Source organism: Cupriavidus sp. 21MJTG02-4, assembly GCF_057798975.1.
Genome location: NZ_JBYOJP010000018.1, coordinates 80,330 through 135,888, shown reverse-complemented (window position 1 = coordinate 135,888; position 55,559 = coordinate 80,330). Strand labels below are relative to the sequence as shown.

Genomic DNA, 55,559 nt, shown 5'->3' with positions numbered 1-55,559 from the left:
TTGTGTTGTTTGTGGTCCCCTCGTTGTGGGGGGGGGGGGCGGCGGGCCCCCCCCCCCCCCCCCCGCCAGACCTCAAGGATACACAGGCGCCGGCTGCCGGGGCCGCCTTGCGCCTGTATCAGAAGACCAGTGTCGCGGTCCCCATGAACGTCCTGGTGCTGTCGATGCGGTTCTTGCTCGCCACGGTGGGGACCCAGCGCAGGCCCAGCGACAGCTTGCTCTTGGCGCCAACCTTGGTGTCATACGTCACGATCGGGCCCAGCGCCCAGTCGTGCCCGCGAAAGCCGTTGAGCCGGTCGGCGGTCGGGCCGCTGTCGCTGCCGAGCTGCTGCGTGGTGCCCGCCACCAGGCCAGCGCCGAAGCCGTTGGCAAAGCGCTTGAGCACCATGGCATCGAGCGTGAACAGCGGGGCGTTCTGGTAGTCAGTGGCGTTGTTGCGCGTGTAGAACTGGAGGCCGGCCACCGCGTCGAATTCCAGGCCGTGCTCGGGCAACAGCTTGGTGAAAGCCACCTGCGGAATGAAGGTCCAGTTGTTCAGGCTCGGGTTGGCCAGCGCGTTCTTGTCATATTGCCCGGTCGGTGCCCAGATGTTCAGGCTCAGCGCCATGTGCGCCGTCTGGGAGAAGTGGTAGCCCGCGATCAGCGGCGTGAACGTGATATCGAACAGGTTCGATGCCCGGTCTTCCGTGCGTCCCTGCAGGCGGCCGGCATTGAACGTCGCGCCGACCTGTGTCCAGACATAGGGCAGGGTGAAGCTGGAGGCGAAGTTCCACGCGCCCGGACCGGTGTCCCAGACCTTCATGATGGTGGCCAGCGTGAACGCGATCTCCGCGTCGATGCCGACCGAGGTCTGGCCGATGACGGGCACCTGCCGGCCGCCACCGACCGACCCGTTCAGGTAGATCTCGCCAAGGTTGACCACGGTAACCGGCTCGGGCGCAACGATGCCGGCATTGGAAAGCACGCTGGTCCCCGTGACCGGCCGTCCCAGCGCGCCTTCGGTGGCCCGGGCGGGCACCCAGGCGGCGCCCAGGCAGGTGGCCAATGCCGCCGCGAGCAGGCGGGGCGAAAGGAAGCGGCGCGTGGGCCGGGCTGGCACGTCTGGCATGTTCTGTCCTCGGTTGCTGGCTGAGCAGGGGCGGGGCATGGCGAATCTGGACTTCTGGAATGTACTAAATTTAGTTTTCCAGCTACGCGCATTGTGGCCGTCGCGCGACGCGTCATGAAGTCAATGTTTTTATATCCGCATTAACAATGTCCCGAGGATGGGACAGAGGACGCGCGCATGTTCGACGCCTTCGGCCACGACCTCGAAGCCGAGTTTGTGCGCCAGCGTTGCGCATTCAGAATCTTTTTGTGCGGCAGTGAATTTTTTCGTGTGCCGCGCGAAGATGGGCCGTTCCGCGAGCAGGGCGGGCACAATTCAATGATCCCGAGGGCAGTATTGCTCACGCCCGGTGGCCGAGCGGGTCGTTTTTGACTCGATTCATGACCCGTTCGGGTTGACCGGTGAAGCCGGTGCCGGAGTCCTCGCCATGACCGCAACCGGGCCGGCAATCGCGACAGGCCGGCACAGGCGCCATGGCAGCGGCGCTCGCCAGGCTGCGAACTGACGGAGGATGCCGATGGTGCTGGTCCTGCTGATCGCGCTGCCGCTGGTTGCCGCCGTGCTGACATGGCTGGCGGGCAAGCATGCCGTGCGGCTGGTGGCGCCGATTATCATCGGTTTTCCGCTGGCGGCGCTGATCCTGCTGCTGCGCGCCCGCGAAGCCGTGTTCGAGCAGCCCGGGCACGCGCTGGCCTGGCGCGTGAACTGGCTGCCCGACCTCGGCCTGAACCTCAGCCTGCGGCTCGACGGGCTGTCCTTCCTGTTCGCGCTGCTGGTCATCGGCGTGGGGCTGCTCGTGGTCCTGTACGCGCGCTACTACCTGCCGCGCAATGCCTCGTCGGTGCGCTTCTTCTGCCTGCTGCTGACATTCATGGCGGCCATGCTCGGCGTGGTGCTGGCCGATAACCTGCTGCTGCTGGTGATCTGCTGGGAACTGACCAGCATCCTGTCGTTCCTGCTGATCGGCTTCTGGTCGTGGCGCGAGGACGCGCGCCAGGGCGCGCGCATGGCGCTCACCGTTACCGGCGGGGGCGGGCTGGCGCTGCTGGCCGGCGTGCTCCTGCTCGGACGTATCTGCGGCAGCCTGGAGCTGTCCGACGTGCTGGCCCAGGCGGGCAGCGTGCAGCACCATCCGCTGTACCTGCCGATGCTGGTGCTGGTGCTGCTGGCCGTGTTCACCAAGTCCGCGCAGTTTCCGTTCAGCTTCTGGCTGCCGCATGCCATGGCCGCGCCCACGCCGGTATCGGCCTACCTGCACTCGGCCACCATGGTGAAGGCGGGCGTGTTCCTGCTGGCGCGGCTGTATCCGGTGCTCGATGGCACCAACGCGTGGTTCTACCTGGTCAGCATGACCGGCCTGGTCACGCTGATCATGGGCGCGGCGCTGGCGTTGCTGCAGCGCGACCTGAAGGGGCTGCTGGCCTATTCGACCATCAGCCACCTCGGGCTGATCACGCTGCTGTTCGGGCTCGACACGCAGTTGAGCACCGTGGCCGCGCTGTTCCACATCATCAATCACGCCGTGTTCAAGGCGTCGCTGTTCATGGCCGCCGGCATCATCGACCACGAAACCGGCACGCGCGACCTGGACCGCCTGCGCGGCCTGGCGCGCTACATGCCGCACACAGCGGTACTGGCCAGCGTGGCGTCGCTGTCGATGGCCGGCGTGCCGCTGTTCAACGGCTTCCTGAGCAAGGAGATGTTCTTCGGCGAAACGCTGGCGCAGGGCTTGCTCGGCGATTTCAACTGGGTGATCCCCGCGGCCGCGACCGTGGCCGGCGCCATGACCATGGCGTATTCGCTGCGCTTCAGCTACGGCGTGTTCCTTGGCGGCGACAAGCCCGACGTGCCCAACTATCCGCCGCATGAACCGCCGCGTTTCATGAAGTTGCCGGTGGAGTTGCTGGTCGTGATCTGCCTGGTGGTCGGCCTGGCGCCGGCCTATACGGTGGGCAACCTGCTCGCGGCCACGGCGCTGGCCACGCTGCGCGCGCCGCTGCCCGACTACAGCCTGCACCTGTGGCACGGCTTCAACCTGCCGCTGGTCATGAGCCTGGTCTCCATGGCGGGCGGGGCGGCGCTGTTCTTCCTGCGGCGCGATGCGCTGCGGCGCTGGCAGCGCGTCATCGAGCCGCTCAGCGCGCGCCGTTCGTTCGAAGCCGCCATCGCCACGCTGGAACGACTGGCCCGCACGCTGACGAGGCGCATGGAGAACGGTTCGCTGCAGCGCTACATGGCCTGGATGCTCGCTACGCTGCTGGCCGTACCGGCTGCGTTTCTGGTGGATCTCGACGCGCTGGCCGGTCCCGCCCCGGATGGCGCGATCGATCCGATGGGGGCGGCCTGCCTGGTCTTGCTGGCGCTGTGCGCGGTGGCCGTGGTGGGTGCGCGGCGGCAGCGTGTGGTAGCGCTGGTGTTCCTGAGCACGTGCGGCCTGCTGGTGTCGCTGATCTTCACGCGCTTTTCCGCGCCCGACCTGGCGCTCACGCAGATCTCGGTCGAGGTGGTCACCGTGCTGCTGCTGGTGCTCGCGCTGTTCTACCTGCCGCCGGAGCCGGTGACGCCGCCGGCGGCCGCACGGCAGTTGCGCGACCTGGTGCTGGCGCTCGGCGGCGGTGGCCTGCTTGCCGCCTGCGCGTATGCGGTGATGACGCGGACCTATGATCCGGTGTCCGGCTTCTACGTGGACAACGCGGTGCCCGGTGGCGGCGGCCACAACGTGGTCAACGTGCTGCTGGTCGATTTCCGCGGCTTCGACACCCTGGGCGAAGTCTGCGTGCTGCTGGTCGCGGGGCTGGCCGTGCAGGCGCTGCTGCGCGGCATGCGCCTGCACATGCCCGATGCCGGGCCGGACGGCAAGGCCTGGTCGGCGCAGCGGCATCCGCTGCTGCTGGCCATGCTTGCGCGGCTGATGCTGCCGCTGACGCTGCTGGTCTCCGTGTTCCTGCTGCTGCGCGGGCACAATTTGCCAGGCGGTGGCTTTATTGCCGCGCTGATCACTTCGGTCGCGTTGCTGCTGCAGTACGTCGCCAATGGCGTGCGCTGGACCGAGGCGCGCATCGCCCCCGACTACCGCGCGCTGGCTGGTAGCGGAATCCTGGTGGCGGGGCTGACAGGGCTGTGCAGTCTCGCCTTCGGCTTTCCGTTCCTGACCACGGCCTTCGGCCATTTTCACGTGCCCGGACTCGGCGAAATCGAACTCGCGTCCGCCATGGTGTTCGACCTTGGCGTCTATGCCACGGTGACCGGCACCACCTTGCTGATCGTCTCGCATCTCGGTGTGCGCAACACGCCGGCAGCGCTTGGCCGCCCACAGCGCGGCAAGGAGCGTGCATGATGGCCGCGCTTTATTCCGGCGCCATTGGCGTGCTCGCCGCGTGCGGCATCTACCTGCTGCTCAGGGCCCGCACCTTTACCGTGGTGCTCGGGCTGACGCTGCTGTCGTATGCCATCAGCCTGTTCCTGCTGGGCATGGGCCGGCTCGTGATCGGCAGGCCGCCCGTCATTGCGGACGGCGCGCACTACGCCGATCCGCTGCCGCAAGCGCTGGTGCTGACGGCCATCGTCATCGCGTTCGGCATGACGGCGTTTGCCGTGGTGCTGTCGCTGCGCTCGCTCGGCCTGACCGGCAGCGATCATGTCGATGCGGCGAGCCAGCCCGGCCGCGACGCCGCGGAGGACGCGCAGACCACGGAGCCTCGCTCGTGAACCACGTGCTGCTGCTCCCCGTCCTGCTGCCGATGTTCGCCGGCGGACTGCTGACCGCCATGCCGATGCACCGGCTGCGCGCGCAGCGCGTGGTGTGCATGACGGCCACGCTGCTGCTGGTGCCGGTGGCGGCGCTGCTGGTCGGGCGCGCGGCGGACGGCGGCATTGACGTCTACCAGCTCGGCAACTGGCAGGCGCCGTTCGGGATCGTGCTGCAGGGCGATCGCCTTGGCGCGCTGATGCTCGCGCTGACCGCGCTGTTGGCGCCCGCGGCACTGGCGGCGGCCGGACCGAAACTGGTGCGCGCGGGGCGCCATTTCCATGCCTTGTTCCAGTTCCAGCTGATGGGCCTGAACGGTGCCTTCCTGGCCGGCGACCTGTTCAACCTCTTCGTGTTCTTCGAGATCCTGCTGATCGCGTCGTATGCGCTGCTGATCCACGGCGCGGGACGCGAGCGTATCGGCGCGGGGCTGCACTACGTGCTGCTCAACCTCGTGGCCTCGTCGTTCTTCCTGGTGGCCATCGGCATGCTCTATGGGCTGACAGGGACGCTGAATCTCGCGCACATGGGTCTTCGCCTGCAGGGCCTGCCCGACGCCGACGCGCCGTTGGCCGCGGCGGCGGGCGTCATGCTGATGCTGGTCTTCAGCCTGAAGGCCGCGATCTTTCCGCTGTACTTCTGGCTGCCGCGCGCCTATGCGGGCACGGCGGGCCCGGTGGCCGCGCTGTTCGCGGTCATGACCAAGGTCGGCCTGTACGCCATGCTGCGCTGCGACGCACTGGTGTTCGGCGGCGCGCAGGGGCTGCTCGTGGCATTCATGCAGGCGTGGCTGCCGGTGCTGGCGCTGGCCACGCTGGCAGCGGGCGCCATCGGCGCCCTGGCTGCCACCAGCCTGCGGTCGCTCACCAGCTACCTGGTGCTGGCATCGGTCGGGCTGCTGGGCATTGCCGTCGGCATGCAGACCCCGGCCGCCTGGGCCGCCGCGTTGTACTACCTGCTGAGCACCACGCTGTGCACGGGGGGATTGTTCCTGCTGGCGGATGCGCTGGAGCCCGCCGACGCGAACGGGCAGGGCGCGGTCGTGGCCGGCACGCGGCTCGCCGGCTTGCTGTACCTTGCTGGCGCGGTGGTAGCCGTGGGCCTGCCGCCGCTATCGGGATTTATCGGCAAGGTCATGATCCTGCGCGCCGTGCCGCCGGGCAGCGCGATCGTCTACTGGCCCGCCATCCTGGTGTCCGGACTGGTGCTTCTGGTGGCGGCGTCGCGCACCGGCACGCGCCTGCTGTGGCGCCTGCCGCATGACAGCGCGAACGCGGTGCAAGAAGCGGGCGCGCTGGTGCCAGCGCGCGTACGGTCGCGCCCTGAAGGGCGCAAGCTCGCCTGCAGCGCGTACCTGCTGGCCTGCAACGTCATGCTGACGGCGTTTGCGGCGCCGGTCAGCGCCTATGTTTCCCAGGCGGCTGCGCAATTGCAGGACCGCCCGGCCTACATCCGTGCCGTGCTGCCGGCCGGCGTGCTGCCACCGCCGCAGAGGTAAGGCCATGCTCGCCCGCCAGTTTCCTCATCCATGGCTGAGCCTGATCCTGCTGCTCATGTGGCTGCTGCTGTCCAACAGCCTGGCGCCGGCACACTGGCTGCTGGGCGCGGTGCTGGGATGGGGGCTGGGGCGGCTGGCCGACCTGTGGCTGGTGCTCAGCCCGTTCCGGCTGTCGCGGCCGGGCCTGATGCTTCGGCTTGCTTTCCATGTGCTGATCGACATCTTGGTGGCCAATATCGAGGTCGCCATGCTGGTGCTCGGACGCACCGCGCGGCTGCGGCCCGCTTTCATCGTGGTGCCGCTCGATACCGAACACGAACTCGCCACCACTGCGCTCATCAGCATCGTCTCGCTGAGTCCGGGCACGCTGTGCGCGGAACTCAGCGACGACCGCCGCAGCCTGCTGGTACACGTGCTGGACCTGGACGATGAAGCGGCGCTCGTCGCGCGCATCAAGTCCCGCTATGAAACGCCGCTGAAGGAGATCTTCCTGTGCTTGCCATCGTGATTCCCGTTTGCCTGGCGATCCTGGGCCTCGCTTTCCTGCTGACCTTCGCGCGCCTGGTGCGTGGGCCCGCGCTGGTGGACCGCATCGTGGCGCTGGATACGCTCAATATCAACGCCATCGCGGTAATCGTCGTGCTCGGCATCGGCCTGCGCTCGTCGATGTTCTTCGAAGCGGCGCTGCTGATCGCCGTGACGGGCTTTGTCGGCACGGTCGCGCTGACCAAGTACCTGCAGCGCGGCGACATCATCGAGTACTAGCCATGCAGCCGAACCTCGATGCTTCGCTGGGCACCATCGCCGAACTCGCGGTCTGCGCGCTGCTGCTGGTGGGCAGCCTCTTCACGCTGGTCGGCGCCATCGGCCTGTTCCGGTTGCCAGACGTCTTCATGCGATTGCACGGACCTACCAAATCGACCACGCTGGGCGTGGGCGGCGTGGTGGTGGCCTCGGTGGTGTACTTCAGTTGCCAGGGGGACAGCACCAGTTTGCATGAACTGCTGGTGACGGCCTTCCTGTTCCTGACCGCGCCGATCAGCGCGCACATGCTGGCCAAGGCAGCCATCCAGCGTCAGCTTCCGGTCGATCCACGCACGCGTGGCGGCCCGTGGGCCGCGGTAGGGCGGGAAGAAGGCGAGCCGGACACATCAGCCGATGGCGCGGAAACCAGCGGGCAAGCGGGCGGTTAGAATGGCCGGCTGATTTTCACCATTGCCTCCCATGGTTCCATCGATCTCTCGCCGCACCTTGCTCCTGGCCGCCGCCGCGGCACCGATTGCTTCCGCATGCGCCGGGCCTGCGCGCGTTGCCGCGTCCGACGCGGGCGAGGAGCTGGCCGCTCTGGAGCGCCGCGCCGGCGGCCGTCTTGGCGTGTTCGCGCGCCACACCGGCAATGGCCGCGAAGTAAGGCACCGTGCCGAAGAGCGCTTCCCCGTCTGCAGCACCTTCAAGGTGATCCTGGCCGGCGCCATCCTGCAGCGCAGCGCCGCAACGCCAGGGCTGCTTGAACAGCATGTCCGCTATACGCGCCAGGATCTCGTGGCCTATTCCCCGATCACGGAAAAGCATGTCGCGGACGGGATGACGGTGGCGCAACTGTGCGCCGCCGCGATCCAGTACAGCGACAACGGCGCGGCAAACCTGCTGATGCGCCGCATCGGCGGGCCGGCGGGTGTCACGGCGTTTGCCCGTTCCATCGGAAATCCGACTTTCCGGCTCGACCGCTGGGAAACCGAACTGAACACCGCCATTCCCGGCGACCCGCGCGATACCTCGACGCCGGCGGACATGGCAGCCAGCCTGCAGGCGCTGGCATTGGACAACGCCTTGCCACCCGCACAGCGCAGCCTGCTGCAGGATTGGCTGCGCGGCAACACCACTGGCACCGCGCGCATCCAGGCGGCCATGCCCGCGGGCTGGCACATCGGCGACAAGACCGGCAGCGGCGACTATGGCACCACCAACGATATCGCCGTGCTGTGGCCACCGGCCGGTGCACCCATCGTCATCGCGATCTACTTCACGCAGGCCGCGCCCGATGCGAAGTGGAGCAACGAGACCATCGCCAGTGCGGCGCACATCGCGCTTTCCGGGCTGGGCTGACACCAACGCTGGAAGACGCCCGGCTGGCGGCGTTACCATGCAGGCAGGCCACTGGTCACGCAGAGGGGTGAGTGAGCGCACGGATGCTTCGTCCCGCGGAGGCGCTTCTCGGGACGTCCTGCGCCGGCGGCCGGCACAAGAGTTTTGCGCAGGGAGCAACAGGTGAGCGCAATCCGTTTGTTCCTGTGCGGCGATGTGATGACCGGGCGCGGCATCGACCAGATCCTGCCGACACCGGGCAATCCACGGCTGCACGAATCGTATCTCCGTTCCGCCACCGGGTACGTCGAGCTTGCCGAGCGCAGAAACGGCGCGATCGCACGGCCGGTATCGCCGGCCTATATCTGGGGAGACGCGCTGCCCGAGCTGGAGCGTCATCGCCCGGATGTGCGCATTGTCAACCTGGAAACCGCCGTAACCACCAGTGACGACGCCTGGCCCGGCAAGGGGATCCACTACCGGATGCATCCGGCGAATGTCACCTGTCTTGGCGCCGCCGGCGTGGATTGCGCGGTGCTGGCGAACAACCACGTACTGGACTGGGGGCGCGCGGGCCTGGAGGAAACCGTGGCGACCCTGCAGGCGGCGGGGATCGCCGTGGCCGGTGCCGGGCGCAACGAACACGAGGCGGCGCTACCCGCCGCGCTCGCCGGTCCACATGACAACCGTGTGCTGGTGTTCGCGTGCGCGATGGCCAGTGCAGGGACGCCGTCCAGCTGGGAAGCCACCAGCAGCCGCCCCGGTGTTGCCCTGTTGCACGATTGCTCCGCCGCGAGCCTCGCGCGCCTTCGCGAGCGGATCGGCGCGCAGCGCCGTGATGGTGACGTGGTCGTGGTGTCGATCCACTGGGGGCCGAACTGGGGGTATGAGGTGGAACCCGAGCGGCGCCGGTTCGCGCGGGCGCTCATCGACCTGGCGGGCGTGGATGTCGTGCACGGCCATTCGTCGCACCACACGATTGCCATCGAGCTGCATGCGGGCAGGCCGATACTCTATGGCTGCGGCGATTTCATCAACGACTATGAGGGGATCGGCGGCTACGAGGCCTTTCGCCCGGATCTTGCGCTGATGGTCTTCGTCGCGCTCGATTCCGCGGGTGGCGCGGCCGACCTGAGGCTGGTCCCGCTCAAGCGGAAGCAATTCCGGCTGGGCTACGCGCCACCAGACGATCTGGACTGGTTGCAGCAGATGCTGTGCCGGGAAGGCAGTGCGTCGGGTACCCATGCGGCGCGTTCCGGCGAGCATGAGCTGCGAATCCGGGCAGATTGAGACCGAGCGCCCGTTTGCGCTACCCTCTGGCATTGTCCAAGCCACCTCGGGAGTCCCTTGCGCCATGGAATGCCGGCCGCTATGCATCGATGATCTGGAACTGGTGTGTCGCCATCGTGAGGCGATGTTCCGCGAAGCGGGCCGCGACGCGTCGACCCTTGGGGCGATGCAGGGACCGTTCCGCGACTGGCTGCGCCCAAGGCTGGCGGACGGCAGCTACTTCGGCTGGGCCATGGAGGAGGGCGGCGCGCCGCTTGCCGGCATCGGACTGATGGTGATCGAATGGCCGCCGCATCCCGCGCATCCGCTGCAGGACAAGCGCGGCTACATCCTCAATCTCTATGTCGAGCCCGCGCATCGGCAGCGTGGCATCGGGCAGGCGCTGATGACGCGCGCGGAGACGGAGTTCGCTCGCCGCGGGATCGCGTTTGCGATCCTTCATGCCACCGAAATGGGGCAACCAATGTATGCGCGCATGGGCTGGAGCGCGACGACGGAGATGGCCAAGCCAATTGCCGGGTGACAGGGTGGCGACGCCTCAGTCCCATTGCGCGGCAATCGTGGCGCTGGAAATTCCGGTTCACGTTTTCGCAAAGCCTCTGCTAGAATCCCCCGCATGTCTTGCAAGCGCCTCGCCTCCCTATCCCTGCGCCGCCTAGCCCTAGTGCTCGGCCGGGATCTGCTTGCTTGAGTCCTTTGGCGCCTGAATCGACCGATTCGTTGCGCGCCACCTGATTTCCCCCTGATCCCGGCCCACGAAACAGCCTTCGCCATGCGAAGGGCTGCAGGGGAAGTCACATCGTCTTTTGCCTGATTGACTCCCGCACGGCCCGCAATGGACCGTCCGGCACCCGGATTCGTGGACCATGATGATTGCCCAGCCCTCCGCCAAGTACCAACCGTTTCCGCCCGTCGGCCTCACCGACCGCACCTGGCCCAACCGCACGATTACCAACGCGCCCGTGTGGCTTTCCACTGATCTGCGCGACGGCAACCAGGCGCTGTTCGAGCCAATGAACGGCGAGCGCAAGATGCGCCTGTTCCTGGAACTCGTGCGCATCGGATTCAAGGAAATCGAAGTCGGCTTCCCGTCCGCGTCGCAGACCGACTTCGACTTCATCCGCCGGCTGATCGACGAAGACCTGATTCCCGACGACGTGACCATCATGGTCATCACCCAGTCGCGCGAGGAACTGATCGAACGCACGGTGGAGGCGCTGAAGGGCGCGCCCAAGGCGATTGTCCACGTGTACAACGCGATCGCCCCGGCCTGGCGCCGCATCGTATTCGACATGAGCGTGCCGGATGTGATGGGTCTCGTGCGCCACCACATCGGCTACCTCAAGCAGCTCACCGACCAGCATCCCGAAACGAAGTGGACGCTGCAGTATTCGCCCGAGACTTTCAGTGCGGCCGAACTCGAAGTCTCGCTGGAAGCCTGCCACACGGCGATCGAGGCATGGGGCGCCAGCGCGGATCGGCGCGTGATCATCAACTTGCCGACCACTGTCGAGAACGCCACGGCCAATGTGTTCGCTGACCAGATCGAATGGATGCACCGTCGTCTCGTGCCGCGCGAGCATATCGTGCTGTCGGTGCATCCGCATAACGATCGCGGCACCGGCGTCGCCGCGGCCGAGTTCGCCATGATGGCCGGCGCCGACCGCGTGGAAGGCTGCCTGTTCGGCAATGGCGAGCGCTGCGGCAACGTGGACATCGTCACGCTCGCCCTGAACCTCTATACGCAGGGCGTTCATCCCGGACTCGATTTCTCGGATATCAACGCCATGGCGCGCATTGCCGAGGAATGCACGTCGATTCCCGTGCATCCGCGTCATCCGTATGCGGGCGACCTGGTCTTCACGGCGTTCTCGGGCTCGCACCAGGACGCGATCAAGAAGGGCTTTGCCGCGCAGGCTCCGGACGGGGTGTGGGAAGTGCCTTACCTGCCGATCGATCCGGCCGACCTCGGCCGTACTTATGACAGCGTGATCCGCGTCAACAGCCAGTCAGGCAAGGGCGGCATTGCTTTCATGCTCGAACGCGAGCATGGCGTGGTCATGCCGCGTCGCATGCAGGTGGAGTTCAGCGCGGTCGTGCAGCGAGCCACCGATGCGAGCGAGACCGAGATCAGCGGCGCGGAACTCTGGAAGCTGTTCCGGCAGACCTACCTGTCGTCCGACGCATCGGGCCCGGGCATCGCCTATCACGCCTACAAGCTCGACGAGAGCGGGGAGGGCATTGCGCTCGACGTGACGGTCGACGGCGTGCGCAAGACGCTGCACGGCAAGGGCAATGGCCCGATCGCAGCGGCGGTGCATGCGCTGGACCTGCGCCTGCGCATCGATGCCTACGAAGAGCGGGCCACCGGCGCCGGCGCGGATGCGCAGGCAATGGCGATTGTCGAAGCCGCGCTGGACGGCGTGCCCGGCGCCGGCTTTGGCGTCGGCATGAGCCACAACATCGTCGAAGCGTCGGTGCAAGCGGTGGTCAGCGTGGCCAACAGGCTGGTGCGGCAGCGCCGCGCTAAGGGCTGATGCATTGTCCAGCGCTGCAGCTGCGGTGCCTTATTGCCCTTGCCGCATGACCCAGGCTACCGCCTGGGCCAGGAACAGCGAGCTGTCGCCAACGCGATAGCTCATGATGACCGGGGACACGAACCCTGGCGCATCGATCGGGCAATAGCGGACATCGTCGCGATGCAGGCGCTGGATCGATGCCGGCACCAGCGTGATGCCGACACCAGCCGCCACCAGCCCTAGCGCGGTCTGCAGTTCGTTGGCTTCCTGCGCCACACGCAACTGCAGCCCTTGCGCGCGGAACAGCGACAGCAGGTGATCGGCATAGCTGGGCCGCGGTCGGGCCGGGTACAGGATGAACGGGCGCGTGGCCAGGCCTTGCGGCGTCAGCGTGGCCTGGGCCGGCGCCGGCTGGCTGGCCGGCACCGCCGCCACCAGCGGCTCGGCCATCACCACCTCCTGCCGGATCGCCGGGTCATTGATGGCAAGGCGGCCAAAGCCCAGGTCGATGCGGCCGGACTTCAATGCCTCCACCTGTTCGACGGTAATCATCTCGGCCAGCCCGACTTCCACCTGCTGCGGCGATCCGCGCAGTTCGCGGATCAACTCCGGCAGCACCCCATACAAGACCGACGGCACAAAACCGATGCCAAACCAGCGCTTGTCCTGCGTGCCGATGCGGCGCGTGCTCTCGATCGTTTCTTCGAGCCGCTGGGTCAGCTGCGTGGTCTGCTCCAGCAGGAACCGGCCCGCTTCGGTCAGCCGTAGCCCGCGTCCGACACGGTCGAACAGCGCTACGCCGACCTCGTCTTCCAGCTGACGGATCTGGCGTGAAAGCGGCGGTTGCGCCATATGCAGGCGCTCGGCGGCGCGCGTGACATTGAGTTCCTGGGCCACGACCTGAAAGTAACGCAGGTGCCGGAGTTCCATTGGCATACCTATAGGGTATTGATTGAGACATCATCGGTCTTGGACGCAGCCAACGTCAAGCTGCATACTTCATCGACATCTCTCCTTAGCCGCATATAGGTATGACAGCCACGATTACCTCGGTCGAAGCCATCCTGGTCGACCTGCCCACCATCCGGGCCCATCAACTGGCCATGGCCACCATGCAGCAGCAGACGCTGGTGATCGTGCGGCTGCGCTGCAGCGACGGCATCGAGGGCATCGGCGAGGCCACCACCATCGGCGGCTTGTCGTATGGCGACGAGAGTCCCGAAGGCATCAAGCTGACCATCGACACCTACCTGGCGCCCGCGCTGGCCGGCCAGGACGCCACCAACGTCCACGCCGCGATGGCTCGCCTGAACAAGATCGCGCGCGGCAACCGCTTCGCCAAGTCGGCGCTGGAAACCGCGCTGCTCGATGCGCAGGGCAAGCGCCTGGGCGTGCCGCTCGCGACGTTGCTGGGCGGCGCGGTGCGCGCCACGTTGCCGGTACTGTGGACGCTCGCCAGCGGCGATACCGCGAAGGACATCGACGAAGCCGAGCGCCTGCTGGCCGAGCGCCGCCACAACACCTTCAAGCTCAAGATCGGCCGGCGCAGCGTGCGCGACGACGTGGCGCACGTGTCGGCGATCAAGCGCGCGCTCGGTGACCGCGCCCGCGTGACCGTGGATATCAACCAGGCCTGGAACGAAGCCGATGCCGCCGGCGGCATCGCCATGCTCGAAGCCGCGGGCATCGACCTGATCGAGCAGCCCACGCCGCGCGAGCAGCGCACGGCGCTGGCGCGGCTGGCGGCACGCTTCGTGGTGCCGATCATGGCGGACGAGGCCGTGTGCGGTCCGGAGGATGCGATGGAACTCGCGCGCATCGGCGGCGCCGACGTGTTCGCGCTGAAGATCGCCAAGTCGGGCGGCATCTTCGGCATGCTGCGCACGGCTGCCGTGGGCGATGCCGCTGGCATCGCGCTATATGGCGGCACGATGCTGGAGGGCAGCGTGGGCACCATCGCTGCCGCGCATGGCTTCTGCACGTTGCCGCAGCTGGCGTGGGGCACGGAGCTGTTTGGCCCGCTGCTGCTCAAGGATGACATCGTGGTCGAGCGGCCCACTTACCGCGATTTCAGCCTCCATCTGCCGCAAGGCCCGGGGCTGGGCCTTGCGCTCGATGAAGACAAGCTCGCGCACTACCGGCGCGATCACGCCTGAACAACCTGACTCACAAAGAGGAACGCCATGCTTTACCTGGTCCGGATGGATGTAAACCTGCCGAACGATATGCCCGCCGCGCAGGCCGATGACATCAAGGCGCGCGAAAAGGCGTATGCCCAGCAACTGCAGCACGAAGGCAAGTGGCAGCAGCTGTACCGCGTGGTCGGCGAGTACGCCAACTACAGCATCTTCGACGTGGCCTCGCACGACGAGCTGCATACGCTGCTGTCGGGCTTGCCGCTGTTCCCTTACATGAAGATCCACGTCACGCCGCTGGCCAAACACCCGTCGTCGATCCGCTGAAACGCGGTCCGGGACAAGAACAACCCGCATTGCGCGGGCTCGAAGAGAGGAGACCATGAAGACGTTGTTCCAGCGGCTGGCCTGCACCGGCCGCGCAGGCGCGCTTGCCCTGGCGGCAAGCCTTTCGTTCGCCGCACCGGCCGCGCACGCGGCCTATCCCGACCACCCGATCCGCTGGATCGTGCCGTTCCCCTCGGGCGGCGCCATGGACAACATCGCCCGCACGCTGGGCGAAGACATGTCGCGCACGCTCGGCCAGTCGATCGTGGTCGAGAACCGGCCCGGCGCCGGTGGCAATATCGGCGCCGAACTGGTGGCGCGGTCGCCGGCCGACGGCTATACGCTGATCATCGTGGCCAATGGCATGGCCGTGAACCAGGCGCTGTACGGCAAGCTGTCGTATGACCCGGTCAAGGACTTTGCGCCGGTCTCGCTGCTGGCCGTGGTGCCGAACGTGCTGGTCGCCAACAAGGCGCGCCGGCAGGAAACCACGGTCAAGGAGGTGATCGCACACGCGAAGGCGGCGCCCGGCAAATTCACCTATGCCTCGGCGGGCAACGGCACGTCGATTCACCTGGCGGCGGAACTGTTCACGTCGATGGCTGGCGTGGATATGCTCCACATTCCGTACAAGGGCAGCGGTCCGGCCATGACCGACCTGCTGGGCGGGCAGGTGGACTACATGTTCGACAGCATCACGTCGGCCAAGCCGCAGATCGATTCGGGCAAGCTGACGCCGATCGCGGTCACCACCGCCAAGCGCTCCAGCGCGCTGCCCAATGTGCCGACCGTCGCGGAGGCAGGATTGCCCGGCTACGAGCTGTCGCCGTGGTTCGCGGCCTTCGTGCCGGCCAGGACGCCGCAGCCGGTGATCGACACGCTGAACCGCGCCATGCTTGAAGCGCTGCGCAAGCCCGCGGTGCAGAAGCGCCTGGCGCTGATCGGCGCGGAGCCGATCGGCAGTTCTCCGGCCGTGCTGCGTGACCACCTGGCCAGGGAAACCGAGAAGTGGGGTGCGCTGATTCGCCAGCGCGGCATCCGCGCTGACTGAACCCAAACCGTGCCCGCCGTGGCGGGCTGCCAGACATGACCCATTCCGATCTTCAAGCCCGCACCGGTACGGCCACCCGCGCCGGGGTGTCCATCCATTACACCATCGAGGGCGCCGCCGGCGCGCCGGTGCTGGTCATGTCCAATTCGCTGGGCACGACACTGCAGATGTGGGACCCGCAAATGCCGGCCCTGCTCAGGCATTTCCGCGTACTGCGCTATGACACGCGTGGTCATGGGCGCTCGTCGGTGCCGGCCGAGCCGTTTGGCATGGCCGAGCTGGGTGCCGACGTGCTCGCCGTGATGGAGCATGCCGGCGTCGGGCGGGCGCATTTCTGCGGCCTGTCGATGGGCGGGATGACCGGCATGTGGCTGGCGCGGCATCACGCCGATCGCTTCGGCCGTTTTGTGCTGGCCAATACGGCCGCGTTGATCGGGCCGGCGTCAGTCTGGGACAACCGCATTGCCACCGTGCAGCGCGAGGGGATGGCAGCCATCGTGCCGGGAGTGCTGGAGCGCTGGTTCACGCCGTCCTATCGGGCGTCGCACGCACAGGCCATGGCGCCAGTACGCGACATGCTGCTCGCGTGCGATCCGACTGGCTATACGGCCAATTGCGCGGCTGTGCGGGATGCGGATCTGCGGGATGCTTTGCCCCGGATCGCGGCAAAGATGCTGGTGATTGTTGGCGAGCAGGATGCTGCCACCACGCCCGCGCAAGGCCGCGAGGTGTCGCAGGCTGTGCCGGGAGCGGAATATCTTTCGCTCGATGCGGCCCATTTGTCGAACTGGGAGTTGCCGCAGGCGTTTGTTGACGGGGTGGTCAGTTTCTTGGCTTGAGTTGAACCGCGCGGTGGCCGCCTGCTGCCACCGGTAGTGCCCCGTCGCCCTCCAGAGGCATCAGCGTCGCCAGTGCCGACGCTTTCTCTTCCCCGTACGCGGCCAAAGATGCCGTGTCTCCCGTTTCCGCCCCCCTCAGTCGGCCCAATCATCAAAAAAATGCCCGCTCCATAAGGAGCGGGCGCCGATTTGCAGCAAGGGAAAACTCGGCTGCCCTGGGGGGAAGCGGAGTGACTAAAAATGTACTGGGAAATCTCGCGCCCCAGTCAGTCCAAAAAGAAAACCTTTCGGACAATCGACGCACTGTTGCCTCAGCAGTTCCCGCTCCATCGCTCGCAAAAAGTGTCTCAAGCTGCGCCCCAATGCACCCCCGTGCCCGGATTTCGGCGCAACCGGACACGCGCTGCAATCCTGTCTGAAATTTCCGATAGGGCATTCAGCCTTTGCCCAATATCGGGCGTTCTGTAGGAAACCTACTATCCAGTCAGCAAGCGGTTCCAGCCCGGACCATGCCGCCGGGGACTGCGCGGAACTGCTGGAAGACCCCCATTTGCAAAGGAGACCTGGCAATGATCAAGGTGTTGATTGCCGACGACCACCCGATCGTGCTGGGCGGCATGTGCCAGGAACTGGCCCGGGAACTCGGGATGCAGATGGTCGGGATGGCCAGGAACTCTACGGAACTGGTCCGCCTGCTGGAAACCACGGCCTGCGATGTCATCGTCACCGACTACTCGATGCCGGGCGGCGAGATCGGCGACGGGCTGCCGATGCTGCAGATCCTGCGACGGCGCTATCCGGCCACGCGAATCGTGGTGATCACCATGTTCGACAACCCCGCGCTGCTCCAGAGCATTCGCAAGACCGGCGTTTCCGTCATCCTCAGCAAGGCGGATCCGCTGCATCACCTGGTGCCCGCGATCCGCGCGGCGTTCAGTGGCCGTAGCTACTTTCCGCCGTCGCAGCAACCCATGGCGGAAGGCGAGATGGAAGCTGTCGAGCCGGGGCCGAGGCTGTCGCAGCGCGAACTCGAGGTGCTGCGCAAATGCGCCGCGGGTTTTTCGCTGGTGGAGATCGCGCGGCAGGCGAATCGCAGCAGCAAGACCATCAGCGCGCAGAAGAGCATGGCAATGAAGAAACTCGGGCTGACCAGCGGCTTCGAGTTGTACCAGTACGCCGTCGAACACGGCCTGCTTCCGGGCGGGTAATCGCGACAGCTTGCCAGGCTGCATCCATCCGGATTTCCCGGGGCACTTAGAAATCGCCACCGGATTAAGGGATCCCTTATTCAGGCCGCAGAGCGGCGTGAATACGATTCCACTCGTTCTGTGGCCGTGCGGCGTCATGTCGGCGCATGGCCACGAATCCAGAAGCCAGAGGGCCGCGTCAGACCGACCTGGCCCCGGTTTCGCAACTTTCCAACCTAAAGACAGATCCACAATGAATACCAAGCTCTTCACCGCACTGCTGATCGCTGGTGCGTGCATCGGTACGCCGTTTGCGCATGCATCGGATGGCACCATCATCTTCAAGGGGCAGATCACCGATACGACCTGCACCATCACGACCGGCAATGCAGGCAGCTTTACCGTGACGCTGCCCACCGTCTCCAAGACCAACCTGGCCGCCAACGGCAGCACCGCCGGCACGACGGGCTTCCAGATTGCGCTGAGCAACTGCAATCCGGCCAGTGGCAACGTCCATGCGTTCTTCGAGTCCGGCGCCAATGTGGACCCGGCCACGGGCCGCCTGGTCAACACCGATGGCGTTGGCAGCGGCGGCGCGGCCAACGTGCAGATCGGGCTGCTCAACCCGTCCAATGGCAGCCTGATCTCGATCGGCGCTTCCGACGGGACCCCACAGAATTCGCTGGCCCAGCCGATCAAGTCGGACGGCACGGCGCTGCTGCCGTATGCGGCCCAGTACGTGGCAACCGGCGGCGCGGCCGCGGCCGGCTCGGTTTCGTCGAGCGTGACCTACATCCTGTCCTACCAGTAAAGCCGCGAGGCCGGAACGAGCGCCGACATCGGCGCACCTGCTCCGGCCCCGACGAAGTTTCGATGCCCAGTTACAGCCTTTTCAGAAGGCGGCCCCTTGCCGCCGTCCTGCTTGCCACGCTGCTCCTGTTGAGCCTGGCAGCCGCCACCGCGGCCCGCGCTTCAGTGGTCATCGCGGGCACCCGCGTCATCTACAACGGCGCTCGCGACCGCGAGGTCACGATCAAGCTGACCAACGAAGGCAAAGCGCCCGCGCTGGTGCAGTCCTGGCTCGACAACGGTGATCCGTCAGCGCCGCCGGCAAGCATCAGCGTGCCGTTCGTGCTGACACCACCCGTCGCGCGCATCGATGCCGGCAAAGGCCAGAGCCTGCGCATCGTCTACACCGGTGAGCCGCTGCCTGCCGATCGGGAGTCGGTCTTCTGGCTCAACGTGCTCGAGGTTCCGCCCAGGCCGAGCGCCGAAGAGGCCGGGCCGAACAAGCTCCAGCTGGCGTTCCGTTCACGCATCAAGTTCTTCTACCGTCCCGCGGGACTGAAGGGCGAGGCGGGCGAAGCCCCGGCAAAGCTTGTCTGGCACCTGGCACGGGCCGATGACCAGCTCATGCTCGAGTGCCACAACCCGACCGCATTTCATGTCTCGGTCGTCAGCGTCGAACTGGCGGGTGGCAGCAAGCGCGCCGTCAACGATCGCGGCGTCATGGTCGGCCCCGGCGAAACCGCCCGGTTCCCGCTCAAGGGCGACGCCCCCGCCGGCCCGGACAGCAAGGTCCGCTACCACACGCTGAACGACTGGGGCGGATCGAACGACGGCGAAGCACCGCTGGCCGGCGCCAACTAGTCGTCCCCCCAAGGGCTGGCGCGTCGCGCCTGCCGGTTCCCTTTGGCCACTCCGGTCCGACAGATGCCGCTCCCTGGCAGGGCGGTGGCTGCCACAGATGTTGAGCAATCGTGATGCGAGTCAGTAGAAACTACCGCCTGTTTCCTCCGCGCCTGTGCCCGCTCTGCGTGGTGGCGTTGTCGCTGTTTGCCGCGTCGTCAGGCCGTGCGGCCACGGCGGGCCTGGCAAATATCGAATTCAATGACGAATTCCTTCGGCAGCCGGGAGGCACCAGGCTGGACATCTCGCGCTTCAACCAGGGCAACGTGCCGCTGCCAGGCACATATCGGGCAGACCTGCAGGTCAATGGCGCGTGGCTGGGCATGGTGGAGGTCGAATTGCGCCAGACCGGCGCCGATATCCGCAATGTCCAGCCTTGCTTTGACCGTACACTGCTCGACCGCGCTGGCGTGGACATCACGCGCCTTCCGCCGGAAGCTGCCGATCGCCTGGCCCGCCTGACCGCTACGGATTGCCTGACCTTGCCGGAGCTGGTGCCGGGCGCGAGCGCCGGGTTCGACAACGGCGAGCAGCGGCTTGAGCTGACCGTGCCGCAGTCCTTCATGAACCGCAGCGCGCGCGGTTACGTCGACCCGCGCTACTGGGACGAAGGGGTCAACGCCGCGCGCCTGCAGTACAACGCCAGCGTCTATCACACGGACAGCAGCGGGATGTCATCTACCCAGGGCTATGTCGGCCTGAATGCCGGCGTCAATGTGGGCGCCTGGCGGTTCCGGCACTACGGCAGCCTCTCGTACGATTCAGTCAACGGCAACCGCTACCAGTCCATCCAGACCAGCCTGCAGCGCTCCATCGTACCGTTGCGCAGCCAGCTCGTGATCGGCGATGCCTTTACCGATGGCGCGATGTTCGACAGCTTCGGCTTTCGCGGCGTGCAACTCGCCACGGACGACCGCATGCTCCCCGAATCCCAGCGTGGCTATGCGCCGACCATCCGCGGCATTGCCAGCAGCAATGCGCGCGTGCAGGTGCGCCAGAACGGCAACATCATCTACGAGACCACGGTCGCGCCCGGCGCGTTCGAGATCGACGATCTCTACGCGACCGGCTACGGCGGCGACCTGGAGGTTCTCGTGACCGAGGCGGATGGCAGCGTGCGTGCCTCGGCGGTGCCCTACGCGCCCGTGGTCAACGCGCTGCGCCCCGGGGTGTGGCGTTATGGCGTGACATCGGGCCAGTACCGGAACACGGGCGTCCACGACACGCCGCTTTTCATGCAGGCGACGGTCCAGCGCGGCATCTCCAACCTGTTCACGGGCTATGGGGGCGTGCTGGCAGCCGAGAACTATCTCTCGATCGTCGCAGGCATGGCGCTGAACACGCAATATGGCGCATTCGGGGCCGACATCACGCACGCGAACACGCGGCTGGTCAACCAGCCGGACCGTAGCGGCCAGAGCGTGCGCCTGTCCTACAGCAAGCTGGTGGCGCCGACGCGTACCAACGTGACGCTGGCCGCCTACCGGTACTCCACCAGCGGCTTCCTGAACTTTGCCGATGCCGTGGCGATGCGCAGCCAGGACAGTTCGACCACGGACCTGCTGCTGCGCGGCATCCGGCGCGGACGCCTGCAGATGACCGTGAGCCAGAGCCTGCCGGCCGGCTACGGCAATGTCTACCTGTCCGGCTCGACCCAGGACTACTGGAACCGCGGCGGCCGCGATACCCAGTTCCAGGCCGGCTACAACAACAGCTACAAGCGCGTGAGCTACGGGGTCTCGGCAACCCGGCAGATCAACCTGGGCAGCGGCAAGTGGGAAAACCGGATCATGCTGACCGTGGGCATGCCGCTGGGCAAGGCGTCGCAGGCTCCTTATGCCATGACAAGCCTGCAGAGGGATTCGTCGGGCGTCATGGGCGTGCAGGAATCAGTGACCGGCACGCTCGGCGTCGACAACAACCTGACCTATGGGCTGAACGCCAGCCACTCCAGCGGCGGCGGCAGCGCCGTTTCCAACGGCGTCGCGGCCAATGCCGGCTATGTTTCGCCCGTGGCGACGCTGACCGCCAATGCGGGCCGAAGCAACGGCTACAGCCAGCTTGGCGCGGGGATATCGGGCGGCATCGTGGCGTACGCCGGCGGCGTGACATTCATGCCGATGCTGGGCGACACCGTGGCCGTCATCGAGGCGGACAACGCCGCGGGCGCGCGCGTCACGAACGCCAATGGCCTGCGGGTGGACCCGTGGGGCCATGCCGCGGTGCCGAACCTGATGCCGTTTTCGCGCAACCAGATCGAGATCGACCCGAAGGACCTGCCGCTCAACGTGGAACTGCGCTCCACCATGCAGCAAGTCGCGCCGACGTCCGGCGCTGTGGTCCGCGTGCGTTTCGAAACCGGCAACAGTGGCCAGATCGTCATCCTGCGCGTGCGTACCGCCGACGGCAAGCCGCTCCCGTTCGGTGCCGAGGTGTCCGATAGCGACGGGAACCTGGCCGGCACCGTCGGCCAGGACGGGCGTTTTATTGCACGTGGGCTCAAACAGCAGGCCGGCGTGCTCACGGCAAAGTGGGGAGGGCAGGGCGCCAACACCTGCGAATTTGCCTACGCACTGCCGGCGACGGTCGGGCCTGCGCGCCTTGCGCTGCCGCTAGGCGACGGCGTATGCAGCGATCATCCAGTCACCGGGGACCAACCGACCCTATCCATGGGGATGTATAAGGAGCACAACGATGAAGCCGCTCAATGAACGGGCAGGTCTGAATGCGACCCTTCTTTATGGTCTGCTGGCCATCCTCACGCTGTCTGCCCCGCAGGTGGTCCAAGCCGCCTGCTCGTCAACGCCGGCCATGCCATACCTGCAGGACATGAGCAATATGGCCGTCGTGACCACGCTGCCAGTGGGCAGCGCCATCCCCGGCACGGCGCGCAACTACACCATCACCGGCACATGCGACAACGTGCCGCCTCGCGTCGTGCCTGGCGCGCCGATCATAGCCTGTTTCTACGGTACGGGCACGGAGGGCCCACCCGGCGTCTATTCGACCGGCGTCCCGGGTGTCGGCATTCGCTTGCGCAACCAGGCGGGGCAGGCCATCACCAACGGATCGGGGGGCGGGTGTGACACAAGAGGCCAGGGCCTGGGCAGTCTGAACGCGGACATGACGTACTCGGTGTCGGCCTCCATTGAGTTCGTCAAGACAGGGCCGATAAGCGGTGGCACCCTGGACCCGATGCAGACGCGGTTCGGCTTTGGCGTCTATCAGGGGGAGAACGCTGGCGCGCTGGGCGGCGGCGGAATCAACTACATCGGCTTCACCGGAACTGCGATCCCGCGGCCGATTACCTGCAATGTGAACTATCCCGCGACTGTCACACTGCAATCCGTGCGCGCGGCTGACCTGCGTCCGGCAGGGGCAACGGCAGGCACGGCGCCCTTCACCATCGGCGTCACTTGCGACAGCCCGGCCAACGTTGGAGTCACGTTCGACGGTGCCCCCGGCACGCCTGTGCAGACCGCAACTGCGGGTGTGCTCGGCGCTTCGAACGCCGGCGCGCCCGGGGCTGCCACCGGAGTCGGCTTCCAGATCGTCTCCGGCGGCAGCTACCTGCCCGTGCCGTTGCAGACGCGCAATGCATTGGGAAGCATTCAGGCCAATATCCCTGGGTCGTACAACTATGCGGTCCGGTACATCGGCCTGAATAACGGCCTGCCCGTTACCGCCGGGACAGTAACCGCCGCCGCGACGTTCACGTTCGATTACCACTAGGCCAGCGCGGTCACTTCTTCAGCCGGTAGGCCAGTTGCGGCCGCGTGATCCCCAGCATGCGCGCCGCCGATGACAGGTTGCCGCGCGTCGTGTCGATGGCGAGCTGCATCAGCCGCCCCTCGATCTGCGGCAGCGACACCTGCTGGTCCAGCAGCTTTTGCAGCAGGGCATCGGCGTCCTCGGGCGCTTCGGTGGCCTGCTGCTGGCTGGCGAACAGGTGGGAAGTGTCGATCAGCCCCGCCGCGGGCGCGAGCAGCACACCGCGCTCGATCATGTTCTCGAGTTCACGGATATTGCCGGGCCACTGGTACTGCATCAGCGCATCGCGGGCGCGCTGGCTCAGCCCGCGTACCTGCTTCTGGTAGCGCGCGTTGAAGCGCTGGATGAACGCCTGCGCAAGTTCCGGGATATCCTCGCGCCGTTCGCGCAGGGCCGGGATGGCGACCGGGTAGGTGCTGATCCGGTAGAACAGGTCCGCGCGGAACTGCCCCTGGCGGATCGCCTGTGCCAAGTTGACGTTGGTGGCCGCAATCAGCCGCACATCGATCTTGCGCGTCTCGACGCCGCCAAGCCGCTCGACTTCCGCGTTCTGCAACACACGCAGCAGCTTGACCTGTGCCGACAGCGGCAGGTCGCCGATCTCGTCGAGAAACAGCGTGCCGCCGTGCGCGCGCTCGAAGCGGCCCGGGCGTGACTGCTGTGCCCCCGTGTAGGCGCCTTTCTCGACGCCGAACAGCTCGGATTCGATCAGCTCGTGCGGGATCGCCGCGCAATTCACGGCAATGAACGGCTGCTCGGCGCGCGGGCCGTGGTCATGCAGCCAGCGCGCGAACATCTCCTTGCCTGCGCCGGTTTCTCCGGTGAGCAGTACTGTGATATGGCTATCGGCCGCGGCCGACAGCAGGCCGAAGGCTTCGCGGAACGCCGGGGACTGGCCGATCAGGTTGCCCTGGTTGGCGCCGCACAGGGTCTCGCGCAGCGTGCTGACTTCCTGCTGCAGCGTGAGCAGGTCGCTGATGACCGAGTCGGGCTCGAAGTACTTCAGGTAGTCGGGGTCGTCCCAGGCCTCGGCTGGCTTGCCGACGATGCGGCATAGCGCATCGAGGCGGCGCTGGCACTCGGTTTCCTTGTAAATGACCAGCCGGTCCATGAAGGTGCTGCTGTAGCCCGATGCATAGCCGAGCTGCACCCAGCAGCCGCCTTCCTCGCGGCTCAGTTCCTCGTTGTAGGGCGCTTCGCCTTCCCAGGAGTCCTGCCAGAGAAACTCGCCATAGAAGTGGCCGGTGTCGCGGTCGATCTCCAGCCGCACCGGGTCCACGCGTGTCACGCCTTCCAGCATGTGCAGTTGCGGGCCAAGCAGGAACGCGTCGTTGGGCGACGTCTCGAGTTCCTCCTTGCGTTCGCGCTTGACCATCTCGGCGTCCCGCATGCCCTGCGCGTAGCCCATGCGGATCAGCAGACCCTTGCCGCGTTCCAGGCCCAGCGTATCGAGGATCTCCTTGCGCAAGTAGCTCAGGGCCTCGGTGTGCATCAGCACCATGCGGGAATCGCCGAGCCGTATCTGTGCGGCCTTGGGGTCGATCGTCAGCAGCGAAGCCAGGTCGAATGGCGGCTGCTTGGGGGGGGCGGTCATCTCCATCTCCAGAATGCCTGCGGGCGCGAATCGATCCGGAGAGGAACGTCCTTGGCCTCGGTTTTTCCGTAGCCTAACACGCGGTTTCGCGAGCCAGGCAAGCGAGGGGATTCCCCGTGGACAGCATGGTGCGTCGCAATATCCGTGGATTTGATCATTTGATGAAAACAGGCTTGATCCCCTCATCAAATCATCAAGCGGGCGCGCCGGGGCAACGCCTCGGAATTTCCCGCAATCCCTTGTGCCATGCGGCTTGGCAGCCGGTGGCACGGCCTTCGCTATATGTCTCCACACCCAGAACCATGCACACCCACCGATGTGCATCGCAGCAGGAGCGAGACATGACCACACCGTTTGTCCATGCCAGCGTCCCGGCCGGCGGACGTGCCCAGCCCTACGTCCGGGTGACCGCGCGCGATGAACACTGGGTCGAGTTCGAGTTCTCGCTCGGCGACCCGGCGCTCTACGTGGAGCTGGTCATGCGCCCCGACCAGTTCTCCGCGTTCTGCGCCACGCAGTGCGCCATCACGGTGTCGCACCTGCTGGGCCGCGCACTGGAATTCGAGCGCGACAAATGGAGCGAAACCGTGGCCTGACGCCGCGGCCTATCCGAACACCGATCCGAACACCGATCCGAACACCGATCCGAACACCACAAGGGAGACAGGAGCAACCCACCATGCAAATCGATATCCGTACCGACAGCGTCAGTCCGATCCGCCAGACCTTCGCCAACCTGCAACGGCGCCTGGGCGCCGACAAGCCGGCCACGCGCTACCAGGAGGCGATGTACGACCTGCAGCCGGAGACCAGCTTCCATTACCGCCCGCTGTGGCAGCCGCAATACGAGCTCTACGACGTGCGCCGCACGCAGGTGGTCATGCAGGACTGGTACGCGCTGAAGGATCCGCGCCAGTTCTACTACGGCACGTACGTCAACGCCCGTGCGCGCCAGCAGGACGCGATGGAGAAGAACCTGGACTTCGTCGAGAAGCGCGGCCTGCTGGCATCGCTGCCGGCGCCCCTGCGCGAACTGCTGACGCTCGGCGTGGTGCCGCTGCGCCATGTCGAGTGGGCGGCGAACATGAACAACGCCGCGATCACGGCCTATGGCTACGGCTCGGCCATCACCGAAGCCGCCATGTTCCACACCATGGATCGCCTGGGCATTGCGCAGTACCTGACCCGCATCGGCCTGCTGGTCGGCGACAAGGCGGCGGTCGAAGCCGCCAAGACGGCATGGATGGAAGACCTGGCCTGGCAGCCGTTGCGCCATGCGCTCGAAGACCTGATCGTGCGTGAGGACTGGTTCGAACTGCACGTGGCGCAGAACCTCGTGATGGACGGGCTGCTTTACCCGCTGGTCTACCAGCGCCTGGATGCGCGCCTGTCCGCCGAAAGCCCCGCGTTCTCGCTGGTCACTGACTTCATGATCGCCTGGTATGCCGAGACCACGCGCTGGGTCGATGCAACGGTGAAGACAGCCGCGCAGGAATCTCCCGCGAATGCCGGCGTGATCGCGGGCTTCGCCTTTGCATGGCTCGACCGCTTCCAGCACGCGCTGGCCCCGCTGGCACGCCGCCTGTTCGCCGACGAAGCCGATGCGGCGCTCGGTGAAGCGGTTGCCGCGCTGGACAAGCGCCTTGCGGGGCTGGGGCTGATCCGCCCCACCGACGCCGTTGCATGACACCAGGGACGAACGCCATGACCGCACAGATCGTATTCATCGCCCTGCAGGCCAACGAAGAGATGCGTCCCGTCATCGACGCAATCGAGGCCGACAACCCGCACGCCACCATCAACCGCTATCCGGCCATGGTCAAGATCGACGCACCGGGGCGCCTGGAAATCAACCGCGCCAGCGTGGAAGAGCGCATCGGCCGCGCGTGGGACGTGCAGGAACTGCAGCTCGGCCTGATTTCGCTGGCCGGCAATATCGACGAAACCGAAGACCAGTTCGTACTGGCCTGGCACTGAGCCGCAAGTCGAACCGCAAGAACACTGGAGACAAGGACATGACCACCGCCACTGCAATCGCCACCGCCGCGCGGCAGGCTACCCGGCCCAAGCTCTCGCTCAAGGAGAAGTACGCGATCCTCACGCGCGACCTCGGCTGGGAAACCACCTACCAGCCCATGGATGCCGTATTCCCGCACGACAAGTTCGAAGGCATCGTGATCCATGACTGGGACGGCTGGGAAGACCCGTTCCGCCTGACCATGGACGCGTACTGGAAATTCCAGTCCGAGAAGGAGCGCAAGTTGTACGCGATCATCGACGCGTTCCAGCAGAACAACGGCCAGCTCAATGTCAGCGACGCGCGCTACGTCAACGCGCTCAAGCTGTTCCTGACGGGCGTGTCGCCGCTGGAGTATGCGGCGCACCGCGGCTTTGCCATGGCCGGGCGCACGCTGCGCGGCGTGGGCGCGCGCGTGGCGTGCCAGATGCAGTCGATCGACGAGCTGCGCCACTGCCAGACCCAGGTCCACACCATCAGCCACTACAACAAGTACTTCAACGGCTTTTCCGACTGGCGCCACCTGCATGACCGGCTGTGGTACCTGTCGGTGCCGAAGTCGTACTTCGAAGACGCCATGACGGCGGGGCCGTTCGAGTTCATCACGGCGATCTCGTTCTCGTTCGAGTATGTGCTGACCAACCTGTTGTTCATGCCCTTCATGTCGGGCGCGGCCTACAACGGCGACATGGCCACGGTGACCTTCGGCTTCTCGGCGCAGTCCGATGAATCGCGCCACATGACGCTCGGGCTCGAAGTGGTGAAGTTCATGCTGGAGCAGGACCCGGCCAACCGTCCGATCATCCAGAAGTGGATCGACAAGTGGTTCTGGCGCGGCTACCGGCTGCTGACGCTGGTGGCGATGATGATGGACTACATGCTGCCCAGGCGCGTGATGAGCTGGAAGGAAGCCTGGGAAATCTACTTCGAGCAGAACGGCGGCGCGCTGTTCGCCGATCTTGCGCGCTACGGCATCCGCATGCCCAAGTATCACGAGCAGGCCGCGAAGGAGAAGGACCACCTGTCGCACATCGCCTGGTCGATCTTCTACAACTTCAACCACGCCGCAGCGATCCACACCTGGGTGCCGGAGGCGTCCGAAATGACGTGGCTGGCCGAGAAGTATCCCGACAGCTTCGACAAGCACTACAAGCCGCGCTTCGATTACTGGCAGCGGCAACAGGAGGCCGGCCAGCGCTGGTACAACCCCGGCCTGCCGATGCTGTGCCAGGTGTGCCAGATCCCGATGGCTTTCACCGAGCCCGACGACCCGACGCAGATTTGCTACCGCGAGGCCGAGCACGACGGCGACCGCTACCACTTCTGCTCGGACGGCTGCCGCGACATCTTCGTCGACGAGCCCGAGAAGTATGTGCAGGCCTGGCTGCCGGTGCACCAGATCTTCCAGGGCAACTGCGGCGGCGCGACGCTGCCCGAGGTGCTCGACTGGTACCACCTGAGCCCGGCCGACCGCGGCGACTTCGCCGATTCGCAGGACCGCGCCAACTGGGACCGCTGGACCGGTGCAGCAGGCACGCCAGCAGCGGAGCAGGGCGGCAGCGCGCCGTGCTGCGACCACGGACACGACTGAACCCCACACCGGAGACCATCATGCCAGTCATCGCACTGAATCCCGGCTACGCGGGCGAAACCCGCGACCGCGTCGAAAACTTCCACGGCAACCAGCTGGTGTACTTCGGCTGGGACCAGCACCTGCTGTTCTGCAGCCCCTTCACGCTGCCGCTGCCACCTGACATGCCGTTCGGCGCCCTGGTCAGCGACGTCATCGCACCGCTGCTGGCCGCCCATCCGGAAGGCGCCGCCATCGACTGGACGCAGGCGCAGTGGCTGCGCGGCGGCGCGCCGTTCGCGCCCGATGCCGCGGCCAGCCTGACCGCCAACGGCCTCGCGCACAAGTCGCTACTGCGCCTGCGCACGCCCGGCCTGAACGGCATTGGCGGCTCCTGCAACTGACGCTGTCGCACAAGGCAACACGGAGGCTGACATGACCTACCAACTGACCATCGAACCACTCGGCCAGACCATCGACATCGAAGAGGGCCAGACCGTGCTCGACGCATGCCTGCGCGCGGGCGTTTGGCTGCCGCATGCCTGCGGCCACGGCCTGTGCGGAACCTGCAAGGTGCAGACCCTGCAAGGCGAACTCGACCATGGCGAGGCCTCGCCGTTCGCCCTGATGGATTTCGAGCGCGACGAAGCGAAGTGCCTGGCCTGCTGCGCCAGGCCGATGTCGGACATGGTGATCGAAGCGGACATCGAGCCCGACCCCGACGCCCAGTGCCTGCCGCTGCTGGACTTCACCGCGGAAGTGGCCCGCATCGACGCGCTCACGCCAACCATCAAGGGCGTTTTCCTGCGCATCGAAGGCGAGCCGCTGCAGTTCCAGCCGGGGCAGTACGTCAATGTGTGGATCGGCAAGGAAGCCACGCCGCGCGCATTCTCGATTGCCAGCGCGCCGGCGGCGGGCGAGATCGAGCTGAACATCCGCCTGGTCCCGGGCGGCAGTGCGACCACCTATGTGCATGAGCAGTTGCAGGTCGGCGAACGCCTGCAGCTATCCGGCCCGCTGGGCCGCTTCTTCGTGCGCAAGAGTGATCCACGGCCGCTGGTGTTCATGGCCGGCGGCTCGGGGCTGTCGAGTCCGCGCTCGATGATCCTGGACCTGCTGGCATGCGGCGATCCGCGCGAGATCGTGCTGGTGCAAGGCGCGCGCAATGCCGGCGAGCTGTACTACCGGGAAGCATTCGAGGCGCTCGCGCAGCAGCACGACAACTTCACCTACCTGCCAGTGCTCTCAGGCGAGCCCGAGCAAAGCGCGTGGAGCGGCGAACGCGGCTATGTCCACGACCTGGCCGGGCGCCACTTCAGCCACGACTTCCGCGGCTGGCGCGCCTACCTGTGCGGGCCGCCGCCAATGATCGAGGCCTGCATCGCCACGCTGATGCAGGGCCGGCTGTTCGAGAAAGACATCTTCACCGAGAAGTTCCTGTCGGCGGCCGACGCGAGCCAGGCCACCCGCAGCCCGCTGTTCCGCTCGCTTTGACATCGACAACGTTCCCCATATCACTTCACCCACAAGGCCATAGGAGACAACCATGGACAAGATCGCCATCGACGCCGTACTGAACCGCATCGAAGAGACCACCGGCCAGGATGCCAATCCGCGCATCGCCGCGATCGTGCACCGGATGGTGCGCGACCTGTTCCACATGATCGAGGATCTCGACATCCAGCCCGAGGAGTTCTGGGCCGGCCTCAACTATCTGGCCGAGGCGGGCCGCAGCGGCGAACTCGGCCTGATCGCGCCCGGCCTGGGCTTCGACCATTTCCTGGACCTGCGCATGGACGAAGCCGAGGCGCGCGCGGGCATTAGCGGCGGCACGCCGCGCACCATCGAAGGCCCGCTGTACGTGGCCGGCGCGCCGGTCGCGCAGGGCGAAGCCCGGCTTGACGACGGCACCGACGATGGCGAGGTGCTGGTGATGGAAGGTCGGGTATTCGACGAAACCGGCAAGCCGCTGCGCAATGCGAACGTAGAGGTCTGGCATGCGAATTCGCTGGGCAACTACTCGTACTTCGATCCGACCCAGAGCGCGTTCAACCTGCGCCGCACCATCGTCACCGATAGCGAAGGGCGCTATCGCCTGCGCAGCATCGTGCCGGTGGGCTACAGCGTGCCGCCGGGCGGCGCCACCGACCGCCTGCTCAAGAAGCTGGATCGCCACGGCACGCGTCCGGCGCACATCCACTTCTTCGTTTCGGCACCGGGCCACCGCAAGCTGACCACGCAGATCAATATCGATGGCGATCCCTATCTGTGGGACGACTTCGCCTTTGCCACGCGCGAAGGGCTGGTGCCGCCGGTAACGCGCATCGACGACGCGGCCGCGATGCAGGCGCTCGGCATCGACAAGCCGTTCTCGCTGATCCGCTTCGACTTCACGCTGCATGCCGACAACGCGGGCGCCCCGCAGGCCGAAGTGGCTCGCCAGCGGGCGGTGGCAGCGATGTAAAAGGGCGCTGGTCCCGAGGGAGGATTTTCGTTGGCTCCGCACCAACAGGGCAAGGCAGCGGCACCGCCGGGAAAATCATCGGGTCCGGCTAGTATCCAGCCTCGTCGCGCAAGGCGTGGTGTCCCGCTCACAAATTGCAGTGCAACGCGGACCGGCCAGGCGGCAATGGGCCGGTTCGCGCACAAAGCCCCGATATTGGCCGGAAACTTGCTTCTCCTGCTGTGTGAAGCCACTCGCACAGTCTGGAGGTTCCATGCACGCGCGCATCACTGCCCACAAGGGGATTCTGGTTGTCGAACTGGTGCAGAACCAGGTGACGGAGGACGGCGGCCGTTCAAGCCCGGACAAGCTGCGCAACCTGGGCACGATTGTCCATGACACCCGACGCTATCTTGGCGTGTCGAACGAAGCACTGGCATTGCTGAAGGTCGTCAAGCGCGGCCTCGACCGCATTGGCGATTTCGCCTGGTTCCGAAGCGACGATGGCATGGATCATTTTGCCTGGCTTGGCGGGCCCAAGCGGCTGGTCGACCCGAAGGAAGTGGCGACGGCCCGCACTTACGAGATCCTTGCGCACCAGGTCATTCCGAACGAGGTTCCCGAGGGCGCAAAGGCCGCCATCGAAGCGAACTTCTGAACGCCAGAGCGGCGGCAGGATTTGCATCCCGCCGCCGCCCTGGCACCTCCGCTCCCCTGTTTGAGCCTGGCCTTATTTCACGCAGGCCAGATTGACAGCAAGCCCACCCCAACCGGTGGCCTGGTTGGTGTTGAGCTGCACCTGCAGCTTGTCGCCATGGTTGACGGTCCCCGCCGGCATTTGCTGGTTGCAGCTTTGCTGCCCGTTGCTGATGCGGCAGCTCAGGTTGCCGACCGGGGTGCTGGTCGCACCCGCCCCCGAACCCGTGACCTTGTAGACCGCCATGGTGAGGCTTCCGGTGGGCTTGCCGAGCGTGGACGCGGTCAGCTTGACGCTGGTGCAGTCATAAGGAATCACGACGGCGAAGTCCGACGGCAATGCCACCGCTCCCCCGGCACCCGTCATGACATACAGTCCGCGGCTGAGCGAGTCCGGCACGTTGAAGTTGCCGTTGTAGACGGTCGGTACGGTAGCGCCCGTGGTCGGCCAATGGCCACCCGCCTTGGGCCCATACAGCGTGCCGGTCGATGTATCGAAGTAGAAGTCGCCATCGACGCCGATGCCGTCGGTCGGCGCGCCGCTGCCGTAGATTACGTGGCCGCCGTTGCCGACAGGGGTGCCTCCGGTGCCGCCAGTGCCGCCACTGCCACTGCCGGGCTGGCCGGCCAGCACCACGCCTGCTGGCCATTGGCCGTTGACCTTGGGTCCGTAGAGCGTCCAGGTATCGGTGTCGAGGTAGTAGTCGCCATTGGCGCCGATATCGTTGCCCGGCGCCCCGTGGCCGGTCAGGACCGTGCCGCTACCGCTTCCCGATGAACCGCCACCGAGCGGCACGCCCGGTGGCCAGGTGCCATCGGCCTTCGGCCCGAACAGCGTCCCGGTCGAGGTGTTGATGTAGTAGTCGCCGTTATTGCCAACGGTATTGGTCGGGTCCACCGAGCCGGTCAGGATCGTGCTGCCGGCGGTACCGGTATTGCCCGGTGCGCCCGTATCCCCCTTGGCTCCCGGAGATCCTGCGACCGCAACGCCGGGAGGCCACGCGCCGTTTGCCTTGGGCCCGAACAGCATCCCGGTGGTGGTGTTCACATAGAAGTCCCCGTCCTTGCCGATATCGGGCCCCGGATCGGTGGTGCCTGACAGCAAGGCGCTGGTGGACGCAGTCGGCGTCGTCACAGGCGCGGTGGTGCTGGAGCCTGGAGCCGCCGTGGTAGCGGCCGGCGCCGAATCGCCACCGCCTCCGCCACAACCAGCAACAACGATGGCCAGGCATGCGAGTGGCAAGACTGCCAGCTTCACGTGGATATGTTTCATGACCTCTCCCCGGATTGTGCGAATGATCGAAGTTCGATGGCACTTCTTCGACGCCAGCGATGCGTTCAATCTAGTCGCGCGACAGGGAGGCGGAAATACGCTCTATGGACGAGCCGCGCATGGTCCAGAGTGCTGACCATCGGCATGGAAAAGGTCGGGTTTTCCCGCGGAAAAGTCGTGGTTTACGGTCCGGCACCCCGACTGCCGATGGAGGCCGATCAGGCAACCCCACGAAGGGGGATAGCAAAAGTGTGAGTCAGAATTGAAACGGGTGAGCGGGGAAGGCGGGGGCCAGCACTTTCGATCGGGCCCTCAACCCTTGCCAACGGCCCGGTCGATCGCATGAAGCAGGTCTTCGGTATGGACCATCAACTCGCGCACCTGCCGCAGCGTCGAATACTGGTTGAGCACCGTTTTCCAGCGCTCGGCTTCCAGCAACGGAAGCCAGAGCGGTTCAAGGTCCCCGGCATCCGCAGGCTCGTTTGCCGCCAGGTGGCTGGCGAATGCCAGGCTCTCGTCCGCCGACAGGAGTTGCATGCGACTCGCCGCGCCGAGCAGGCGCGGGGCCGTCTCCGCGCGGGCGTCGCAGCAATAGAGCACCGTACGCGCCAGGGTGGGCGCGGCACGGAGCGCGGCAAGCGCGGCGCCGCGCAGGCGCACCGTTCCCTCGTGGGAGGCGAACGCATAAGCCGCATCGTCCTTCGCGTGGGCAAGCAGGCGCAGGCCGCGCAGCAGGCGCGGAAAGTCCGTGGTCGCCGCGTCCACGGACGCCTTGACCTCGACGAGCAGGCAGGCATCCCAGGCTGGCACGCCATCGGCCGGAACAGACTGGCGTAGCAAGACCACGTCCCATTCGGTCTTTGCGCGTTCATGGCTCGCGGGAATCGAAGCGGGGACGCGCAGCGAAGTCACGACGCGATAGCGCGCACCGTCGCCCTTCGCCTCGTTCAGGCGCTGCGCGAGGATCTGGAGCACTTGCGCCGCCAGGGCCTCGGCGCCAGCTCCGCGTTGCTGCGCTGAAACGCCCTGTGCAACCGCTGTCGCGCTTCCCGGGCGGGGACCGGCCCGATCCCACAGGGATGCATGCCGACGCACCAGCTCGTCCGCTTGCAGGGCTTCGATGCGCAGCAAGCGCTGCAGGGCAGGGTTGTCCAGCAGCCGCGTCAGGGCGAGCGCAATGGGCGAGCCGTTCTCGCTATCCGCCGCACCAATGAGGCGTTGGGCGATGCCGCGCAGCGATGACCATGATGAAGCGGCCGCCGACGCATGCAGGTCTGCCAGCGTTTCACGCTGCCAGCCTGGCGCCATGCGTTGTTGCCGGTTCGGGTGGGCCACGGCGTTCACGGCAGCCAGGACCGCGCGCCGGTCGCCCTCTGCGCGCGCCGACAGCGACGCGAACTCGCGCACGGGCGCTGCCCGGTGCCGAAGCACCATGGCCTGGAAGACCGGGTCGCCGGAATCGGGGTGAATGGCTTCCCGGATCATGTCCGCGAGCGCGTCGGCAAACTGGCGCTTCAGCGAACCGTCCGGCAACTTGCCGTGGGCCAGAGACAGTCGCGCCTGCTCGATGGCCATCGCGACCCGCTCCGCGGGGAGGGCTTCGCGGATCTGGCCCGATGGAACGGGCGTCTCAGGCACCTGGTAGCGCCGGGTGACGGTGCGCAGGATTTCGTCCAGGAGGGGCGGGGATGGCGTTGCGGTGATCACGGTGGCGACAGGGGGAATCAGGGAGAAGGCGCTGCATGGTTTGCGTTGCCGTTCCCGTTGCGGCCTGACGCGGGAGTCTCGGCAAGCGTCAGGATAGCCGGTTCGCGCGGCCCCGTCGTTCGAACCCGCCTCGTCCGATCATCTTCCTGCCATGCGCCGGAGATCCACCAGCCTGTCGAAGGTTTCCCCATCCAGCAATCCAAGCTCGATCGCCGCCGCGCGGGGCGTGATCTTGCGGCGCGTGGCGTGGCGCGTAATGGCAGCCGCCTGGTCGTATCCGATGACCGGATTCAGCGCCGTGACGGCCAGCAAGGGGCTCCGCAGATCCCGGGCCAGCCGCTCGCCCGCCGGCTCAATGCCCGGGATCAGGCGCGTGGCCACCACGTTCGCACAATCCGCGAGCAGCCGGATCGACTGCAGCACGTTGTAGACCAGCACGGGCTTCGCGACGTTCAATTCGAAGTTGCCGGACGAGGCCGCCATGGTCACCGTCACGTGGTTGCCCGCGACCTGCATGGCCGCCTGCACCATGACTTCCGCGATGGTGGGATTGCGCTTGCCCGGCATGATGGACGACGTCAGCCCGTCTTCAGGCAGCAGCAGTTCGCCCAGCCCCGAGTTCGGGCCGGAGCTCATCCAGCGCAGGTCATTGGCGATCTTGGTGAACGAGGCGGCAATCACGTTGAGCACGCCGGAGAGTTCCAGCAGCGCATCGTGCGCCGCCATGCCCTCGACCTTGCAGGGATTGGGTCGGAATGCGAGGCCGCTCAGCCGGCTGGCCTCCTCGCAGAAGGCATGGTCGAAGCCGGGCGGGGCGTTCAGGCCGGTGCCCGCGGCGGTGCCCCCTTGCGGCAGCACCAGCAAGCGCGGCATGGCGTCGCGCAGGCGCGCGAGCGCGTTGTCGACCTGCGCCGCGAAGCCGTCAAAGCTGCGGCCAAGCGTGGTCGGTACTGCGTCCATGAGGTGGGTGCGGGCCATCTTGAGCACGTCGGCGAACGCGGCGGCGCGCTCGCGCAAGCTGTCGCGCAGGCCGCCAAGCGCCGGGACGAGCCGGTCTTCCAGCTCGATCGCCGCGCTCAGGTGCATGACCGACGGGAAACTGTCGTTGGAGGACTGCGAGGCATTCACGTGGTCGTTCGGATGGACGGGCGATTTGGTGCCCAGCTGCTGCCCCAGCCGTTCGTTGGCCCGGTTCGCGATGACCTCATTGGCATTCATGTTGGTCTGCGTGCCGGAACCGGTCTGCCAGATCGTCAGCGGAAAATGATCGTTGAAGCGGCCGCTGCGCAGTTCCGCGGCGGCAGCGACAATGGCGTCGCCGAGCGCGGCATCGAGCACGCCACAACGCAGATTGGCCTGAGCGGCGGCCATCTTGTGCAGGCCGAAAGCATGGATCAGGCAGCCGGGGAAGCGTTCCTCCCCCACCTCGAATACGCCGAGTGCGCGCTGCGTCTGCGCGCCCCAGTAGCGGTCGGCGGGAATGTCCACCGGACCGAAGGCGTCATGCTCCGTGCGGTACGTTGCCATGTTCGTGTTCGTTCCTGTGGTGACGTTCAGTGGGCGCCGGCGCGCTGCATCGGGATGCCCGACGAATGGGGGTTGGCGGCGTTGGCGTCGTCGCCCAGCAGCGTGCCGTCGTCAAGCGCCGCATCGGCGGCGGCCATGTCGGGATAGCGCTCCGGATACAGGTGGCGCTTCGCGGTCTCGGCATCGAAGGTGCCGGACCACTTGGCCACGACCACGGTCGCGACGCTGTTGCCGATCGTGTTGCAGGTGGAAATCGCCATCGACAGGAAGCGGTACACGCCGAAGATCACCGCCAGGCCCTCGACCGGCAGCACCCCGGTCGACGTCACGGTTGCGGCGAACACCACGAAGGAACCGCCCGACACCGTGGCCGCGCCCTTCGACGTCAGCAGCATCAGCACGAGAATGCCGAGCTGGTGGTCGAGCGTGAGCGGTACCCCATAGGCATGCGAGATGAACATCACGCCCATCGCCATGAAGATCGACGTGCCATCGAGGTTGAAGGCATAGCCGGTCGGCAGGACCAGGCCGACGGTCTGCTTGGCGCAGCCCAGCCGCTGGAGCTTGATCAGCAGGCGCGGCAGGGCGCTTTCCGACGATGCCGTGCCGAGCACGATCAGGATTTCATCCTTGATGTACCGCAGGAAGCGCCACAGGCTGAATCCGGCCAGCTTGGCCACGATGCCGAGCACGACGGCGATGAACAGCACCACCACCGCATAGAAGCTCAGGACGAACTGCGCCAGCGCGACCAGCACGGCGACGCCGTTGCTGCCGACCGAGTAGGCCACCGCGCCGAATGTGCCGATCGGCGCCAGCTTCATGACCAGGTTGATGAACGAGAACAGGACTTCCGAGATGGTGTCGAGACCGTCGTTGATCCTGGCGCGGCGCGTCTCCGGAATGGCAAGGATGCCGATGCCGACCATCACCGCCAGCACCACCACCTGGAGCAGTTCGCCCTTGGCGAAGGCGCCGACGAAATTGTCGGGCACGATATGCATCATGAACTCCAGGAAACCCTGCGGCGCGGCGGCCTTCGCGGCCGGCGTGGCGGCGCTGCCGGCGACGTGCGACATGCCCTTGCCGATTTCCAGCAGGTTGCCGGCGAGCATGCCGATCAGCAGCGCAATGGTCGAAATGACCTCGAAGTAAAGGATCGAGCGCCAGCCCACGCGCCCGGCGCTCTTCACGTCGCCGGCCGAGGCGATGCCGTGCACGATGGTCAGGAACACCAGCGGCGCCACGCCGGCCTTGATCAGCGACAGGAACATATCGCCGAGCAATTTCAGCTTCGACGCGAATGCCGGGAACGCAAAGCCGACGGCGATGCCGAGGATCAGCGAAACGAGCACCTGCATGCCGAGCTTGCGATACCAAGGCAGCCGCGGGGCAGCCGGCGGCGCGGCAGGGGTCTGGATGGTCTGGTCTTGCATGTTGTCTTCCTCCACCGGGGTTCGTGCTCAGGCCACCTGGCCTGAAAGTTCGATGGCGCGATCCACCATCTGCGGGGCGAGCCCCAGGTAGTTGGCCGGGTCGCACAGGCGCTCGATCGCCGCGCGGTCAAAATGCTCGGTCACGGCGGGCAGGGCGCACAGCGCTTCGGCCAGCGTGCCGCCGGCTTCATTGACGGTGCGGCAAGCGTCGTAAACCACGTCGTGGGCCTGCTGGCGGCCAATATGCGGCGCCATGCCCATCATCACGGCCTCGGCCACGATCAGGCCATTGGTGATGCCAAGGTTGTGCTTCATGCGCGCGGTGTCCACCACGAGTCCACCGAGCGCAAACTTCGCCTGGTGCAGGGCGCCGGAGGTCAGGATGAAGCTTTCCGGAATGGCGATCCACTCCGCATGCCAGGGGCCGGTGGCGCGTTCGAAATCCTGCACCATCGCGTCAACCATCAGGCCGGCGTGCTGGCGCACGGCCTTTGACGCCGCCAGCATCAGTTCGCTGGAGATCGGGTTGCGCTTCTGCGGCATCGTGCTGCTGGCGCCACGGCCCTTCACGAACGGCTCATAGACTTCCGCGAATTCCGTCGACGCCATGATCATGATGTCGAGCGCGATCTTGCCCAGCGAGCCGGTGACCAGCGCGAGCAGGTTCACGGCTTCGGCGAAGCCGTCGCGCGCCACGTGCCAGGTGGTGGCCGGCACGCCCAGGCCCAGTTCCCCGGCCAGCGCGCGCTGCACCGCGAAGCCCTTGTCTCCGAGCGACGCGAGCGTGCCGGCCGCGCCGGCGAACTCCACCACGGCCACGCGCGGACGCAGTTCGGCAAGGCGCTGCTGGTGGCGGTCGAACATCGCCAGCCAGATCGCGGTCTTGTAGCCGAAGGTGACGGGCAGCGCCTGCTGCAGGTGCGTCCGGCCGGCCATCGGGGTATTGCGGTGCTTCGCCGACAAATCGGCGAGAATGGCGCGCAGTTCGCGGATGTCGGCGTCGACGCTGTCCAGCGCATCGCGGACCTGGAGCGCGACCGCGGTGTCCATGATGTCCTGCGTGGTAGCGCCCCAATGCACGTAGCGGCCGGCTTCGCCGCACATCGTCACGAGCTGGTGCACCAGCGGCAGGATCGGGTAGCCGACAATGTCGGTTTCCTCGCGCATGTGGTCGAAGTCGATCCGTTCGATGTTCGACTCGCGCGCGATGACCTCGGCAGCTTCAGCCGGAATCACGCCGACACGCGCTTCCGCCTTGGCCAGGGCGACCTCGACGTCGATGTAGCGCTGGACAAGCGCGCCGTCGGAGAAGATGGCTCGCATTTTCTTGGTGCCGAAAGCGTCGCGGAAGAGTGCGGAGTCGACAACGGTGCTGGCGGCGGGAATAGCGTAGAGGGACATGTTGCTACCTTGTGGCAAGAGATCGGGTTCGCTAATATGTTCGAACATGTTGAGCATTAAATATGTTCGAACATATTTATGAAATAAGGGTTTACCCCCTGAACCGATTGCCATGACAACGGATGTAGCCGGAACCAGATGAGCAGAACCAACTCGGCGGAGATCGCCAGGCAACTTCTTGACGGCATCGTCGGCGGCCAGTTTCCCGTCGGGTCGCTGCTGCCCACGGAGTTCGAGCTATGCGAGCAGTTCAACGCGAGCCGCTACACGATCCGCGCGGTGCTGCAGGAATTGCAGGACCAGGGCCTGGTGTCGCGGCGCAAGAACGTGGGCACGCGGGTGGAGGCGTCGCGGCCCAAGGCGAAATTCCGGCCCACGCTGGCGTCGGTCGACGACCTGGTCCAGTTCGGGGTCGAACATTCGCGCCGGGTGCAATCGGTGGAGATCGTCAGCGTGGCGGGGGAACTCGCGCGCGACATCGGCTGTGCGGAAGGCACGCCGTGGCTGCGGATCTCCAGCATCCGCCTGGACGAAGGGCCTGCCGCCTCGCCGATGGCGTGGACGGACATCTATATCGACCCGGCCTACACGGACATTGGCGAGCTGGTGACCACGTCACCGGAGCTGGTCAGTACGCTGATCGAGTCGCGCTATGGCCGGCAGATCGCCGAGATCGAACAGGACGTGCGCGCCTCGACGCTTGCGGACGCGCGTGTCGCCAAGGCGCTCGGGCTGGAGGCGGGCGCGGCCGTGCTCAAGATCCTGCGCCGCTATCTGGACGCGGCCGGCGAAGCGTTCGAGTTCTCGGTGACGGTGCACCCCGCGGACAGCTTCTCGCTGTCGATGCGGCTAAAGCGCTCGACCGGATAAGCGACGCCACCGCGGCAAGATCGTCGTCCATCGAATTCCGGTCTCACCGCAAAGTCCTATCCTTGAAGGACGAGGGTATTGGACGCATCGCCGGGCCGCGCTCGCGCCACGCGCGAGGCGCCTCGCCAGCGTTGCGGTACAGGCAGCAGGACGGTGGCGAGATGAACCGGGTTCACGCATGGATTGTCGTATGTAGCCTGATGACGGGCTGTGTATCGACGGGCGTCGACGTCATGCCGGAACAACTGGAGAACTTCCTTCCGGGATTTACCACCATCGGCGACGTGACCGGACAACTTGGCGCACCGACATCCCGGGCGGCCTTGAGCAATGGGGCGCTCATACTGGTCTATTCGTTTGCGACCTCAAAGCCTCACGCGGAGAGCTTTATCCCCTTCATCGGCCCGCTGTTCTCGGGCGGCGAGATCCGATCGTCGACTGTCCTGTTCGAGTTCGACCAGGATGGCGTGCTCAGGAGCCAGCGCAGGACGACTTCACTCGGCGCGTCCGGGCTGACTGTATTGCCGCATTAAGGGAGCGCCAGCAAAGGCGCTTGCATCCCAGGGACGGATATCAACGGTAGCCGTGCCCGTGGCCCCAGTATCCGCGGGAACCATGGTAGCCGTCGTAGTATCCGCCACCGTATGGCACCACGACACAGCCGCCAAGCAGCGTGGAAATGGCAATCAGCAGCGCGACAATGACTTTCATGGCGACTCCACAACGATGACAAAGGCGGAGAGGCCAGGCTGAACTTGCTGCCAACCGGCACTCTCCACAAAGCTACCGCTTGCGAACAGCGTTGCAATGACTTGCCTTGCAACTGACCTCCCGTTCGCGCGGGCGGAGCGACTTACTGCTTCTTCGTCTTGTCGGTATTGACGCTGGCTGTGGCGTTGGCCGCGTCGGCCGGCGTGCCAGGCTTCGCAGCCTCCGCGTTGTTCTTGGCCTGGTTGCTTTCCTTCTTCGCATCCACCTTTGTCTTGCCCGCTTCGGACTTGGCAGCCCCCATCTTGGCCGACTTGTGGTGGGTGCTCTTCGCGGTGGACTTGCTGGCACCAGCCTTTGCACCAGCCTTTGCTTCCGTCTTTGCGTCGGTCTTTTCCTTGACCGCCGTTGCCTGGTCTTTCGTCGCGGCCGCCTGTGGCTGAGTCGCGGAAGCTGGCGCGCCAGTCTGCGCGAAGACGGTACCGACAAGGGCTGCGGAGGCGAGGGCAGCGAACAGCTTCTTCATGACGTCAACTCCTGAGGATCGTTTGAGAGCGCGGCACTGCGCCGTGCTTGCCTCCTACAACGGCACGGCGCAGTGCCGCGATGACGCAGAACTCGTGACAATCCGTAAGTATTGAAACAGACCGAAGCGATTCGCATGGGCCGCCCGCCCGCTGGTGCAAGCCGCGTCAGCGCAGGTATTGCTCGGCCAGTGCAACCCAGCATGCCGCGCCGATTGGGATCAGCTTGTCGTTGAAGTCATAGCCATCGTTGTGCAGCGAGCATCCGACCCACGCCTGCCCGGCCATGCCATTGCCCAGCGCAAAGTAGCAGCCGGGCATTTTCTCCAGCATCCAGGCAAAGTCCTCGCTCCCCATCTGCGACGACGGCGGCATGCGGATCACGCGCTCGTTGCCGACCACCGATGCCACGGCGTCACGGGCGATCCCGGCCTCGCGCGTGCTGTTCTGGATCGCCGGGACCATGCGCTCATACTCGAGTTCTGCCTGCACGCCGTACGAGGCCGCCTGGTGCGAGACCACTTCGCGGATGCGGCGCTCCAGCAGTTCGCGCACTTCCGGCTTGGTGGCGCGCACGCTGAGCTTGAGCGTTGCCGTCTCGGGAATGATGTTGTACGTCGTGCCCGCATGCATTTCGCCGACGCTGATGACAGCTGCGTCCACCGGCGCCACGTTGCGCGCGACGATGCCCTGCAAGGCCACCACGGTGGCCGACATGGCGAGCGTCGGATCGACGGCGAGGTTGGGCATGGCACCGTGTCCGCCACGGCCGCGGAAGCTCACGGTGACGCGATCCGACGAGCCGCCCAGCGGACCCTCCTGCACCACGGCCGCACCCAGCGGCAGCCCCGGCGCATTGTGGAAGGCATAGATGCCGTCGCACGGGAAGCGCTCGAACAGGCCGTCGGCCATCATGGCGAGGGCCCCGGTCAGGCCTTCCTCGTCCGGCTGGAAGATCAGGTTCAGCGTGCCCGTGAAGTTGCGCGTCGAAGCGAGGTACTCTGCGGCCGCCAGCAGCGTGGCCGTGTGCCCGTCGTGACCGCAGGCATGCATGCGCCCCGGGATCTCGCTGGCGTAGGGCAGGCCGGTGCGTTCCTGCAGCGGCAGGGCGTCCATGTCGGCGCGCAGGCCGATGCGGCGCGTGCCGTCGCCCACTTTGAGCTGCCCCACCAGGCCGCGGCCGCCAACGGTGTGCACGCTGTAGCCCCACTGCTTCAGCAGGCCCGCCACGAGCTCGGCGGTATGGGCGACGTCCGCGCCCAGTTCCGGACGGGCATGGATGCGCTGGCGGACTTGCGCGAAGCGCTGCGAGGCCGCATGCAGCGCCGCGGGGATATTCAGGTTCTCGGGCAGTTGGTTCATGGTGTCGTGCGTGGAAGGTCAGTCGCGACCGGGGTGCGAAGGAAACATCGACAGGGCGATCAGGCTGATGGTGCTGGCGCTCATCAGGTACCAGGCGGGCGCCATCGGCGAGCCGGTGGTGGCAATCAGCCAGGTCACCACCAGCGGGGCAAAGCCGCCGAAAACGGTCACGCCCAGGCTGTACATCACCGACATGCCGGTGGCACGGTGTTCGCGCGGAAACGCTTCCATCATCATGGCGGCACCGGCGCCGCCGCTGATCGACATGATGGTCACGCTCACGCCGATCTGCAGCACCACCGACATCAGCGTGGCATGCGTGGTCAGCAGCAGGAAGTTCGGATAGCACCAGGCCAGCGACGCCAGGATGGCCGCCACGATCATCGGCTTGCGCGTGGGCAGGCGGTCGGCCAGCTTGCCGAACAGGGGCGACATGACCAGCATGGCGAGGCCGGCCATGCACGCGGCCAGGAAGGCCGTGACCGGCGGCATGTGGATCGACTGGATCAGGTACGTCGGCATGTAGAAGACCGTGATGTACATGCCCGAGGTGCTGCCCGTCATCAGCAGCATGCCCAGCAGCAGCACGCGCCAGTACTTGTGGAAGACGGACTTCAGGTCGGCGTGTTCGGCGCCGCCCGTGTGCGTTTCCTTCAGGTTGCGGCGAATGTAGAGGCCGACCGGCGCGATCAGCAGGCCGATCATGAACGGAATGCGCCAGCCCCACGACATCATGGCCTCCGGCGAGAGTGCCGCGGTGATGGCCGCGCCGGTGAGCGCGCCGGCCAGCGCGGCGCCGCCCTGGGTCGCGCCTTGCCAGCTCACCAGGAAGCAGCGCTTCTGCCTGCCGGCCGATTCCATCAACAGCGCCGAGGCCGCGCCGATCTCGCCGCCAGCCGAGAGGCCCTGGAGCAGGCGTCCCATGACCACGATCACGGTCGCGGCGAGCCCGATCGACGCGTGCGTGGGCGCGAAGGCAATCAGCGCAGTGCCGGCCGTCATCAGGCCGATGGTCAGCGTGAGCGCGGCCTTGCGGCCGCGGCGGTCGGCGAAATGCCCGATCAGCACAGCGCCGAGCGGCCGCATCACAAACCCGGCGCCGAAGGTCGCGAACGACAGCATCAGCGAGGCCAGCGGGCTGCTGCTCGGGAAGAACAGGCGGCCGATGGTGGCGGCGAAGAAGCTGTAGACGGTGAAGTCATACATCTCCAGGCCGTTGCCGATGGCGGCGGCCACCACGGCGCGGCGCGCATGCGAGCGTTCGGCTGCGGGCGCGGCACCTGCAGCGGCGCCCGCCTGAGGCGGGAGGGTGAGTGACGCGGGCTGCGAATCGATCATTGAGTCCTCGCTGGTATGGCGCTGGGGCGTTGTAGCCGGAACAGGAGACCGGTGCGCCCGATCCTGTGTGCGTCAGATGGTACGAGGACGGCCGCGTTCGCGGTCCTAGCTTTTGTTCATGGGTATGAGCAATGGCTATGCTCGGGTAATCCCGGAGAAGGGCGCCGTGCGAGCGGGCGAAGGGGCTCGTTAGTCGCCCTCAGGCGGCGTGGCCGGCCACGCCGTGCACCTGCTGCAGCCCGTCAAGCAGACGGCTATGCAGGCGTTCCGCCGCCCAGGTGAGGGTGTGGCGGTCCCGCGTGACGAGCGACACCATGCGGTCCGGCAGCGGCTCGTCGATGGTGATGAAGTCGATGGTCTGCAGGATCAGCGCGTTGCGCAGCGATTCGGCCGAGAGCAGCAGCAGCGCATCGGACTTCCAGCACAGGTCGAGCGCCAGGCTCATCGACGTGCATTCCACCACGCGCTGCGGCAACTCCAGCCCCGCGCTGGCGAACAGCAACGGAAAGGGCGAGTGGAAATCGCTGAGCGGATCCAGCGTGAGCCAGTCGGCCTGCTGAAGCTCGCGCAGCGAGCGCGAGCCGCGCAGCGCATGGCCCTTGCGCGCGCCGATCACGGACGGCACTCGGCACACAGGCGTGCAGTCGAGCCCGCGATCGGCCGGCAGCAGCTGCGACGTCAGCGCGAAATCCATCATGCCTTCGCGTACCTGCTCCAGCAATTGCGCCGGCCGCATTTCCTGGATGCGCAGGCGCGCTCCGGGGAATTCGCGGCGGAAGGTGTCGAGTACGGCAGCCACCGGCCGCATCAGGGCCGTCACCGGCGTGACGCCGAAACTGATTTCGCTGACGACGGTGCCCTTCATGTCTTCGAGGTCGTCGCGCGCGCGGCGCACGTTCTCGCTGATCAGCCGCGCATGGCCGACCAGCCGCTGGCCAATGGGCGTCAGGCGGATGCCCTTGCTGGAGCGCACGAAGAGCGTGGCACCGACCGAGGTTTCCAGCTCCTTCATGGCCTTGCTGAGCGCAGGCTGCGTGATGTGCAGCACGCGCGAGGCCTCCTGGATGCTGCCGGCGTCGGCGACCGCGGCGAGCGCGCGGAGCTGGTGAAGTTTCATGGGATGGGATGGGCTGGGCAAGGTCGGCTCCGGCGCGAATCGGCCAGTTTCCGGCCAGTTTCCGGAACGGGTGCCATTGTGTCGCGGATGGAAGCGAGAGGGCAATGCTCGCGCGCGTCCCGCCATCGGACGGCGTGTGCTGCGGCACAGCAATGACATCCGAGGTGCCCGCGATCCGGCTCTGGCGTTTTAAGGGCATATCTGCCAAGATGCGCGCCCTCACTGATCACCGGCAAAGCAGCGCAGTCCCATCATGGCCTCAACAAAAGCACACCACGCCACGGGATGGGCGACGGCCGTCATCGCCGCCTCCGTCATTGCAAAATACGGCGGCGGCGGATGGGTGTGGGAAAGCGCGGCAGGTTTCGTGGCGGCGTTGCTGGGCAGCACGGCGCCGGACTGGCTCGAAGTGGCATGGTGGTCAAGGTCGCGCCGCCTCTGGATTACCCATCGGACCTGGACGCACTGGGGCATCGCGTGGATCGGCCTGCTGGGGTGGGCCTACCATGCACTGGGAACACACGTCCTGGCGGCGCCGGCATTCGGATTTGCCTGCGGGGGCGTCATGCACCTGCTGGCCGACTGGCCGAATCCACTTGGCGTGCCGTGGATCGCGGGCCGGCATTCCCTCAACTGGTGGAAGAGCGGGCGCTGCGACCTTGTCATCGTCGCGGCGTCCTGGCTGATTGCCCTCGCGGTTTCGGATGAAATCTGGCTGCATGGATTACACAGTCTTGCGCTTGTCCACCAGCTGCGCATCGGGCCGTCCTACTTTTGAGCGCCAGGGCGGCTGATCGCCTCACGGCCCCATGCAGATTCTTTCAAGCGATTGAAAAAGATTCATATCGACGCGCGCACGCGATTTCGAACCCGTATAACAAGCGCGACGCATATGAAAGCCACAGCATATTCCAATCCACATCCGCTCCTGCATCGGCACTGGCACGTCGATTGCAGAGGGTCTTCCGGGATATCTCGTCGGGCGACACCGCAGGCGTATCCCACCCTTGGAGACACCTGGAGAAGAAAATGTCAAAAGACATTGGATGTAGACGCTTGCCAGCGCCAGTCGGACTGGCGCCGCGTGTCGTTGCGACTGCCGCAGTACTTGTCCTGAGCGCCTGCGGTGGCGGCGGTGGCGATGACGACCACGCCAATAATCCTACGCACCCGGTTACCCCGGTTTCGTGCGAGAACATGCCAGGCCAGACCGTTGCATCCAGCAGCATCGGCCTGCCTACCAAGGGCGCGACCGTCACTGCCGCGGTCAAGGTGCCGGCCTCCGGCGGCGGCCAGCTTGGCACCGGCGAGTACTGCAAGGTGACCGGCACGATCACCTCGGTCGATCCGACCGCGCCGGCCATCAAGTTCGAGGTTGACATGCCGGCGAGCTGGAACCAGAAGGTCGTCATGTTCGGCGGCGGCGGCTACGACGGCACCATCCCGAACACGGCCGGCAACGTGCCGGCAGGCCCGACCGACCAGCCCACGCCGCTTGCGCGCGGCTATGCCACGTTCGCCAGCGATTCCGGCCACCAGGCCGGCGCACTCGGCAGCCGCGACGGCTCGTTCGGCACCAATGACGAGGCGCTGCGCAACTTCGCCGGCGACGCGCTGAAGAAAACCCGCGACGCCGCGGTGGCGCTGATCAAGCTGCACTACCAGGCCGATGGTCCGAAGAAGGCCTATTTCGCCGGCGGTTCATCCGGCGGCCGCGAAGCGCTGGCAGTGGTGCAGCGCTGGCCTGCGGACTGGGATGGCGCGATCGTGCTCTATCCGGCGTGGAATGCCGCCAGCCTGGACTTGCAGTTCGGCCGCATCACGCGCGCGTTCGCCGCGCCGGGCGCTTATCCGAACCAGGCCAAGCGCAAGGTCCTGTATGACGCCGCCATTGCCGCATGCGACAACCTGGACGGTGTCAAGGACGGCCTGATCAGCAGTATCGCTGCTTGCAACGCCAGTTTCGACCCGTCAACGGCGATGCTGAACGGCCAGGCGGTGCGTTGCGCCAACGGCGCCGATACCGGCGACACCTGCCTGTCCGACGCGCAGATCAGCGCCCTGAAGGTCTATAACTCGGAAATCGTATTTGGCTATGCGCTGGGGAGCGGAGAGACAAGATATCCTGGCTTCAACGTCTGGGGCGCGGACCTGGGTCTTGCCGGCACCGCGTCCATCCAGCCCACGGTCATCGCGCTGGCCCTCAATACCGATGCCCCGGCCAACCCGATGCCGGCCACTGCGCCGTACATGAGCGTGTTCTGGGACCAGTGGGTGCGCTACTTCGTCACGCGTGACCCGACCTTCAACTCGCTCACGCTCGACCCGCAGAACCCGGGGTCGTGGCAGGACCGCGTCAGCCAGCTCACAGCGATCCAGGACGTCAACAAGACCGACTTGTCCGCCTTCAAGAACCATGGCGGCAAGATTCTGATGGCGCATGGCATGTCCGACGTGCTGGTCAGCACGCGCTCGACGGAGGACTATTTCACGCGGGTGCAAAGCACGATGGGCGGCGCGGACAATGTCAGCGCGTTCATGCGCTACTACGAGATCCCCGGCTATGGCCATGCCGCGAGCTCTGTTTTCAACGCCTCGTGGGATTCGCTGACTGCGCTGGAGAACTGGGTCGAGAAGAATACGGCACCGTCGTCGCAGGTCGTGACCGACACAGTTGGTGTTCCGGGCCGGACCCGGCCGCTGTGCGAGTATCCGAACTGGCCGAAGTACAACGGATCCGGCGATGTCAACGTAGCCGCGAGCTATACCTGCGCCACCAAGTGATGTGACACGTGAAGGAAAGGGCCGGCCACCGAAGCCGGCCCTTGTCACTTTCGGGCAACCCGCTATGCATCTCCCGGCGCCGCGGTGAACAGCGCTTCGGGTCGGGCGCAGGGGAGGGCCAGGTTTTTACTTCAGAACTACGTCCGTCCGGCCGTTAGCCAGTCGTGCTCCCAACCTGCAACCGCGAGTGGCCAACATGAACAGCCCGGAATCGTCTCAAATCCTTCTTCAGGCAGCATTCCTGCGGCATGAGGAAACCCTGGCACGGAACCAGCACGTTTTCGGAGATGGCGACGGTGCCGTCTACCGGACGCTGCTGGAATCGACCAAGGCCATCCCGTGGAAGATCGACTGGGCCACCATGACGTTCACCTATATCGGCCCGCAGATCGAAGCCTTGCTTGGGTGGGCACCGTCGAGCTGGCAGACCGTCAACGACTGGGCCGAGCGCATGCACCCCGACGACCGCGCCGCCGTGGTCGAATTCTGCGTGGCGCAGTCGCAGAGCGGCACCGACCACGAGGCCGACTACCGCGCGCTGACGCGCGACGGAAGCTATGTCTGGCTGCGCGACGTGGTGCACGTGGTGCGCAACGAGCGCGGCGAAGTCGAGGCCCTGGTCGGCTTCATGTTCGACATCAGTGAACGCAAGCGTACCGAGCAGGAACTGGCGCGCCTGCAGAAAGAGCTGGAAGATCTCTCGTTTCGCGACAGCCTGACCGGCATCGCCAATCGGCGCATGTTCGACCGCACGCTGGAGCGCGCATGGGCCGCGGGCCAGGCGTCAGGCAAGCCGCTGTCGCTGATCCTGGCCGATATCGACTTTTTCAAGTCGTACAACGATTACTACGGCCATCTGCAGGGCGATGCCTGCCTGAAGCGCATCGCCGGCCTGTTGCAGCAAGCTGCCGGACCGGATGCCTTCGTGGCCCGCTTCGGCGGCGAGGAGTTCGTGCTGGTCCTTCCAGATACCGACGCCGACGCCGCGGTGCGGACCGCGGAGCGTTGCCGCGAGCTGATTGCCGGACAGGCGATCGCGCACGTGCGCTCGCCGTACAACCAGTGCGTGACGGCAAGCTTTGGCGTGGGCACCGTAGTGCCCACTGACCGTGAAGACACAGCGACATTCGTCAATCTGACCGACGCGCAGCTTTACCATGCCAAGGACAATGGCCGGAATCGCATCGCTGCGGTCGACCGGGCGGGCAGGGGAGGCGAGACGTTCAAGGTCCATTCCCGCTGACGGATTTTTCCGTCGGGGGCTGCCACCGTCACCGGTCACGGCATGCGCTCAGCGCAGGTGTCCGCCAAACAGTCCAAGCAATCCGATGACGATCAGGTAGATGGCGACGATGTAGTTGAGCAGTCGCGGCATGATCAGGATCAGGATGCCGGCGATCAGCGAAATGAGAGGCCCGGCGCTGGTGATGACAGTGATGTCTTTCATGATGCTCTCGCTATGAGCTGCCATGACATCAGTCTCGCGTTGTATGGCCGGGGTGGGATATCGGAGGATGTCCTACACGGACGGCGAGCTTGTTGGCGCCCTTGAGGTGCGCAGGTATCACCCGCCTCGCCCGCGCCGCCATTGGCCAGTGCGATGGCGGCATTCTGCAACGGCGGTGGTGGCGGGCTGGTTACCAGGCCCATCAACCCATCAGTCCCCGGCACCTCCAGAAAACAGGAATGGCCCATGCATGCCGCATCCTCCGCAGCACGCATGGGCCATCATCCAAAGCAATACAGGACGCCCCCCGGCGCCCTGCATTCAGCACGATGCCTTACTGCACATTACCCGCCACCGCCACCACCTGGCCGGTGATGTAGTTCGAATCCGGCGAGCAGAACAGGTACACGCCGCCCGCGGCTTCCTCCGGCGTGCCGCCGCGCCCCAGCGGGTTGCGCTGCGCGTGGGTCTTCAGCATTTCCGGGTTCAGGCCCACGCGGATCTCGCGGCCTTCGATATTCACCGTGGCCCTGGCCTTGGCGTCGGCGGACGTCATGCGGGTATGGATCAGGCCGAATGCCACCGCGTTGACGTTGACGTTGAAGCGGCCCCATTCGCGCGCCATCGCACGGGTCATGCCGATCACGCCGGCCTTGGCGCCGGAGTAATTGATCTGGCCGGCATTGCCGTTCAGGCCCGAGGTCGACGAGATATTGACGATCTTGCGGTACACCTCGCGGCCGGCTTCCTTGTCGGCGGCATGCAGCGCCTTCAGATGCGGATAGGCGGCGCGCAGGATGCGGAACGGTGCCGTCATGTGGCAGTCCAGGATCGCGTACCACTGCTCGTCGCTCATCTTCTGCACCACGTCGTCCCAGGTGAAGCCGGCGTTGTTGACGATGATGTCGATACCCTTGAACGTGTTCATGGCGGTACCGATGAAGCGGTCCGCGAAGTCCGGCGCGGCGACGTTGCCGACGCACGCGACCGCGTCCACGCCCATGGCCTTCAGTTCTTCCACGGTTTGCTGGGCGGGTTCGGCGTCCAGGTCGTTGATGACCAGGCGTGCACCTTCGCGTGCCAGGCGCTTGGCGATGGCGTTGCCGATGCCGCGGCCCGAACCGGTGACCAGTGCCACCTTGCCTTCAAGTGCTCCCATCTTTGACTCCCGAATGTGTTTGGGTTTTAGAGGGCAACGACCGCGTCGCCCAGGATCCTGGTTTCGCCATACTGGTTGGCGGTCTGGATTTCCAGCTTGATGCGGTTTTCACCGTCGGCGTGAAGCTTCTCCACCACGCGTCCGGTGCAGGTGATGCGGTGGCCAAGGTGGGTGATGCCGACAAAGCGCACGCCGAAGTTGCGCAGCTGGCGCTGGTCCACCCACAGTGTCAGCAGGCGGCCCAGGTAGGCCATCGACAGCATGCCGTGCGCGAACACGTCGGGCATGCCGGCCTTGCGGGCATAGTCGGTGTCGATATGGATGGCGTTGTGGTCGTTCGACGCGCCGGCAAACAGTGCCAGCGTGGTGCGGTTGATCGGCTCCAGCGTCAGCGGCGGCAGGGTGTCGCCCACGTTGATCCGGTCAAAGCTCAGCTTGTTCATGGGTGTCCTCCTCAGCCGTTGCGCTGCACGATCACGCTGCGCAGGTCCGCCACGCGTTCGCCATCCTGGTTGGTGACGCGGGTTTCGCGCACCACGAAATCCAGTGCGCCGCCTTTCTTGTCATAGATGTCCGCGACGGTCGTGCGAAAGTGCAGGACCTCGCCCGCATAGGCCATGCGGTGATAGGTGAAGGACTGCTCGCCGTGCAGGATGCGGTCCGGGCGGATGCCCAGCTCGTCGCGCCAGTTGCCGGCCGGCTGGGCCAGTTCCAGCGAGAAGAGGAAGGTCGGCGGCAGCGGCAGGCCGGGATGGCCGGCATCGCGGGCGGCGGATTCGTCGGTGTAGATGGCGCGCGTCTCGCCGGTGGCCTTGGCGAAGAAGCGCAGCTGGCTGGCCGGGGCCGAGGTGCGGAAATCCGCGATCACCTTCCCGATGTGTTTCTTGTCGATCATGTCGAATGTCTCCGTTCGTCCTTGCTTGCGCCGGCGATCAGCGCGCTTTCTGGTAGACGGTGACGACGCAGGCGCCGCCCAGGCCGACGTTGTGCGCCAGCGCCGTCTTCGCGCCCGAGACCTGGCGCGCTTCCGCGGTGCCGCGCAGCTGGTGGGTCAGCTCGTAGCACTGCGCAAGGCCGGTGGCGCCGAGCGGATGTCCCTTGGACAGCAGGCCGCCGGACGGGTTGACGACCCACTCGCCGCCATAGGTGTTGTCGCCATCGTCGACCAGCTTCTCGGCTTCGCCTTCGGCGCACAGGCCCAGCGCTTCATAGGTCAGCAGCTCGTTCTGCGCGAAGCAGTCATGCAGCTCGATCACGTCGATGTCGTGCGGGCCGATGCCAGCCTGCTCGTAGACGCTCGTGGCCGCGTCGCGGGCCATGTCGAAGCCCACCACGCGGATCATGTCCCTGGCGTCGTAGGTGCTGGGCTTGTCGGTGGTCAGCGCCTGCGCGGCGATCAGCACGTCGGTGCGCAGGCCGCGCTTGCGGGCGAAGTCCTCCGACACGACGATGGCGGCGGCACCTCCGCAGGTCGGCGGGCAGGCCATCAGGCGGGTCAATACGCCATCCCATAGCATCGGCGCGGCCATGACATCCTCGGTCGAGACGACGTTGCGGAACACGGCCAGCGGGTTGCGCGCGGCGTGCTGGCTGGCCTTGGCGCGGATCTTCGCGAAGGTCTCCAGCTTCGTGCCGTATTTTTTCATGTGGGCCATGCCGGCGCCGGCGAACTGGCGGATGGCGTTGCTCAGGCCTTCCTGTCGGCCGACCAGTTCATCCACCACCTCGTTGGCGCGTTCCAGCGCGCTGGCGCGGTCGGTCCATACCGACCTCAGCGCTCCGGGGTTCATGAACTCGAAGCCGACGGCCAGCGCGCACTCCACTGCGCCGCTCTGCACGGCCTGGCGTGCCAGGAACAGCGCCGACGAGCCGGTGGCGCAGTTGTTGTTGACGTTGATCACCGGAATGCCGGTCATGCCGACACGGTACAGGGCCTTCTGGCCGCAGGCGGAGTCGCCGTACACATAGCCGGCGTAGGCCTGCTGCACGTCCGCGTAGGACAGGCCAGCATCTTCCAGCGCCTGCTTCACGGCCCGGGCGCCCATCACGTCATAGGTCTCGCTGGTGCCGGGCTTCTTGAACGGGATCATGCCGACGCCGGCGACGAAGACTTTGCGGGTCATTGATTGGCTCCTGAGGTTTTACTGTGTTGTAGGGTCGTGACTGGCGTTACAGCTTGCGCGAGATCAGGTCGCGCATGACTTCGCTGGTACCGCCGTAGATGCGGGTCACGCGCGAATCGGCAAAGGCGCGTGCCACCGGGTACTCCATCATGTAGCCGTAGCCGCCATGCAGCTGCACCATCTCGTCCAGCGCCTTGCCCAGCGTCTCGGTCGCGTAGAGCTTGGCGATGGCGGCTTCTTCCAGCGTCAGGCGGCGGCGGATGTGCTCGGCGAGGTAGTGGTCCACCATCAGGCGCACGGCAACGGCCTGGGCCTTGATGTCGGCGAGCTTGAATTTGGTGTTCTGGAAGTCCCATACGGTCTGGTTGAACGCCTTGCGGTCCTTGACGTAGTCGAGCGTGTGCTCCAGGCAGACTTCCAGCTTGGCCGCGGCGCTCACTGCGATCGACAGGCGTTCCTGCGGCAGTTCGCCCATCAGGTAGGCAAAGCCCTTGCCTTCCTCGCCGAGCAGGTTGGAGACCGGCACGCGCACGTTGTCGAAGAACAGCTCGGCGGTGTCCTGTGCGTGCTGGCCGACCTTGTCCAGCTTGCGGCCGCGGCGGAAGCCCTCGCGCCCGGCCTCCACCACGATCAGGCTCACGCCACGGGCGCCCGCGGCCGGGTCGGTCTTGCAGACCATGATGATCAGGTCGGCGTTCAGGCCGTTGCTGATGAAGGTCTTGCTGCCGTTGATCACGTATTCGTCGCCGTCGCGCATGGCGGTGGTGCGGATGGCCTTCAGGTCGCTGCCGGTGCCCGGTTCGGTCATGCCGATGGCCAGGATGTATTCGCCCGAACAGACCTTGGGCAGCCAGCGCTGCTTCTGCTCCTCGTTGCCGATGCGGTTGATGTACGGGGCAATGATGTCGGAGTGCACGCCAAAGCCCAGGCCGCTCACGCCGGCGCGCGCCAGTTCCTCGTTGTAGATGGAGGCGTGGCCGAAGTCGCCGCCGCCGCCGCCGTATTCGGTCGGCAGGGTGACGCAGAGCAGGCCTTCGCGGCCGGCCTTGAGCCAGGTCTCGCGGTCGACCTTGCCGGCCTTGTCCCATTCCGCCTGCTTCGGCACGCACTCCTTCTCCAGGAAGCGGCGCACCGTGGTGCGGAACATCTCGTGGTCGTCGCGGTAGATGCTACGGTTGATTTGCATGAATGTCTCCGGAGGAAGCGGGGTTCAGGATGCGCAGGCCACGTGGGGCGCGGGTTCGGGTTGAAACAGCTCATCGACCAGGTGCGCCCGGCGCGCGCGCGTGGCGGCCTGGTTCACATAGCCCTTGTCGGCAATCTCGTTGGCGTCGATCGAAGGCGGCTCGGCCATCAGCAGCACGCGGCGCACGGCCAGGCTGGCGCCGGCGCTGCCGCTCTTGAGCCGTTCGCGGATCGCATTGACGACCACCGGGTGGCACACCAGCGAGTGCGCGTCGGCATCGGCCAGTTCGGGAGCGAGCCGGCGGCATGCGGCCAGGTTCGGCCAGGCCAGCGCAGCCAGGTAGTCGTGGTCGTGGCCGCAGATGACGGCGTCGGTAATCAGCGGCGCGCATTGCTCGACCAGGCCGAGGCGGACCGCTCCGGTGCGCACCCACGTGCCGTTGGTGAGCTTGAAGTCCTCGACCACGCGGCCGGCGAAGGTCACGCCGCGCGCAGGGTCGGCCGGATCGGCCAGGCGCACGGCGTCGCCCAGGCGGAAGTAGCCTTCATCGTCAAAGGCTGCTGCGGTCAGTGCTGGCTGCTTGACGTAGCCGGAGAAGACGAAGGGCCCGCGCATGCGGATCTCGTAGCGGCCGTCACCGCCCTCAAGGGGAACCAGCTTGACTTCGCAGCCAGGCATCGGCACGCCGACATTGCCCGGCGCCTCGGTGGGCCGCGGGCACTGAATACCCATGCCACTGGTTTCGGTAGTGGCGAGGCCGGAGCACATCACAATGCGTTCGCCGACCGTTGCCTCGGCCACGCGGTGGATGCGGTCCCACACGTCGCGTGGCAGGCTGGCCCCGCCATAGGAGAAGTTCACGACCTTGGCAAACAGGCTGCGCGCAAGCTCCGGATCGCGCTCGAGTTCGGCGGCAAGCATGGCCCATGCCGACGGTACGCTGGTGAATATGGCGGGCGACACTTCGCGCAGGTTGCGCACGGTACGTTCGAACTGGCCCGGCAGCGGCCTGCCGTCGTCGATGTGGTGCGCGCCGCCGACCACGATGGTCCGGCTCAGGTTAAGGACGCCGCCGAGCCCATGGTGCCATGGCAGCCAGCACAGGAAGACCGGCTGGGATTCGGTCAGCGCCGCATAGGTGTCGGCAAAGTACGTGGCGACAGCGGCCAGGTTGCTGTATGACAGTGCCACGCCCTTTGGCGTGCCGGTCGAGCCCGAAGTGAAGAGCACGCGGCCGGTCTGCTCGGGGCGGATCGCGGCATGCGCCTCGGCCAGCCGGCGCAGGCGGGCCGGCGTGAGTTCGGTGGCGGCGAGCTGGCTCCAGGCTACCTGGCTGCCCGTGGCGCCTTCCACGGCGATGACCGGCGCATCTGCGCAACCCAGCGCAGCGATGGCGCGCTCGAACGGCGCCGCGGATTGCACGAACACCGCAGCCGGCGGCACCAGTTCCGCCACGCTGCGCAGGCGGGCGAAGTCGCGGCTGAGCAGCGAGTAGGCCGGCGACACGGGCGCGGTCGGTACGCCGACGTATTCGGCGGCGAGCAGCACCACCGCCTGTTCGATGGCATTGCCGGACAGCAGCAGCAGCGGGCGTTCCTGCCCGAGGCCCATCTCCAGCAGGGCGGCGCCCACGGCCTGTACCTGCTGCCAGAGGTCGGCCCAGCTCAGCGAGCGCCACTGGCCCTGGGCGTCGCGTTCGCGGAACGCCGGCAGCGAACCGCGCCGGGCCGCCCACAAGGGCAGGAATTCGGGAAGGCCATGCTGGGGCAGGTCGGCGGGGGGCGCGGCACAGCGCAGCAGCACGGTACCGTCCGAACGTGTCTCCACCAGCGTTTCGCGGCTGGGGAAGACAGTCGGGCGGTAGCGTACCGGCTCGGCCGGGGAAGATTCGGCCAGGGATGCGGTCATGGTGTTGTCTCCACGGTGTACGGCGCGCCTTGCATGGCACGCCTGCGCTTGCTGCCTGCAACGCTGGCAGGGCGTAGCGCTGGTATGGCGCTAAGTTACCGGGGAGGGGTGGGGTGGGTGAA

At 66.3% G+C, this 55,559-nt stretch carries 53 protein-coding genes; 33 read left to right on the top strand and 20 right to left on the bottom strand.

Annotation, left to right across the window (positions count from 1 at the left end):
* Positions 1-118 precede the first annotated feature (118 nt).
* Positions 119-1,108, bottom strand: a complete 990-nt coding sequence (locus tag AC3FKH_RS28420; RefSeq protein ID WP_488679033.1) for a SphA family protein — start codon at positions 1,106-1,108, stop codon at positions 119-121.
* Positions 1,109-1,285: 177 nt separating this feature from the next.
* Between AC3FKH_RS28420 and AC3FKH_RS28415 the strand changes: the two genes are divergently transcribed.
* The 11 genes from AC3FKH_RS28415 (at position 1,286) to leuA (ending at position 12,266) form a co-directional block, all read left to right on the top strand.
* Positions 1,286-1,480 carry a hypothetical protein gene (locus tag AC3FKH_RS28415; protein ID WP_488679032.1) on the top strand — a complete coding sequence of 65 codons (195 nt, stop codon included), beginning with the start codon at positions 1,286-1,288 and terminating at the stop codon, positions 1,478-1,480.
* Between the two features lie 145 nt (positions 1,481-1,625).
* Entirely contained in the window at positions 1,626-4,445 is a 2,820-nt protein-coding gene (locus AC3FKH_RS28410) for a monovalent cation/H+ antiporter subunit A (protein WP_488679031.1), read from the top strand.
* Positions 4,445-4,816 carry a Na+/H+ antiporter subunit C gene (locus AC3FKH_RS28405; protein ID WP_488679056.1) on the top strand — a complete coding sequence of 124 codons (372 nt, stop codon included), beginning with the start codon at positions 4,445-4,447 and terminating at the stop codon, positions 4,814-4,816. Before AC3FKH_RS28410 ends, AC3FKH_RS28405 begins: the two co-directional genes overlap by 1 nt.
* Positions 4,813-6,354: a monovalent cation/H+ antiporter subunit D gene (locus tag AC3FKH_RS28400; protein ID WP_488679030.1), complete on the top strand. Its 1,542-nt coding sequence runs from the start codon at positions 4,813-4,815 to the stop codon at positions 6,352-6,354. The genes AC3FKH_RS28405 and AC3FKH_RS28400 overlap by 4 nt, the downstream gene beginning before the upstream one ends.
* A gap of 4 nt (positions 6,355-6,358) precedes the next feature.
* Positions 6,359-6,862, top strand: coding sequence for a Na+/H+ antiporter subunit E (locus tag AC3FKH_RS28395; RefSeq protein WP_488679029.1), 504 nt, complete (start codon positions 6,359-6,361; stop codon positions 6,860-6,862).
* A complete protein-coding gene (locus tag AC3FKH_RS28390) occupies positions 6,847-7,119 on the top strand; it encodes a K+/H+ antiporter subunit F (RefSeq protein ID WP_483732227.1) in 273 nt (90 codons plus the stop codon). The genes AC3FKH_RS28395 and AC3FKH_RS28390 overlap by 16 nt, the downstream gene beginning before the upstream one ends.
* A 2-nt stretch (positions 7,120-7,121) precedes the next feature.
* Positions 7,122-7,547, top strand: a complete 426-nt coding sequence (locus AC3FKH_RS28385; protein ID WP_488679028.1) for a Na+/H+ antiporter subunit G — start codon at positions 7,122-7,124, stop codon at positions 7,545-7,547.
* 31 nt (positions 7,548-7,578) lie between these two features.
* Positions 7,579-8,460: a class A beta-lactamase gene (gene bla / locus AC3FKH_RS28380; RefSeq protein ID WP_488679027.1), complete on the top strand. Its 882-nt coding sequence runs from the start codon at positions 7,579-7,581 to the stop codon at positions 8,458-8,460.
* A 198-nt stretch (positions 8,461-8,658) separates the two neighbouring features.
* The gene (locus AC3FKH_RS28375; protein ID WP_488679055.1) at positions 8,659-9,729 is read left to right on the top strand and encodes a CapA family protein; all 1,071 of its coding nucleotides are present in this window, start codon (positions 8,659-8,661) and stop codon (positions 9,727-9,729) included.
* Positions 9,730-9,793: 64 nt separating this feature from the next.
* A complete protein-coding gene (locus AC3FKH_RS28370; RefSeq protein ID WP_488679026.1) occupies positions 9,794-10,252 on the top strand; it encodes a GNAT family N-acetyltransferase in 459 nt (152 codons plus the stop codon).
* Between the two features lie 346 nt (positions 10,253-10,598).
* A complete protein-coding gene (gene leuA, locus AC3FKH_RS28365; RefSeq protein ID WP_488679054.1) occupies positions 10,599-12,266 on the top strand; it encodes a 2-isopropylmalate synthase in 1,668 nt (555 codons plus the stop codon).
* A 30-nt stretch (positions 12,267-12,296) separates the two neighbouring features.
* Here leuA and AC3FKH_RS28360 read toward each other — a convergent pair whose 3' ends face one another.
* Positions 12,297-13,178, bottom strand: coding sequence for a LysR family transcriptional regulator (locus AC3FKH_RS28360; RefSeq protein ID WP_488679025.1), 882 nt, complete (start codon positions 13,176-13,178; stop codon positions 12,297-12,299).
* A 101-nt stretch (positions 13,179-13,279) separates the two neighbouring features.
* On the opposite strand from AC3FKH_RS28360, the gene AC3FKH_RS28355 reads away from it, so the two are divergent.
* The 9 genes from AC3FKH_RS28355 to AC3FKH_RS28315 all read left to right on the top strand — a co-directional run bounded on the left by AC3FKH_RS28355 (position 13,280) and on the right by AC3FKH_RS28315 (position 23,208).
* Positions 13,280-14,404 carry a muconate/chloromuconate family cycloisomerase gene (locus tag AC3FKH_RS28355; protein ID WP_488679024.1) on the top strand — a complete coding sequence of 375 codons (1,125 nt, stop codon included), beginning with the start codon at positions 13,280-13,282 and terminating at the stop codon, positions 14,402-14,404.
* A gap of 27 nt (positions 14,405-14,431) precedes the next feature.
* The gene (catC, locus tag AC3FKH_RS28350; RefSeq protein WP_276100453.1) at positions 14,432-14,710 is read left to right on the top strand and encodes a muconolactone Delta-isomerase; all 279 of its coding nucleotides are present in this window, start codon (positions 14,432-14,434) and stop codon (positions 14,708-14,710) included.
* 55 nt (positions 14,711-14,765) lie between these two features.
* Entirely contained in the window at positions 14,766-15,761 is a 996-nt protein-coding gene (locus tag AC3FKH_RS28345) for a tripartite tricarboxylate transporter substrate binding protein (protein ID WP_488679023.1), read from the top strand.
* A 35-nt stretch (positions 15,762-15,796) separates the two neighbouring features.
* Entirely contained in the window at positions 15,797-16,600 is an 804-nt protein-coding gene (gene pcaD, locus AC3FKH_RS28340) for a 3-oxoadipate enol-lactonase (RefSeq protein WP_488679022.1), read from the top strand.
* Between the two features lie 569 nt (positions 16,601-17,169).
* The gene (locus tag AC3FKH_RS28335; RefSeq protein WP_488679021.1) at positions 17,170-17,808 is read left to right on the top strand and encodes a response regulator; all 639 of its coding nucleotides are present in this window, start codon (positions 17,170-17,172) and stop codon (positions 17,806-17,808) included.
* 232 nt (positions 17,809-18,040) lie between these two features.
* Positions 18,041-18,598 (top strand): fimbrial protein, encoded by a 558-nt coding sequence (locus AC3FKH_RS28330; RefSeq protein ID WP_488679020.1) that lies wholly within the window; start codon positions 18,041-18,043, stop codon positions 18,596-18,598.
* Between the two features lie 62 nt (positions 18,599-18,660).
* Positions 18,661-19,437 (top strand): fimbria/pilus periplasmic chaperone, encoded by a 777-nt coding sequence (locus AC3FKH_RS28325; protein ID WP_488679019.1) that lies wholly within the window; start codon positions 18,661-18,663, stop codon positions 19,435-19,437.
* A 113-nt stretch (positions 19,438-19,550) separates the two neighbouring features.
* Positions 19,551-22,187: a fimbria/pilus outer membrane usher protein gene (locus tag AC3FKH_RS28320; protein WP_488679018.1), complete on the top strand. Its 2,637-nt coding sequence runs from the start codon at positions 19,551-19,553 to the stop codon at positions 22,185-22,187.
* Positions 22,171-23,208, top strand: coding sequence for a fimbrial protein (locus tag AC3FKH_RS28315; protein WP_488679017.1), 1,038 nt, complete (start codon positions 22,171-22,173; stop codon positions 23,206-23,208). Before AC3FKH_RS28320 ends, AC3FKH_RS28315 begins: the two co-directional genes overlap by 17 nt.
* Positions 23,209-23,218: 10 nt before the next feature.
* Here the strand turns inward: AC3FKH_RS28315 and AC3FKH_RS28310 are convergent, their stop codons facing one another.
* Complete coding sequence (locus AC3FKH_RS28310; protein WP_488679016.1) at positions 23,219-24,841, bottom strand: sigma 54-interacting transcriptional regulator; 1,623 nt, start codon at positions 24,839-24,841, stop codon at positions 23,219-23,221.
* 341 nt (positions 24,842-25,182) lie between these two features.
* Here AC3FKH_RS28310 and AC3FKH_RS28305 point away from each other — a divergent pair, with 341 nt between their 5' ends.
* From AC3FKH_RS28305 to AC3FKH_RS28270, 8 genes are all read left to right on the top strand, one after another.
* The gene (locus tag AC3FKH_RS28305; RefSeq protein ID WP_488679015.1) at positions 25,183-25,437 is read left to right on the top strand and encodes a phenol hydroxylase subunit; all 255 of its coding nucleotides are present in this window, start codon (positions 25,183-25,185) and stop codon (positions 25,435-25,437) included.
* 83 nt (positions 25,438-25,520) lie between these two features.
* Complete coding sequence (locus AC3FKH_RS28300; RefSeq protein ID WP_488679014.1) at positions 25,521-26,528, top strand: aromatic/alkene monooxygenase hydroxylase subunit beta; 1,008 nt, start codon at positions 25,521-25,523, stop codon at positions 26,526-26,528.
* Positions 26,529-26,545: 17 nt separating this feature from the next.
* Positions 26,546-26,818, top strand: a complete 273-nt coding sequence (locus AC3FKH_RS28295; RefSeq protein WP_483732212.1) for an MmoB/DmpM family protein — start codon at positions 26,546-26,548, stop codon at positions 26,816-26,818.
* Between the two features lie 38 nt (positions 26,819-26,856).
* Positions 26,857-28,449 carry an aromatic/alkene/methane monooxygenase hydroxylase/oxygenase subunit alpha gene (locus tag AC3FKH_RS28290; RefSeq protein ID WP_488679013.1) on the top strand — a complete coding sequence of 531 codons (1,593 nt, stop codon included), beginning with the start codon at positions 26,857-26,859 and terminating at the stop codon, positions 28,447-28,449.
* Positions 28,450-28,469: 20 nt separating this feature from the next.
* Positions 28,470-28,832 carry a phenol hydroxylase subunit P4 gene (locus AC3FKH_RS28285; protein ID WP_488679011.1) on the top strand — a complete coding sequence of 121 codons (363 nt, stop codon included), beginning with the start codon at positions 28,470-28,472 and terminating at the stop codon, positions 28,830-28,832.
* A 31-nt stretch (positions 28,833-28,863) separates the two neighbouring features.
* Positions 28,864-29,922, top strand: a complete 1,059-nt coding sequence (locus AC3FKH_RS28280) for an NADH:ubiquinone reductase (Na(+)-transporting) subunit F (protein ID WP_488679010.1) — start codon at positions 28,864-28,866, stop codon at positions 29,920-29,922.
* Positions 29,923-29,974: 52 nt separating this feature from the next.
* The gene (gene catA, locus AC3FKH_RS28275; protein ID WP_488679009.1) at positions 29,975-30,892 is read left to right on the top strand and encodes a catechol 1,2-dioxygenase; all 918 of its coding nucleotides are present in this window, start codon (positions 29,975-29,977) and stop codon (positions 30,890-30,892) included.
* Positions 30,893-31,145: 253 nt separating this feature from the next.
* Positions 31,146-31,529 carry a hypothetical protein gene (locus AC3FKH_RS28270; protein WP_488679008.1) on the top strand — a complete coding sequence of 128 codons (384 nt, stop codon included), beginning with the start codon at positions 31,146-31,148 and terminating at the stop codon, positions 31,527-31,529.
* Positions 31,530-31,601: 72 nt separating this feature from the next.
* On the opposite strand, the gene AC3FKH_RS28265 is transcribed toward AC3FKH_RS28270, so the two are convergent.
* The 5 genes from AC3FKH_RS28265 to pcaB form a co-directional block, all read right to left on the bottom strand.
* The gene (locus AC3FKH_RS28265; RefSeq protein ID WP_488679007.1) at positions 31,602-32,840 is read right to left on the bottom strand and encodes a hypothetical protein; all 1,239 of its coding nucleotides are present in this window, start codon (positions 32,838-32,840) and stop codon (positions 31,602-31,604) included.
* 312 nt (positions 32,841-33,152) lie between these two features.
* The gene (locus tag AC3FKH_RS28260; RefSeq protein ID WP_488679053.1) at positions 33,153-34,544 is read right to left on the bottom strand and encodes a 3-deoxy-D-arabino-heptulosonate 7-phosphate synthase; all 1,392 of its coding nucleotides are present in this window, start codon (positions 34,542-34,544) and stop codon (positions 33,153-33,155) included.
* Positions 34,545-34,685: 141 nt separating this feature from the next.
* Complete coding sequence (locus tag AC3FKH_RS28255) at positions 34,686-36,074, bottom strand: class II fumarate hydratase (RefSeq protein ID WP_488679006.1); 1,389 nt, start codon at positions 36,072-36,074, stop codon at positions 34,686-34,688.
* A 26-nt stretch (positions 36,075-36,100) separates the two neighbouring features.
* Entirely contained in the window at positions 36,101-37,510 is a 1,410-nt protein-coding gene (locus tag AC3FKH_RS28250; protein ID WP_488679005.1) for a cation:dicarboxylate symporter family transporter, read from the bottom strand.
* Positions 37,511-37,537: 27 nt separating this feature from the next.
* On the bottom strand, positions 37,538-38,911 hold the full coding sequence (gene pcaB / locus AC3FKH_RS28245; RefSeq protein WP_488679004.1) for a 3-carboxy-cis,cis-muconate cycloisomerase: 1,374 nt from the start codon (positions 38,909-38,911) through the stop codon (positions 37,538-37,540).
* A 138-nt stretch (positions 38,912-39,049) separates the two neighbouring features.
* Here pcaB and AC3FKH_RS28240 point away from each other — a divergent pair, with 138 nt between their 5' ends.
* Positions 39,050-39,781 carry a GntR family transcriptional regulator gene (locus tag AC3FKH_RS28240; protein ID WP_488679003.1) on the top strand — a complete coding sequence of 244 codons (732 nt, stop codon included), beginning with the start codon at positions 39,050-39,052 and terminating at the stop codon, positions 39,779-39,781.
* Positions 39,782-39,942: 161 nt separating this feature from the next.
* Positions 39,943-40,314 carry a hypothetical protein gene (locus AC3FKH_RS28235; RefSeq protein WP_483711370.1) on the top strand — a complete coding sequence of 124 codons (372 nt, stop codon included), beginning with the start codon at positions 39,943-39,945 and terminating at the stop codon, positions 40,312-40,314.
* Positions 40,315-40,354: 40 nt separating this feature from the next.
* Here AC3FKH_RS28235 and AC3FKH_RS28230 read toward each other — a convergent pair whose 3' ends face one another.
* The 5 genes from AC3FKH_RS28230 to AC3FKH_RS28210 form a co-directional block, all read right to left on the bottom strand.
* Entirely contained in the window at positions 40,355-40,492 is a 138-nt protein-coding gene (locus AC3FKH_RS28230) for a hypothetical protein (RefSeq protein ID WP_483711369.1), read from the bottom strand.
* Positions 40,493-40,634: 142 nt separating this feature from the next.
* Positions 40,635-41,015: a hypothetical protein gene (locus AC3FKH_RS28225; RefSeq protein WP_488679002.1), complete on the bottom strand. Its 381-nt coding sequence runs from the start codon at positions 41,013-41,015 to the stop codon at positions 40,635-40,637.
* A gap of 166 nt (positions 41,016-41,181) precedes the next feature.
* Positions 41,182-42,375, bottom strand: coding sequence for a M20 aminoacylase family protein (locus AC3FKH_RS28220; RefSeq protein ID WP_488679001.1), 1,194 nt, complete (start codon positions 42,373-42,375; stop codon positions 41,182-41,184).
* Between the two features lie 18 nt (positions 42,376-42,393).
* Positions 42,394-43,713 (bottom strand): MFS transporter, encoded by a 1,320-nt coding sequence (locus tag AC3FKH_RS28215; protein ID WP_488679000.1) that lies wholly within the window; start codon positions 43,711-43,713, stop codon positions 42,394-42,396.
* Positions 43,714-43,912: 199 nt separating this feature from the next.
* Entirely contained in the window at positions 43,913-44,830 is a 918-nt protein-coding gene (locus AC3FKH_RS28210; RefSeq protein ID WP_488678999.1) for a LysR substrate-binding domain-containing protein, read from the bottom strand.
* Between the two features lie 253 nt (positions 44,831-45,083).
* On the opposite strand from AC3FKH_RS28210, the gene AC3FKH_RS28205 reads away from it, so the two are divergent.
* The 3 genes from AC3FKH_RS28205 to AC3FKH_RS28195 all read left to right on the top strand — a co-directional run bounded on the left by AC3FKH_RS28205 (position 45,084) and on the right by AC3FKH_RS28195 (position 48,857).
* Positions 45,084-45,608 (top strand): metal-dependent hydrolase, encoded by a 525-nt coding sequence (locus AC3FKH_RS28205; protein ID WP_488678998.1) that lies wholly within the window; start codon positions 45,084-45,086, stop codon positions 45,606-45,608.
* 419 nt (positions 45,609-46,027) lie between these two features.
* Positions 46,028-47,614 (top strand): tannase/feruloyl esterase family alpha/beta hydrolase, encoded by a 1,587-nt coding sequence (locus AC3FKH_RS28200; protein WP_488678997.1) that lies wholly within the window; start codon positions 46,028-46,030, stop codon positions 47,612-47,614.
* 196 nt (positions 47,615-47,810) lie between these two features.
* Positions 47,811-48,857: a GGDEF domain-containing protein gene (locus AC3FKH_RS28195; protein ID WP_488678996.1), complete on the top strand. Its 1,047-nt coding sequence runs from the start codon at positions 47,811-47,813 to the stop codon at positions 48,855-48,857.
* Positions 48,858-48,905: 48 nt separating this feature from the next.
* Here AC3FKH_RS28195 and AC3FKH_RS28190 read toward each other — a convergent pair whose 3' ends face one another.
* The 7 genes from AC3FKH_RS28190 to AC3FKH_RS28160 form a co-directional block, all read right to left on the bottom strand.
* Positions 48,906-49,052: a DUF3096 domain-containing protein gene (locus tag AC3FKH_RS28190; protein ID WP_488679052.1), complete on the bottom strand. Its 147-nt coding sequence runs from the start codon at positions 49,050-49,052 to the stop codon at positions 48,906-48,908.
* Positions 49,053-49,395: 343 nt separating this feature from the next.
* Positions 49,396-50,220, bottom strand: a complete 825-nt coding sequence (locus AC3FKH_RS28185; RefSeq protein WP_488678995.1) for an SDR family NAD(P)-dependent oxidoreductase — start codon at positions 50,218-50,220, stop codon at positions 49,396-49,398.
* A gap of 26 nt (positions 50,221-50,246) precedes the next feature.
* A complete protein-coding gene (locus AC3FKH_RS28180; protein WP_488678994.1) occupies positions 50,247-50,663 on the bottom strand; it encodes a MaoC family dehydratase in 417 nt (138 codons plus the stop codon).
* An 11-nt stretch (positions 50,664-50,674) separates the two neighbouring features.
* The gene (locus AC3FKH_RS28175; RefSeq protein ID WP_488678993.1) at positions 50,675-51,115 is read right to left on the bottom strand and encodes a MaoC family dehydratase N-terminal domain-containing protein; all 441 of its coding nucleotides are present in this window, start codon (positions 51,113-51,115) and stop codon (positions 50,675-50,677) included.
* Between the two features lie 37 nt (positions 51,116-51,152).
* The gene (locus AC3FKH_RS28170; RefSeq protein ID WP_488678992.1) at positions 51,153-52,343 is read right to left on the bottom strand and encodes a lipid-transfer protein; all 1,191 of its coding nucleotides are present in this window, start codon (positions 52,341-52,343) and stop codon (positions 51,153-51,155) included.
* 46 nt (positions 52,344-52,389) lie between these two features.
* Positions 52,390-53,529 (bottom strand): acyl-CoA dehydrogenase family protein, encoded by a 1,140-nt coding sequence (locus AC3FKH_RS28165; RefSeq protein WP_488678991.1) that lies wholly within the window; start codon positions 53,527-53,529, stop codon positions 52,390-52,392.
* A gap of 24 nt (positions 53,530-53,553) precedes the next feature.
* Complete coding sequence (locus AC3FKH_RS28160) at positions 53,554-55,437, bottom strand: feruloyl-CoA synthase (protein ID WP_488678990.1); 1,884 nt, start codon at positions 55,435-55,437, stop codon at positions 53,554-53,556.
* Positions 55,438-55,559: the final 122 nt, after the last annotated feature.

What these genes read in the sequence shown, in the direction of transcription:
- AC3FKH_RS28180 (WP_488678994.1), bottom strand. Translation starts at nt 50,663, where the DNA reads ATGAACAAGCTGAGCTTTGACCGGATCAACGTGGGCGACACCCTGCCG.
- AC3FKH_RS28420 (WP_488679033.1), bottom strand. Translation starts at nt 1,108, where the DNA reads ATGCCAGACGTGCCAGCCCGGCCCACGCGCCGCTTCCTTTCGCCCCGC.
- AC3FKH_RS28385 (WP_488679028.1), top strand. Translation starts at nt 7,122, where the DNA reads ATGCAGCCGAACCTCGATGCTTCGCTGGGCACCATCGCCGAACTCGCG.
- AC3FKH_RS28185 (WP_488678995.1), bottom strand. Translation starts at nt 50,220, where the DNA reads ATGGGAGCACTTGAAGGCAAGGTGGCACTGGTCACCGGTTCGGGCCGC.
- AC3FKH_RS28240 (WP_488679003.1), top strand. Translation starts at nt 39,050, where the DNA reads ATGAGCAGAACCAACTCGGCGGAGATCGCCAGGCAACTTCTTGACGGC.
- AC3FKH_RS28335 (WP_488679021.1), top strand. Translation starts at nt 17,170, where the DNA reads ATGATCAAGGTGTTGATTGCCGACGACCACCCGATCGTGCTGGGCGGC.
- AC3FKH_RS28215 (WP_488679000.1), bottom strand. Translation starts at nt 43,713, where the DNA reads ATGATCGATTCGCAGCCCGCGTCACTCACCCTCCCGCCTCAGGCGGGC.
- pcaB (WP_488679004.1), bottom strand. Translation starts at nt 38,911, where the DNA reads ATGTCCCTCTACGCTATTCCCGCCGCCAGCACCGTTGTCGACTCCGCA.
- AC3FKH_RS28295 (WP_483732212.1), top strand. Translation starts at nt 26,546, where the DNA reads ATGACCGCACAGATCGTATTCATCGCCCTGCAGGCCAACGAAGAGATG.
- AC3FKH_RS28265 (WP_488679007.1), bottom strand. Translation starts at nt 32,840, where the DNA reads ATGAAACATATCCACGTGAAGCTGGCAGTCTTGCCACTCGCATGCCTG.
- AC3FKH_RS28415 (WP_488679032.1), top strand. Translation starts at nt 1,286, where the DNA reads ATGTTCGACGCCTTCGGCCACGACCTCGAAGCCGAGTTTGTGCGCCAG.
- AC3FKH_RS28315 (WP_488679017.1), top strand. Translation starts at nt 22,171, where the DNA reads ATGAAGCCGCTCAATGAACGGGCAGGTCTGAATGCGACCCTTCTTTAT.
- AC3FKH_RS28255 (WP_488679006.1), bottom strand. Translation starts at nt 36,074, where the DNA reads ATGGCAACGTACCGCACGGAGCATGACGCCTTCGGTCCGGTGGACATT.
- AC3FKH_RS28280 (WP_488679010.1), top strand. Translation starts at nt 28,864, where the DNA reads ATGACCTACCAACTGACCATCGAACCACTCGGCCAGACCATCGACATC.
- AC3FKH_RS28330 (WP_488679020.1), top strand. Translation starts at nt 18,041, where the DNA reads ATGAATACCAAGCTCTTCACCGCACTGCTGATCGCTGGTGCGTGCATC.
- AC3FKH_RS28375 (WP_488679055.1), top strand. Translation starts at nt 8,659, where the DNA reads ATGACCGGGCGCGGCATCGACCAGATCCTGCCGACACCGGGCAATCCA.
- AC3FKH_RS28230 (WP_483711369.1), bottom strand. Translation starts at nt 40,492, where the DNA reads ATGAAAGTCATTGTCGCGCTGCTGATTGCCATTTCCACGCTGCTTGGC.
- AC3FKH_RS28405 (WP_488679056.1), top strand. Translation starts at nt 4,445, where the DNA reads ATGGCCGCGCTTTATTCCGGCGCCATTGGCGTGCTCGCCGCGTGCGGC.
- AC3FKH_RS28160 (WP_488678990.1), bottom strand. Translation starts at nt 55,437, where the DNA reads ATGACCGCATCCCTGGCCGAATCTTCCCCGGCCGAGCCGGTACGCTAC.
- AC3FKH_RS28235 (WP_483711370.1), top strand. Translation starts at nt 39,943, where the DNA reads ATGAACCGGGTTCACGCATGGATTGTCGTATGTAGCCTGATGACGGGC.
- AC3FKH_RS28225 (WP_488679002.1), bottom strand. Translation starts at nt 41,015, where the DNA reads ATGAAGAAGCTGTTCGCTGCCCTCGCCTCCGCAGCCCTTGTCGGTACC.
- AC3FKH_RS28325 (WP_488679019.1), top strand. Translation starts at nt 18,661, where the DNA reads ATGCCCAGTTACAGCCTTTTCAGAAGGCGGCCCCTTGCCGCCGTCCTG.
- AC3FKH_RS28410 (WP_488679031.1), top strand. Translation starts at nt 1,626, where the DNA reads ATGGTGCTGGTCCTGCTGATCGCGCTGCCGCTGGTTGCCGCCGTGCTG.
- AC3FKH_RS28210 (WP_488678999.1), bottom strand. Translation starts at nt 44,830, where the DNA reads ATGAAACTTCACCAGCTCCGCGCGCTCGCCGCGGTCGCCGACGCCGGC.
- AC3FKH_RS28205 (WP_488678998.1), top strand. Translation starts at nt 45,084, where the DNA reads ATGGCCTCAACAAAAGCACACCACGCCACGGGATGGGCGACGGCCGTC.
- AC3FKH_RS28285 (WP_488679011.1), top strand. Translation starts at nt 28,470, where the DNA reads ATGCCAGTCATCGCACTGAATCCCGGCTACGCGGGCGAAACCCGCGAC.
- leuA (WP_488679054.1), top strand. Translation starts at nt 10,599, where the DNA reads ATGATTGCCCAGCCCTCCGCCAAGTACCAACCGTTTCCGCCCGTCGGC.
- AC3FKH_RS28310 (WP_488679016.1), bottom strand. Translation starts at nt 24,841, where the DNA reads ATGACCGCCCCCCCCAAGCAGCCGCCATTCGACCTGGCTTCGCTGCTG.
- catA (WP_488679009.1), top strand. Translation starts at nt 29,975, where the DNA reads ATGGACAAGATCGCCATCGACGCCGTACTGAACCGCATCGAAGAGACC.
- AC3FKH_RS28195 (WP_488678996.1), top strand. Translation starts at nt 47,811, where the DNA reads ATGAACAGCCCGGAATCGTCTCAAATCCTTCTTCAGGCAGCATTCCTG.
- AC3FKH_RS28395 (WP_488679029.1), top strand. Translation starts at nt 6,359, where the DNA reads ATGCTCGCCCGCCAGTTTCCTCATCCATGGCTGAGCCTGATCCTGCTG.
- AC3FKH_RS28290 (WP_488679013.1), top strand. Translation starts at nt 26,857, where the DNA reads ATGACCACCGCCACTGCAATCGCCACCGCCGCGCGGCAGGCTACCCGG.
- AC3FKH_RS28270 (WP_488679008.1), top strand. Translation starts at nt 31,146, where the DNA reads ATGCACGCGCGCATCACTGCCCACAAGGGGATTCTGGTTGTCGAACTG.
- AC3FKH_RS28165 (WP_488678991.1), bottom strand. Translation starts at nt 53,529, where the DNA reads ATGCAAATCAACCGTAGCATCTACCGCGACGACCACGAGATGTTCCGC.
- AC3FKH_RS28250 (WP_488679005.1), bottom strand. Translation starts at nt 37,510, where the DNA reads ATGCAAGACCAGACCATCCAGACCCCTGCCGCGCCGCCGGCTGCCCCG.
- pcaD (WP_488679022.1), top strand. Translation starts at nt 15,797, where the DNA reads ATGACCCATTCCGATCTTCAAGCCCGCACCGGTACGGCCACCCGCGCC.
- AC3FKH_RS28170 (WP_488678992.1), bottom strand. Translation starts at nt 52,343, where the DNA reads ATGACCCGCAAAGTCTTCGTCGCCGGCGTCGGCATGATCCCGTTCAAG.
- AC3FKH_RS28220 (WP_488679001.1), bottom strand. Translation starts at nt 42,375, where the DNA reads ATGAACCAACTGCCCGAGAACCTGAATATCCCCGCGGCGCTGCATGCG.
- bla (WP_488679027.1), top strand. Translation starts at nt 7,579, where the DNA reads ATGGTTCCATCGATCTCTCGCCGCACCTTGCTCCTGGCCGCCGCCGCG.
- AC3FKH_RS28305 (WP_488679015.1), top strand. Translation starts at nt 25,183, where the DNA reads ATGACCACACCGTTTGTCCATGCCAGCGTCCCGGCCGGCGGACGTGCC.
- AC3FKH_RS28345 (WP_488679023.1), top strand. Translation starts at nt 14,766, where the DNA reads ATGAAGACGTTGTTCCAGCGGCTGGCCTGCACCGGCCGCGCAGGCGCG.
- AC3FKH_RS28175 (WP_488678993.1), bottom strand. Translation starts at nt 51,115, where the DNA reads ATGATCGACAAGAAACACATCGGGAAGGTGATCGCGGATTTCCGCACC.
- AC3FKH_RS28300 (WP_488679014.1), top strand. Translation starts at nt 25,521, where the DNA reads ATGCAAATCGATATCCGTACCGACAGCGTCAGTCCGATCCGCCAGACC.
- AC3FKH_RS28355 (WP_488679024.1), top strand. Translation starts at nt 13,280, where the DNA reads ATGACAGCCACGATTACCTCGGTCGAAGCCATCCTGGTCGACCTGCCC.
- AC3FKH_RS28320 (WP_488679018.1), top strand. Translation starts at nt 19,551, where the DNA reads ATGCGAGTCAGTAGAAACTACCGCCTGTTTCCTCCGCGCCTGTGCCCG.
- AC3FKH_RS28360 (WP_488679025.1), bottom strand. Translation starts at nt 13,178, where the DNA reads ATGGAACTCCGGCACCTGCGTTACTTTCAGGTCGTGGCCCAGGAACTC.
- AC3FKH_RS28370 (WP_488679026.1), top strand. Translation starts at nt 9,794, where the DNA reads ATGGAATGCCGGCCGCTATGCATCGATGATCTGGAACTGGTGTGTCGC.
- catC (WP_276100453.1), top strand. Translation starts at nt 14,432, where the DNA reads ATGCTTTACCTGGTCCGGATGGATGTAAACCTGCCGAACGATATGCCC.
- AC3FKH_RS28200 (WP_488678997.1), top strand. Translation starts at nt 46,028, where the DNA reads ATGCCAGGCCAGACCGTTGCATCCAGCAGCATCGGCCTGCCTACCAAG.